Source organism: Chryseobacterium flavum (assembly GCF_003385595.1).
In the GTDB taxonomy this organism is placed as follows: domain Bacteria; phylum Bacteroidota; class Bacteroidia; order Flavobacteriales; family Weeksellaceae; genus Chryseobacterium; species Chryseobacterium flavum.
Map to the genome: position 1 here is coordinate 115,344 of NZ_QNUE01000004.1, position 57,671 is coordinate 173,014.

Consider the following 57,671-nt stretch of genomic DNA (forward strand, 5'->3'; position numbering starts at 1 on the left):
TACCGGAATGATTACCCCTGATTACTCACTACAAATTGACGGTATAAGAGGCTATGTTCCGGAATTTAATAAAGATGCTTCCGTACTGTTTTTAGGGTATCGTAATATTCATGCCATTGATCTTGTCAATTCCACGCCTTCAAATATTCAGCATATGGAAATTTATCATCCGGCTGTTGATCCGTTATTTGAGAGCTTGGGAATTCAAAGGAATAAATATGGTGATATTTATATAAGCCGGCCCGATAATATCTATCTGGGTAAAATTCTTAATCCTGATGTCTATGGTTCTTCCATGGGAGTGGATATGAATGCTGTTCCTCTGGCTTCAGGAGGTGCCCGGTATGGGCTGCCACAACCTGTTGAATCTCAATATGATGTTACTCCTTATTCACCTTGTATGGATCAGCTGACATTAAGTACTCCTGAAACTCATTATACTTTTTTTACCTATAATGTTGCCAAAGAAATTAAAACGATAGGTAATTATGAAATAACTCCAGATCAAGGGATTATCATGAATTCAGGGAACAGTATAACACTTTTACCCAATACCCTGATAAGGGCTTACCGGTATATTGCTAAAATTACTCCATGTGATCCCAATGCTGTTAACAAATTCACAGCTAATATAGCAAAGACACCAGTAAACATGTTTCTGAATCTGGATAAAGGAGAGAAGGTAAAGCTAAGTACAGAGCTCAGGATATTTCCTAATCCTGTCCGGGATATTCTGAATATTTCAACGCCCGGAAAGATTAATGAAATTGAAATGTATGATATTTCAGGTAAAAAAGTAGATGTAGCCGTCAGAAATAATCAGGTAGATGTAAAAAATATTCCATCCGGCTCCTATGTTATCAGAATTACTACTGATACGGGAGTTGCTACAAAACAATTTATTAAACGATAATACTGAATATAAAAATGGTTGTCCGGATCGCGGGCAACCATTTGTTTTTTATAGTAGGGTAATTTAATTAAACCGGTATCCCACACCTGCCTGCAGAAACCCGATCTTAGTAGGAACTGCATCCTTTTTATTGGTTTCAAAGAAATTGAAATTGTATCGTGCATCAATGAAAAACTGTTCATTAATCTTATATTCTGCACCCAGGAAAGGAAAGAGATTGAGGGCTTTTACATTCGTACTGTTGCTGCTGACTTCACCAAAAAGAGTATCCGCCTTTGTTTTGGACGAAATATTAAATCCGAAATTCATTCCTGCAGAAGCAGACAGATCAGGAATAAAATAGTACTTAACAGAAATGGGAACCTGTATTTGGTTAAGCTTATAATCAAATTTCATATCGCCTGTATTTACAATTTCATTACCTACCAGCTGTTCTCCGGGATATGAATTTTTACCTCCCAGTTGTGTATATAAAACTTCTGCCTGTAAGCCAAATTTAGAAGATAAAGGCTGTTCAGCCACGATACCCACATAGAAATAAGATTTTGAGTCTAATTGGGTATTAAAAAATTTCATATTCGATAAAGTGTAGCCTCCCTTTATTCCAAAACTCATTGATGAGTTCTGAGCAGACACAAAAGCAGATGCGGCAAAACAAAAGAGCAATAAAATGTTCTTCTTCATTTTGATTTTTTTTGAGTTTAATGATTATGTTTTTATAAAAAAATAATTCCTTTCAATTGAAGGAATTATTTGTACAAAATTAATTTAATATTTTTAAAATAAACTAGTTTACCTTAGTCCATTGTTGATTTTTTCTCAGGTTTTCAAAGAAATGATATACTTCAGAAAGCTTTTCAGTTCCGTTTTTTCCATAATCTTCTATATTTTTGGAAGTGCCGTCGGGAAAAGTTATTCTCAAATAGGAAGTAGGAAGGTCTGTAATATTTCTTTCACCATACTTATCATTAAGGTTTTTTACATCCAGACCATCCAGCAGAAGTATTAATTTATTATAATCTACTTCTTTGATGGTTCCTGTAAAAGTTCCTTCGCGTTGTTTTGAAAATTCATCCTTTGAAGGTTTGTCATTAAAGTTAAAGTGTTCAGCTTCAAAAACAGCTGTTCTGTCAGGATTAATTGTCATTTTGAAAACAGGACAAAACCCAAAGCATGGTGTTGCTTCATATTCAATTTTAGAATATTTTGAATTGTTTTTTTGAGAAGTGCATGAAAATAAAAATATAAATGCACAAAGCCCCAGTATATATTTCATTGTTTCTATTTTCTGAGGATCTCTCAATAATTGTTCCAAAAGATCGGCGCTTTATAAAGAAGCCCCGGAAATTTATTCCGGGGCAGTATATTTCTTATGAAGTAAAATAATTTTTTATCCGTGCAGTTGTTTCCAGATTGCATCTTTTAATTCTACCAGACCTTCTCCCGTAACACCAGAGAAAAATAAAGGTTGTTTATTTTCCGGGAATTCAGCAGCTATTTCTTTTTTCAGTTCATCATCCAGAAGATCGGATTTTGAAATGGAAATAATAAAATCTTTATCTAAAAGCTCTGGATTATATTCCTTCAGTTCATTTTCAAGAATTTTAAACTCCTGGAAATGATCCTCAGAGTCTGCCGGAATTAAAAACAGCAGGATAGAGTTTCTTTCAATATGTCTCAGGAACCGGTGCCCAAGTCCTTTTCCTTCTGCTGCCCCTTCAATAATTCCGGGAATATCAGCCATTACAAATGATTTGTAATTTCTGTAATCTACGATCCCCAGATTGGGGGTCAGGGTAGTAAATGCATAATCTGCAATTTTCGGTTTTGCTGCAGAAACAGCAGATAACAATGTAGATTTTCCGGCATTAGGGAACCCTACCAATCCTACATCGGCTAAGATCTTAAGCTCAAAGATGATATATCCTTCCTCACCAGGAAGCCCAGGCTGTGCATATCTTGGAGTTTGGTTGGTTGAGGATTTGAAATGCTCATTTCCTAATCCTCCTTTTCCACCATGCATCAGAATGATCTCCTGACCATCTTCCAGGATTTCACCTAAAATTTCGCCATCTTCATTTTTGGCAATTGTTCCTACAGGAACCTCGATATAAACATCGGCACCGAATGCTCCGGTTAATTGATTTTTTCCTCCGTTTTCACCACGCTCAGCTTTTACGTGACGGGTGTATCGAAGGGGGAGTAAAGTCCATTCATTGCCATTTCCTTTCATGATGATGTGGCCGCCACGACCTCCGTCACCGCCGTCAGGGCCTCCTTTCGGGATATATTTTTCACGGCGAAGGTGTGCAGAACCTGCTCCTCCGTGTCCGCTTTTACAATGAATTTTTACGTAATCTACAAAGTTAGACATATAGTTTGTGTTGCGGGTTGCAGGGTACAGGAGAATATATTCTGTACCCGGATCCCGATTATTTAATTTTCTCTACTTCAGCAAAAAGTTTTTGAGAGATTTCGTCAATTTCTCCTACACCGTTTACTTCAACATATTTTCCCTGCTTTTTATAAAGTTCGGCTACTTCAGCTGTTTTAGTATAATATTCTTTAATTCTGTTTTCGATGATCTCTACATTGCTGTCATCTGATCTACCGCTGGTTTCACCTCTTTTCAGAAGTCTTTCCACCAAAATTTTATCTTCTACCACTAATGAAAGACAGATGTCAATCTCATCATTCAGCTCTTCTTTAACGATTTTTTCCAATGCCTCAGTCTGGGCAGTAGTCCTTGGGTATCCGTCAAAAATAAAGCCGTTGGTATCAGTAGGCTTTCTGATTTCATCGATCAGCATATCTGTTGTTACCTGATCCGGAACCAATTCTCCCTTATCGATGTAAGATTTTGCCAGTTTTCCAAGTTCAGTATCATTTTTCATGTTATATCTGAAAAGATCGCCTGTTGAAACTTGCTTTAAATTAAATTTTTCGATCAGGTTTTGAGCTTGTGTTCCTTTTCCACTTCCTGGAGGGCCGAACAGAACAATGTTTATCATAATGTTGATTCGCTTCCGGCAATTGGCATTTTGCTTGCGGCTTCTGGCTTTGGCGGTTTGCTCTTTTGCTTTCAGCTTTTTTAAGTTATTATTAAATTTATTCTTTATATAATTTAAGCTAAAAGCTATCAGCTAATAGCCAACAGCGTTTAATGGTTGATTTGTCCCTCTTCCAGCTGATACAGATTCGGTAGGTTTCTTCCTAATTCATCATAATCCAGACCATATCCAAGTACAAACTTATTTGGAATTTCCTTTCCTATATAATCCAGTTTAAAATCTTTTTTATACACTTCAGGTTTCAGTAAGAAGCTTGCCAGCTTTACAGATTTAGGACGTTGTGTTTCCTTAAAATATTTGAAAAGACTTTCAACCGTATTTCCTGTATCAACAATATCTTCTACAAGAATGATGTGACGGTCCTTCACATCTTTAGTCAGTTCCATCTTCTGGTAAACAATTCCTGTAGACTCAGTCCCAACGTAAGAACTCATTTGGATAAAGGCAATTTCGCATTCTCCGGGATAGTATTTTAAAAGATCAGAGAAGAACATAACAACTCCATTTAACACGCCAATGAAAACAGGAACTTCATCCTTGTAATCTTCATAAATTCTTAACGCTGTCTCTTTTACAATCTCCTGAATTTCGGCATCCTTTAAATAAGGAACGAAAGTTTTGTCGTGAACTTTAATGCTTTCCATAAAATTTTTAGTAGGAGGCAAAGTTACGGATTTTTGATTTTTGAATAAAATCTTTTTGTGTTTAATCCGGTATTTGTACTATCTTTGTTCTTTCAAAACCCAAAAATACAGTCATGTAGGATATAATTTCTTTCCAATCTGATCAAACAGTAACTTAATGTTGCCGGTGTTTAACTATTATTAAGAAAGAAATCATGATTTTACTGCAAAATATATCCTTTGGGTTTCCGGGAGGAAATCTTCTATTCAATCATACCAATTTAACAATACAGTCTCATACCAAATCTGCTCTTGTGGGAAGCAACGGGATGGGAAAATCAACCCTGCTGAAAATGATCGCAGGTGAAATACAACCTTTAAGTGGCAATGTCAATATTCAGGGTGATATTTTTTATGTGCCCCAGATGTTTGGTAATTTTAATCATCTTACCCTTGCCGAGTGTCTGAAAATAGATCAAAAGCTGTATGCTCTGGAAAAAATTACCAGTGGGGAAGTAGATGAAATTTATTTTGAAATACTCAATGACGACTGGGATATTGAGGAACGGAGCCGGCATGCCCTGGAGTATTGGGGGCTTGGCAATTTTGAACTCACTCAAAAGCTGGAAGGCTTAAGTGGCGGACAGAAGACCAAAGCTTTTCTTGCAGGAATCCAGATCAGTCAACCTGATATTATCATATTGGATGAGCCTACCAATCACCTGGACCTTGAAGGGAGGAAGCTGTTGTATGATCTTATTGAAAAAACAGATGTGACTTTCGTCATAGTAAGCCATGACCGTACTTTACTCAATCTTGTGGATACCATATTCGAACTCAGCAGTCAGGGCATAACAGCCTATGGCGGAAACTATAATTTTTATGCAGAGCAAAAGGAAGTGGAGGACGAAGCTTTGTATCATGATATTCACGCTAAAGAACGGGCGTTGAAAAAAGCAAAAGAAAAAGAAAGGGAAACACTGGAGCGAAAACAAAAGCTTGATGCAAGGGGTAAAGGGAAACAGGAAAAATCAGGAGTGGCAAGGATTATGATGAATACCCTGCGGAATAATGCTGAAAAAAATACGTCAAAACTGAAAAGTATACATGCTGAGAAAATCAGTGGGATTTCAGATGAATTAAGGGATCTTCGTTCATCGGTAAGGAATGCGGATCAGATGAAAGTTAATTTTAATGACTCCAACCTGCATTCAGGAAAGAACCTGGTTACGGCTGAGAATATTAATTTCAGTTATGGAAATCAGGAACTCTGGAAAGAAGATCTTGATCTTGAGATCCGGAGTGGGGACAGAATCACAATTAAAGGAGAGAACGGTTCGGGGAAAACCACACTAATAAAGCTTTTGCTGGGAGAAATTGAACCTTCGAAAGGGGAAATAAGCAGGGCGGAATTTAATAGTATTTATATTGATCAGGAATATTCTCTGATTAACAATGCTTCATCCCTCTACGATTTTGTGCAGACCTTTAATGATAGCGCAATGCAGGAATCCGAAGTGAAAACATTACTATCCAGGTTTTTATTCGGGAAAGATACCTGGGATAAAAAATGCGGGGTGTTGAGTGGAGGTGAACGTTTACGGTTACTCCTATGTGGGCTTTCCATCAGTAATAAGGCTCCTGATATGATCATCCTTGATGAACCCACCAATAACCTGGACCTTCAGAATGTGGAAATTCTCACCAATTCTATTAAAGATTATCATGGAACTTTATTGGTGATTTCCCATGATGAGGTTTTCCTGGAAGATATTGGAATAGACCGGGAATTAGCATTAAGTTAAATGGTTGTTTCAGTTGTCAATAGAAAATGGACCTTAGTGGCTGAACAATAAGAAATATTGGAAATCAGCTTTGGTGAAACCTATAATACAGAAGGGGTTGTTTTTGAGACGGCCTCTTTTGTAATATAATCCTTCATAGGATAGTTATTTCTTCGCTTTTTTTACGGCATCCAGAACCATATCCATTTTTTGCTGTAATTCATAATCACCTGAAATTTCAATGAAAGGAATGTTCATTGCAGATAACCATTCCAGCTGTGCTTTTAAAGTTCTGTTGGCAATACCGGTATTGTGATCATAATCATTAGCCCAATCTATGAATTCCTGATATTTTTGAGCTCTTTCCGGGTTGGTAAAAATTTCATCGCCGTATCTTTCATATTCCCTTTTTTTCAGTCTTTCCATTCTTATTTCAGGAGGGAGATAAAGAAATACAATCAGATCAAACGAAGGAAGTACATTTTCACCCCAATGAATAACAGAGCCTCCGAAAATCCAGTTTTCAGTGGTGTGAAGTTTATCCGAAACAATGGTGTTTCTTATTTCAGGGTGTTGCTTTTCTGTAAAAAGAATTTCAGTTTTAAGCCAGAAAAAATCATCACTGTCGAAGTATTCAATATCGAGTTTTTCAGACAGTGCTTTTCCTAAAGTGGTAACGCCGGAACCTGAAGCTCCGAAAATGTGGAGTCTCATGATTTTGTTAAAATCCAGTTATAGATTCCATTCAGTACTTCTTCCCGTATTTTCTCATTCATGATCTCATGACGCATTTCCGGATACATATTGACTTCTACATCCTGAAAGCCATCAGCTTTTAAATAGTTGACCGTATGCATCACTCCTTTTCCAAAATCACCGATAGGATCATTCTGTCCGCTTACCAATAAAAAAGGAAATGATTTGGGAATGGAAGAAGCCCATTTTCTAGTTGTAGCCTTTTTATAGATGGTAAATAAAGTATAAAAGGCATTATGGGTAAACGGAATTCCGCAGAGTTCATCCTGTTCAAACTTCTTTCTGTTTTCAGGATTTACACTGAGCCAGCTGGTATCACTGAAATCTTTATCTTTTTTAAAATGCTTGTTATTGACACTTGTAAAAACAGAATTCAGAAAAGTACGATGACGAGGTGCAATTGCTGTAGCTAAAGATAAGTAACCTCTTAAAAAGTCTATTCCAGGTAAAGGTCCGCCGGTTCCTGTAATGATGGCTCCTGCAAACTTACTGCTTGCCCTTTGAAGAAGACAACGGGTAATAAAAGATCCCATAGAATGCCCCAGAATAAAATGTGGGACATCCGGAAACTGCTCTGCAAGATGATCAGCCATCATTTCTGCATCGGCAATAAGCCTTTCATCCGGTTTTTCAAGCTGGAAGAAACCAATGTCTTTTTTCTCCTTTACTGATTTCCCGTGTCCCAAATGGTCATACGTCAATACAGCAATCCCATGAGCTGCAAAATATTCTGCAATCTCTGTATATCTTCCACTGTGTTCCTGCATTCCGTGAACAATGAGTAGGGTGGCTTTTGCTGTTTCAGGGGAAAATAAAGTGTAGAAAAGCTTGGACTCATTGTTTATTTTTGAGACCATATAGCTTGATTTTTGAGATGAATTCATAACGATTGGAGTCTTATTTTATTTCAATATTTGTGAGGTTATAATTTCCAACTATTTCAATTAATTTTGAAGTATTGGTTTTTAAATTATTAAAGAAAGAATCCATATTTTCCGGATACCCTCTTTCACTCAGTGCAAAAAGAAGAATACCTTTACTCTTTTTATTACTAATAATTTTATAGCGATATATATTTCTTTCTGCAATTAATACTTCTTTGTTGTCCTTTGAATTTTCGCTGATAAGAAAATCTAAAATATACTCTCCCTTATTTTCATGAATCTGATAACTGATAACAGGATTGGCCTTTTTCATTTCCCGGATTCGGCTATTTTTTGATCAACAATATCTCTGAGATTGAAATCACCTTTAATAAAGTCAATCAAAACCATGCTGTTATATTTATTGACATTTTCATTTGAACTTACATATTCCTGTTTGAAATAGTTTTCATTCGGATGCGAGCTCCAGGCTAAATGATATTCTTTTTGATTCAAATGGATGGGTCCCGGTATATTTAGATAATTATTTATTTTATTTTGTGCATCTATATAAAATAAGGGTGTCAATAAAAGTAGGATCAGAATTCTTAATTTCATTTGGTGTGATTTTACAGTAAATATAATCCATTTTATACAGTTCTGGAAGTAAAACTTATATATATCTATTTATATTCAACCTCATGATTTTCACCCTAACTGAAAATAAATATCCTCTAGAATTTGGCCGTCATTTTTTTTAAAAGTAATTTTGCACGAATCTAAAAACAAAAGTAAAATATGTCAACTTATGTAGTTGTAGGTCTTCAGTACGGAGATGAAGGCAAAGGAAAAATCACGGATGTTTTATCAGCAAAATCGGACTACGTAGTACGTTTCCAGGGTGGAGACAATGCTGGCCACACCGTTTATGTGGGTGATGAAAAATTCGTTCTGCACCTTCTTCCTTCGGGAGTTCTTCAATGCAAAGGGAAATGTATCATTGCAAACGGAGTAGTGGTAAACCCTAAATCTTTCATTAAGGAAGTAAACCAGATCGAAAGCAAAGGACTGAAAACTGATCACATTTTTATCAGCAGAAGAGCCCATGTGATCATGCCTTACCATATTCTTCTGGATACGTACCGTGAAGAGGAACATGGAGGAACTCAGATCGGAACTACCAAAAAAGGGATCGGACCTTGCTACGAAGATAAAATCGCAAGAGTAGGAATCAGAATGGTAGATCTTTTAAATCCGGAGATCTTAAGGGACAAAATCGAGAAAAACCTGAAGGTTAAAAACTCGCTTTTTGAAAAATATTACGGAAAACCGGTTTTAGATGTTGAAGAAATCTACAACGAATTTTTAGAGATTGGAAAACAGCTTCAGGATAGAATCGTAGATACGGAATTAGAATTGAACGAAGCAATCCATGCAGGAAAGAATGTATTGTTTGAAGGTGCTCAGGCATTAATGCTTGATATCGATTTCGGTACATATCCATATGTAACTTCATCTTCCCCGTCTACCGGAGGGGTTTGTTCTGGGGCAGGTGTACCACCAACTTCACTTCAAAACCTTATCGGGGTAGCAAAAGCATACTGTACAAGAGTAGGAAACGGACCTTTCCCGTCTGAACTGGATAACGAATTAGGAGAAAAGATCAGACAGATTGGTGGTGAATTTGGGGCTACAACAGGAAGACCAAGAAGAACAGGCTGGTTAGATCTTGTTTCTTTAAAACATGCTTGTATGATTAATGGTATCAACAATCTGGTAATTACTAAACTGGATGTTCTTACCGGAATTGACACTCTTAAAATTGTTACGCATTACAAAACTGAAGATGGAAAAATTATTGATTATCTGACTTCATCTACAGAGAAATTGTATAACTATGAGCCTATTTATCAGGATCTTCCGGGTTGGGAAGAAGATATAACTAAAGCCAGAAGCTATGATGAGCTTCCGGATAATGCTCAGAAGTATATCGAGTTCATCGAGAAATACCTGGGAATCAACGTATATTTAGTTTCTGTAGGTCCTGAAAGAAGCCAGAACATTATCAGAAAAGAATTATTCTAATATTCCAGACTATAAAATATCAGAGAGACTATCATTTATTTGATGGTCTCTTTTTTTGTTGCTTATTTCTCTACTGCCTGTAATCTTGTTGGGATTCAGTTATTTGAGTTTATTGTTGATTTTATGGATAGTGTTGTTTCTGTATAGAATTTCTATTTGAAAATGTTAAATTTTAAACATTATCATAAAATTTTCTAATATTATGTTGTTTTGATAAAATTGTGGCAGATATTTTGATATTGAAACATTGCTTATCGATAAGAATTAATGAATTAACAATGATTATTTTTTAACAGTTTAAATTGAATTGTGATGAAACAACCGAATCAAAATCAGGAATTCCGTTTTAACGAAGTCCTGTTTGAGCACCGGAATAAAGAATACGGGGCTTATGTACTAAGAAACGAATCAGATAGAATATTAACCAAAGCACTTTTTGTAGGAGTAAGTTTACTGGCAGCAATATCCATTACGCCGTTTGCCATTTCTGCATTCAAAACGGAAGTTCCTTACCACGAACCAGAGGGAGTGGTGATTGATTTTACTCCCGTTCTGCCGGATGTGCCTGTAACTCCACCAGTACAGGTGACACAACCTGTTCAGTCCGAAAAAGTAAAAACATATGACGCTACTGTGCCCGAACCTAAGGCTACTGTTACCAATGAAAGAAAAGAGTTGGAAGATACTCATAAAGCAATAGCAGGAACTCAGGCTTCACCGGGTAAAGAAGTGGTATCTACCACGTATATGCCCGTCCTACCTCCTGCAATAGGACAAAGTCCGGTTCCTCATGTAGCACCTGAACCTGTAGCTGAAAAACCTGATCCTAAGAAAATTGAAACGGAGCTGAGTGTGGAAGCTAATTTTACAGGTGGAATAGACTCTTTCAGAAATAAAGTAATGAATAACTTTGACAGTTCCGGGTTTGAGTCAGATGATATTATGAAAACAACAGTTACCTTTATTGTAGAAATGGATGGAACCATTTCAGGAATAAAAGCCAGTGGAGCTAATGCAGATTTCAACAATGAAGCAATCAGGACTATCAAATCAATTTCCGGTAAAGGAAAATGGATCCCTGCCAAAAATAAAAAAGGAGAATCCGTAAGAAGTTACTTCAAATTTCCGATCTCTATGAAGTTTGAATAATATGAACTGAAATAAATTTAAAGAGTTATCCACAAAGATTTTTTTTTGTGGATAATTTTTTTAAATGTTAAAATGCTTATTAACAATATTTTAACTCAATTTTGGATTTCCCCCTTTATCGAGAGCAAAGAAAAAAGTGTATTTTTGAATCTTAAAGTTCTAACAATGGCAAAAATCATAGGTATTGCTAATCAAAAAGGAGGTGTTGGTAAAACTACCACAGCGGTAAACCTGGCAGCAGCATTAGGAGTATTGGAAAAAAAAATATTAATCATTGACGCTGACCCTCAGGCGAATGCAACGTCGGGCCTGGGTGTGGAAGACGTTCAGTATTCTACCTATAATCTACTGGAGCACAGTGCAGATACAAGGACTTGTATCAAAAGAACTGCAACTCCGAACCTGGATATTATTCCTTCACATATTGACCTTGTCGCAGCAGAAATCGAGCTTGTAGATAAAGAAGACCGTGAATATATGCTGAAAAAAGCTCTGGCAAGTGTGAGAGAAGATTATGATTACATCATTATTGACTGTGCACCGAGTTTAGGTCTTATTACAGTAAATGCCCTTACTGCGGCTGATTCTGTAATTATTCCGATTCAATGTGAATATTTTGCATTGGAAGGGCTGGGGAAACTTTTGAATACAGTTAAAAATGTTCAGAAGATCCATAATAAAGATCTTGATATAGAAGGTCTTCTTCTTACCATGTATGACAGCAGGTTAAGACTGTCAAACCAGGTAGTGGAAGAAGTAAATCTGCATTTTCCTGAAATGGTTTTTGAAACCATCATCAGCCGGAATGTACGATTGAGCGAAGCGCCAAGCTTTGGAGAAAGTATCCTGAATTATGATGCCGAAAGTAAAGGTGCGGTACAATATATTCAGTTAGCAGAAGAAGTTCTGTTAAAGAACGAGAATTTAGTAAAAAATTAAAATTAATAATAAATGGCAGGTCAGGGAATGAGGCATTACTGATCAGACATCATTTATCAATTATATCTATGAAGGACAAAAAAAGAGCTATGGGACGCGGCTTAGGAGCCATATTGAGTGCAGAATCCAAAGCAACAATTAATTCCGCTACCGATGAAGGAGCAGATAAATTTGTTGGGAATATTGTAGAAGTAGCACTGGAGGATATATATCCGAATCCGACGCAGCCCAGAACTTATTTTGATGAAAAAGCATTAAATGAACTTGCCCAGTCTATCAAGAACCTGGGAGTGATCCAGCCGATTACACTGAGGAAAGATGGTGAGAAATTCGAGATCATATCAGGGGAAAGACGTTACAGGGCAACTAAAATTGCGGGGCTAACTACGATTCCTGCATACATCCGTCTGGTAAATGATCAGGAGCTTCTTGAGATGGCTCTTGTTGAAAATATCCAGAGAGAGGACCTGGATGCCATTGAAATTGCCCTTACCTATCACAGGCTTTTGGAGGAGATCGGTCTTACCCAGGAAAACCTTAGCCAGAGAATTGGAAAGGACAGAAGTACCATCACCAACTCAATCCGATTGCTGAGACTGAATCCTGATATTCAGAATGCAATCCGGAGCGGAGAGATTTCAGCAGGACACGGAAGAGCGATCATCAGTCTTGAAAATGAAGAAGACCAGCAGGTTTTGTTTGATCTGATCATCAAAGAAAAATTAAATGTTCGTCAGGCCGAGCAGGCTGCTGCTGCCTTGAAGAATCCAAAATCTCCGGCCGCTAAAAAAGCAAAAGCAGAGCTTTCCAATAATTATAAAAGAGCCCAGAAGACGATTGCTGACATCCTGGATGTAAAAGTGGAGATCAAAGCTTCCGGAAATGGTAAAAAAGGTAAGATTGTTCTGGACTTCAAAAATGAAGAAGAGCTGGAATACATTTTATCCCACATAAAATAATGAAGAAAATACTTTTCACTTTTTTCCTGAATCTTACAGTACTGGCTTATTCTCAGGTCAGTCCTGTTGATACCGTTCGGATGCAAACCGTACCGGAACAGGATACACCAGTGGTAAAACCGGGGAAAACAGAAGCAAAAATCATTGCAGATCTGGAAAAAGCCAATGGCCCTACAACAAAAACATTAAAATTAAATCCTACCAGAGCAGGATTGTATTCTGCCGTACTTCCGGGATTAGGTCAGTATTATAATAAAAAATACTGGAAAATACCTATTGTCTGGGGTGCTGTAGGAGCAGGAGTGGGTATTGCAATCTGGAATGACAATCAGTATAAGAAATACCGTGAATATTATATTGCTAAACTCAATGGTACTCCCAATGAGTTTGTAGACAGTCATCCATGGCTGGATAAAAAAGCTTTGGGAAATGTTCAGGACCGGGCTAAAAGACAAAGGGATTATGCTATTGCCATTACAGGTCTGATTTATATCCTGAATATTGTAGATGCAGTAGTAGATGCCCATCTTTATGAAAGCCGCCATGACCCTGATCTGTCTTTTAAACCTGCAGTTATTCAGGACCAGTATGGTTACACTCAGCCGAAGACCGGACTGAGTTTAAGTTATAGATTTTAATACAACAATATTACCATGAACCGATGATGAGTCGGTAGGGAAATTATAAATAAAAAAGATTATGAGAATAGCATTAGTAGGCTACGGTAAAATGGGTAAGATCATAGATGAGATCGCACAGAAAAGAGGTCATGAAGTAGTTGCCCGCCTGAAAGAAACACCAACTGCTGAAAATCTTAACAATCCGGATGTTGTCATTGAGTTTTCCCTTCCGGAAGCTGCTTTTCATAATATTAAAGCCTGCCTTGAACATAAAGTTCCTGTGATCTGTGGAACGACAGGATGGCTGGAGAGAAAAGAGGAGATCGAGAAACTGGCAATTGAAAATGATACAGCATTTCTATATGGCTCAAACTTTAGTTTAGGCGTAAATCTGTTTTTTGCGTTAAACGAAAAACTGGCAGATCTTATGAAAAATGTAGATGAATATTCCTGCCAGCTTGAAGAAATTCATCATATTCATAAAAAAGATGCACCAAGCGGAACAGCTATTTCAATTGCAGAAGGTATTATCAATAACAATCCTAAATTTGAAGCCTGGAAGCTGGAAGAAACCGAGGGGAATCAACTCGGGATTTTTGCAGTCCGTGAGGATGAAGTGCCGGGAACTCACAGCGTTTTTTACCGAAGTGAAGTAGATGAAATTGAAATTAAGCATACGGCATTCAACAGGAATGGCTTTGCGTTAGGCGCTGTAGTTGCAGCTGAATGGATCAGGGATAAGAAGGGGAATTTCGGAATGAAAGACGTTTTAGGGCTTTAATTTGTAACAAATTCTTTAAATTGCGACAAATAACAGAAAATGATGAATAGTGAATTGTAATAGCAAAAAAAGCTCCGATCATTTTATTACTCGTCATTTATCATTATATCATTAGAATAGGCACAAAAAATTTATGAATTATTTTTTAACTTATACAGTATATGTTCTCATTTTATCTGTATTAATGGGAATTTCAACCTGGAAGTTGTTTAAAAAAATGGGATATAGCCCTGTATTTGCATTTATCCCTTTCTATAATTACTTCATTATCCTGAAAGAAACCAAACATCCTAAATGGTGGGCTATTTTATCTTACCTCCCGATCGTGGGTCCTATTATGATGTCTGTTTTCCATCTTTACCTGATGAAGAAGTTCGGGAAGACCCTTTTTAAAGATCAGCTTCTTACCGTAATTCTGCCATTTATCTATATGGCGACTGTGAACTATTCCAAAGATGTTGAGTTAGAGGATGAAAATGCAAACGATCTTTTTCTTACAGATGAAGAAAAAGAAGCGAAAAAGAAAGACACATTTCTTGGTTCGATTACTTTTGCTGTTGTTTTTGCAACCATTATTCACGTTTTCATTACACAACCATTTGGGATTCCCACAGGATCTATGGAAAGAACGCTGTTGGTGGGAGATTTCCTTTTTGTAAATAAATGGAGCTATGGATACAGGCTGCCAATGCGTCCGCTGGCAATACCTTTCCTTCAGGGAACAATCATGGATACCGGACAGAAAGGGAATCCAAAAGATGATCCCAAATCTTATGTGGATGGGGTAAAATTACCATATACAAGAATTTTACAGTTCAACAAGCCACAAAAAAATGATGTGGTTGTTTTCAACTATCCTCAGGATTCTGTACATACAGCGATCGACCGAAAGGATCCTTATGTTAAAAGATGTGTGGCTACTGCCGGTGACACTTTTGAAATGAGAGCAGGAAGACTTTTTGTAAACGGAAAACCGGAAACGGTTTTGGGGGATCAGGAAGTACAGCACAGATACATTGTTAATACCACAAGCCAGCTGGATATTCCGGCTTTATATAATGCTTATGGATTTTTGCCGGTTCAGGAACTACAACAGCAGAATGGATATCTGTATGCTTTCCAGGGACTGACTGACAAGACTGCTAAAGAAATTAAAGAGCTTCCTCAGGTTGTTGATATGAAAGAGGATGTTTCTGCAAAAGGAGAAGCCGCAATAGCTTATAAAGATGAAGCGAGAACAAGAATTGATACAACCCAGTCTATTTTCCCGGTTAATAAACCCTGGAATGCAGATTGGTATGGCCCGGTAAGAATCCCTAAGAAAGGAGATGTTGTTGCGATTAATAAAGAAACACTTCCAATGTACAGATGGATTATTTCTGAATATGAGCACAACAGTTTAGCAGAAAGAGATCATCAGATCTTTATCAATGGTAAGCCGGCAACAAGTTATACGATCCAACAGGATTATTATATGATGGTAGGGGATAACAGAGATGCTTCATTAGATGCAAGGTTCTTTGGTTTTGTTCCTGAAGAAAATATTGTTGGAAAGCCTATGTTTACCTGGATGAGCCTTCAGGGGGCATTTGCTGATAACAGTTCAACTTACCAGGCTCCATTTAAGATCCGTTGGGAAAGGATGTTCAAAGCTACCAACACAGGAGAGGCTAATAAAACTTCTTATTGGTGGATTGCAGCAATGATCTTAATATTATTCTTCGGTTGGGAATATTTCATGAAATTATTCAGAAAGAAAAAAACTGAGGACGAACTATAAATAAAAAAATTAAACTAAAATAGAATGAAGTATTTGAAAAAATACTTCATTTTTGCATTATGAATATGAAGAATGTTTTATTACCGGTATTCTATTTGCCACCGGTTTCATGGTTTTCAGTGTTTTTAGATGTTGAAAACGAAGTTATATTTGAACAATACGAAAATTTTCCAAAACAAACGTATAGGAACAGGGCCAATATTTACGGAGCTAACGGAAAGCTATCACTGATCATTCCTATCAGTCATAACGGGAAAAGGGAAATGAAAGATATTGAAATTTCCTACAGGGAAGATTGGAGAAACCTTCACTGGAAATCCATTAAAACGGCTTATCAGAGCTCTCCTTATTTTGAATATTACGAAGATAAATTCAGTAAAATATTTGACCTTAAAGAAAAATTTTTATTAGATTTTAACCTGAAAGGGTTGGAAGTTATCCAACAGATATTAAAAACAGAAAAGGCACACTCTTTGAATGAAGAATATATCAAAAATCCTGAGAGTATTAATTTCAGAGAAAAGTTTTCGGCTAAGCTTCCTTCAGAATTCCAGATGGAAGAGTATTACCAGAGCTTTTCTGATAAGTTTGGATTTTTGGAAGATTTATCGGTTTTGGATCTTATCTGTAACAAAGGCCCGGAATCTCTTACTTATATAAAAAATATTAAACAATCATATTAATAGGAGGTCACCATTAACGTAATTCCCGACATTAAATGAAGATAGGGTGATTGCATGACCTTAGAAAAAATAAATATCAAGATATGAAAAAGGTATTATTAGCTGCTGTTTTTTTAGCAGGTTTTAGTTTCTCTTATGCGCAGGAATCTAAAGCTGCAGGCATAGATCCGAATGAAGACAAAGATCTGATGACATGGTATCATAAAGATTTTTCAACTTCAAAAGTATATGGTGTAAATACGGCAAATGCATACAAATATTTAGAATCTAAAGGTCTGAAACCCAAAACTGTTATAGTAGGTGTTTTAGATAGTGGTGTGCAGGTAGATCATCCGGGGTTGGTGAAAAACGTCTGGTCAAATCCTAATGAAGTTCCCGGGAACGGAAAGGATGATGACGGAAACGGATATATTGATGATATCCACGGATGGAACTTTATTGGTGGGAAAAATGGTGATGTAGATATTGATAATATGGAAGTGACAAGAGTTGTTGCCAAATATAAGCCTCTTTTTGAAGGGGATGATTCTACAAAGAATAAGGCAAACCAGGCGAAAATGCCGGAAGATTTTGCCATGTATATGAAAGCTAAAGAGCTTTTCAATAAAAAAAGCATTGATGCAAAACAAGGTCTTCAGACCTATACGATGATCAATGACCTGATTCCTAATATGATGAAATTATTAGGAGGAAAACCTGTGACAGCAGAAACCATTTCAGCAATCAAAGCTCCTACAGATCAGAAAGATGCTATTGCATTTCAGGTATTGGGACAGGTTTCCCAAAGTCCTGAATTTAAGGGAAAATCATCTGCAGACTTTGAAAAAGCAATCAAAGAGCAGATGAAAGAAGCCATTGATTATTATGCCCCGCAATCCAAGCAATATGATCTGAGCTATGATACCAGAAAAGAAATCGTAGGAGACAACTATGATGACTATTCTGAAAAAAATTATGGAAATAATCATTATGAAGGTCCCGATGCGGAACACGGAACACATGTCGCAGGAATTATTGCAGGACTTCCGCAGGGAAATGTGGTACAGTATGGGGTTGCTTCCAAAGTGGCAAAGATTATGTCTGTAAGAACAGTTCCTAATGGGGATGAAAGAGATAAGGATGTGGCTAATGCGATCAGATACGCAGTGGATAATGGTGCAAAAGTGCTGAATATGAGTTTTGGAAAGCCGGTTTCGCCGGGTAAAAGCGTGGTTTGGGATGCTTTCAAATATGCCGAAGATAAAGGGGTACTTTTAGTAAAGGCTGCCGGAAATGAAAATGAAGATGTAGCAGAACATCTGGCTTATCCTACCAATTTTAAAAATGTTGCTGATGAGAAACCATTTGTAAGCAATGTTCTGGTAGTAGGAGCAAGTACAAATAAGAACAATGAACTGAGAGCAAGTTTCTCTAACTACAATAAAAAAATGGTGAATGTTTTTGCTCCGGGAGAAGAAATTTACTCAACCGTTCCTAAGAATGAATATAAATACCTTCAGGGTACTTCAATGGCTTCACCGGTTGTAGCAGGAGCTGCTGCTGTTTTGCTAGCTTATATGCCGGATCTTAAACCAGCGCAGATCATCGAATCCCTGGTGAAAACAAGTAATCCGAATACAGAAAACGGATTTGCTGACTATTCTCAGGCAGGAGGAGTTATAGATGTGAAAAAGGCAGCAGAATACGCTTACACCAATTTCTATAACGGTAAAACTACGAAACCTGCCAGGTCTTCGAAATCCGTAAAAAAGACTGTTAAAAAATAGTTTATCTGCCTGTATTTAAGGCTAAACCATAAAAGGTCCGAAATTTTCGGACTTTTTTTATTTTTTATTTTCAATTTTGGCACGGTTTTTTGTAACTTTATTGTAACAAAATAATAAACAACAAAATGAAAAAGTTACTACTTGCAGGGATGTTAGGAACATCACTTTTTGCAGTGTCTTGTTCCTCAGTGAATAAAGCAGCTACATCTCAGAATCAGAGAGCCGATTTTCTTAAATTAAAAGGAGACTGGCAGATTGTTAGCGTGGATTATGATAAAGGATATAAAATTAAACCTTTTGATGAGGGAGCAGATGCTCAGTGTTTTGTAGGAAGCCACTGGAGATTGATTCCTAATAACTGGACCGGCGCCTATACACTGAATGGAGGAGGAGACTGTCCGGCTATTACACAACCGATCAAGTTTGAAGTAAAAGATGGCAGTACGTTCATGTTTAAGAAAATTGCAGCAGGTACGAAAGCAAAACAAAATACAGCAGGTTATACTCTTACATTAGTTAGCCAGACTACAGACCAGTTTTCACTCGAACAGGATGTTCCGTTTGAAGGAGGAAATGTAAAAGTTGTTTACAACTTCCAGAGAACCGGAATGAAATAATTATCAACATAAAAGATCAAAAAAATGAAATTTAATAAAACATACGTAGGAGCCCTTTTCTTATCATCAGCATTATTGTTAACAAGCTGTGAAGCGGTTCAGAATTCAAATCACCAGCAGAGAGGTACAGCTGTAGGTGCAGCATCAGGAGCTGTATTAGGAGGTATCCTTGGAAATAATGTAGGTAAAGGTGGAAACGGAGCGATTGGTGCTGTATTAGGAGGTATTATCGGTGGTGTTGCAGGTAATGTTATCGGTAGTAAAATGGATAAGCAGGCTAAAGAAATTAAAGAAACTTTACCGGGAGCTCAGGTGGAAAGAGTAGGAGATGGTATTAAAGTAACGATGAATGAAAGTATTGTTAATTTTGCTTTCGACTCTTCAAATCTTACTTCTGTAGCACAAACCAATTTAGATAAACTGGCTGATGTATTGACCAATAACCCTGATACGAATATCAACATTTACGGGCATACAGACAGTAAAGGTGCAGATGATTACAACATGAGACTTTCTCAAAGAAGAGCAGATGCGGTAAAAGCTTACTTATCCGGAAAAGGAATTGCTTCAAACAGAATGTTTACAAAAGGTGAAGGTGAAGCTATGCCTGTTGCAAGCAATGATACTGAAGAAGGAAGAGCTAAAAACAGAAGAGTGGAATTTGCCATTACTGCAAATGAAAAGATGATTAATGATGCCAAACAAGGGCAATAATTAATTTAACATATAAATATTTTCGTAAAAGACCGCCCCGGCGGTTTTTTTTGTATTTTTATGCTGTAAAGTTTGAATTTGTTATTTTTGTATTTGAAAACAACATAAATGAAGAAATATCTAAAGCTGCTCCGTGTAGAGCAATGGGTGAAAAACCTTTTTGTCTTTGTCCCTCTATTTTTCTCAGGCAATATTACCAATCTGGATCTTCTGGCTAAAAGTATTTTTGCTTTTATTATTTTCTCACTGGCTGCCAGTGTTGTTTATATTCTGAATGACTATAATGATATTGAAGCAGACCGGAAGCATCCTGAAAAAAGGAGACGGCCCCTGGCAAGTGGTGCCATTTCAAAATCAAAAGCAATAGGTATTCTTACAGGGCTTATCATCATTAATGTCGCTCTAGTCTTTTTCGCTCAGTTTTATTTCCGGCAGCCTTTGTGGAAGTTTGGTACCATTATAGGTTTTTATGTGGTGATGAACCTGGCTTATACGTTCAGGCTGAAACATGTTCCCATTATTGATATTTTTATTATTGCCATTGGATTTGTCTTAAGGGTCCTTGCAGGTGGATATATTACAGGAATCTCTATTTCACAATGGGCCATATTGCTGACTTTTGTGCTGGCACTGGTTCTGGCGATCGGAAAGAGAAGAGGAGAGCTGATCAATGCCCAGGTTTCTGGTAAAACAAGGAGGGCCCTGGATGGATATAATGTACAGTTTGCTGATATAGCCTTATCTATTTCCATTACACTTGCCATCGTGTGTTATCTGATGTTTACCCTTTCTCCTGAGGTACAGGCCAGATTTCATGAAAGAGTTTTTTATACGGTAGTTTTTGTTGTATTTGCCTTGCTGAGATATCTGCAGCAGACCCTGGTTTACAACAGAACCGAATCTCCTACAAAGATTGTATACAGAGACCGTTATATACAGGTAACCTTATTGTTATGGGTAGCCACATTTTTAATTCAAATTTACTTTAAGAAATGAAGCCGAATTTCATACAGAAAGTTACAAACTGGGGAAATTTCCCGGTAGTGGAAAAAGAAATGAGATCTGAGGACAGCTTCAAAAAGATAAAGGAGTTTGTACTCAGCCATAATGAGGTAATTGCAAGAGGTAACGGAAGATGCTATGGAGATGCTTCATTGGGTGAAACGATCTTTTCAACAAAAAAATTAAATAAATTCATTGGCTTTGACCGTTTGAACGGCATTATTGAATGTGAATCCGGCGTATTGCTTTCAGAGGTGCTGGAAATAGCAGTTCCACAAGGATATTTTCTTTACGTTACACCAGGTACAAAATTTGTTTCGGTGGGTGGGGCTATAGCATCAGATGTTCACGGAAAAAATCACCACGCAGAAGGCTGTTTTTCAGAATATGTTATAGAGTTTAAACTCATGACGGAGAACGGTGAGATTATCACCTGTTCCAGAGACGAAAACTCTGAAAAGTTCTGGGCTACCATTGGAGGAATGGGGCTTACGGGGATCATTCTTACAGCAAAATTTAAGCTTAAAAATATTGAATCAGCTTATATCCGTCAGGAAAGTATAAAAGCAGAGAATCTGGATGAGATTTTCAGATTGTTTGATGAAAGTGAAAACTGGACTTATACTGTTGCCTGGATAGACTGTCTTCAGAAAGGAAAGAATATTGGCAGAAGTATTCTGATGAGAGGGGAGCATGCCTTTCAGCATGAACTTCCTCAAAACCTGGCAAAAAATCCCTTAAGACTGAAAAAAAAGCTACAGCCTACTGTTCCTTTTTATTTTCCCGGATTTGTACTGAATGCACTTACTGTAAAAATATTCAATTGGCTGTATTATAAAAAACAGACCAAAAAGGAAGTGAAAAACTTTATTGATTATGAAACGTTTTTCTATCCGCTGGACGCTATTAATGAATGGAATAAGATCTATGGAAAATCCGGTTTCATACAATACCAGATGGTAATTCCAAAAGAGGCGGGAAAAGAAGGAATGAAGAAAATTCTGGAAACGATAGCCAAAAGCGGGAATGGTTCATTCCTGGCCGTATTAAAACTTTTTGGAAAGAATAATCCTGAAGCTTATAATTCATTTCCGGTTGAAGGCTATACACTTGCCCTGGATTTTAAAGTCAATCCGAAACTGAAAAAACTGGTTGATGAGCTGGATGGTATTGTTCAGGAGTTTGGAGGGAGAATTTATCTTACCAAAGATAGCATGAGCAGATCATCGCTGACCAACTACCTGAAAAATATCCGAAACTCTAAATTTGTGTCTTTACAGCACAAAAGAATTCTAAATAATAACTCATAATGATAGTTCTGGGAAGTACATCTGAAGTGGCACAGGCATTTGTGGAAAAAGCACTTCAGGAAGGAGAAAAGTTTGAAAAAATTTATCTTTTCACCTCAAATAAAGAGACTACTGAAAGGTTTGCAAGACATCTGGATGTAAAGTTTCTGCAGCAATCCGAAGTTATTGAGCTGGACCTGATGAAAGAAATTGATTATAATAGATTTGATAATGTCAATTCAAATGTATTATTTTGTGCCGTGGGATATTTAGGTGAAGGAACAGATGAAGGTCTCTATGATAATAGAAATACGGAACGTATTATTGATATCAATTATTCCAAACTTGTTCCGGTTATGAACTATTTTGCCCATAAATTTGAGAACAGAAGATCAGGTATTATAATCGGACTCTCATCGGTGGCCGGGGACAGAGGAAGACAAAGCAATTTCATTTACGGTAGTGCAAAAGCTGCTTTTACAACCTATTTGAGTGGTTTACGAAATTACCTTTTTGATAAAAAAGTACATGTTCTCACCATAAAGCCGGGTTTTATGGCAACTAAAATGACAGAAGGCCTGCCATTGAATCCTAAGCTTACGGCGACTCCCAAACAGGCAGCCGCCAGTATTTATAAAGCATTCAAAAACCGGAAGAATGTGGCATATGTTTTGCCGATATGGAGTATTATTATGATGATTATCAGAAATATACCTGAATTTATATTCAAAAAATTAAAGCTTTAAAAATGAAAAAATTGTATTGTTTTGATTTTGACGGAACCCTGACGTATAAAGATACAATGTTTATGTATCTTAAATTCTATGATTCTACAAAATACCGGATGCAATTTTTAAAACACATTCCTCTTTTTATTTTACTAAAACTGAAACTTGCTGAAACAGAGAAGGTTAAGAAAAGTTTTATCGGATCTATTCTGAAAGGACAGACTCAGGAAAAGATAGAAATGAAATCCAGACAGTTCTTTGAACATCATTATCCCGGTATTGTCAGAGAGAATGCATTGGACTTTATTAAAAATATTGATCGTAATAATACACAGAGTTTATTGGTAACCGCTTCACTGGATATTTGGGTAAAACCTTTTGCTGAAGAATTGAAAATGCAACTTGTTTCTACCAGGGCGGAATTCAAGAATGGTGTATTTACAGGGAATTTTATTGGTAAAAACTGTAACGGTAAGGAAAAACTGATCAGGATAAAGGAAGAAATAAACAATTCCAGATATGATAAAATTATTGCATTTGGGGATACTTCAGGAGATCGGCCAATGTTGAAATGGGCAAATGAGGGACATTACCAATTTTTTCACTAATTTTGGGTGATAAAAGTGTAAAAAATGAAAAGGCTGTTAATCGTATTTGCTGCAACCTTAATGAGCTGTACAAGTACACCATCCCAGAAATTATCAGGTATGCAGAAAAACGCAGAGCTTCTTGCTTCCGAATCACAGGGAGGCACTGATGAGGTCAGCTTCAGAATTATTAAAGACGAAAAAGATTTCCGCAATAGTATCAGAGGGAGTTTTGGTCTTATAGAAATTGGTACTGAATCTCTCGTTAAGTATCCCGCATTTCCCAAAGACAAAAAGGTTGTGTTATACAATCAGGGAAGCTTCAGATCCGGGAGCCACAGAATTACAGAAATTAAAAGTGTTTCTGTAAAAAATCAGGTCCTGTATGTTGAAGTTCCTGCAGAAGAACCTTCCGGTGGAATGGAAATTCAGGTGATTTCGAATCCCTGGTTTATATTTACAGTCCCTTCAGATTACCAGTTTAACTCCGTAGAATTAAAATATTCAAAATAATAATGGATAAAATATATTTAGATAATGCAGCAACCACACCTCTTGCAGAAGAAGTCATAGATGCAATGGTTGGCACGATGAAGATGAATTTCGGGAATCCGTCTTCAACCCATAGTTTTGGCCAGGAAGCAAAAATCCTTATTGAAAATGTAAGAAGACAGGTTGCAGACTATCTTCATGTAACTCCTGCTGAAATTATTTTCACTTCATGTGGAACAGAATCCAATAATATGATCATTAAATCCAGTGTTGAACATCTTGGAGTAGAAAGGATCATCAGTTCGCCGTTGGAACATAAATGTGTTTCTGAAAGTATCCTGGATATGAAGAACAGAAAGGGAGTAGAGGTAAACTACATCCGTCCGAATGAAAAGGGAGATATCGACCTGAATAAATTAGAAGAATTATTAAAAGCTTCAGATAAAAAAACTTTGGTGAGCTTGATGCATGCCAACAACGAGATCGGTAATATCATTGATCTTAAAAAGGTAGCAGAACTGTGCAAAGAGCATAACGCCCTTTTCCATTCAGATACCGTTCAGACTATGGCCCATATGGATCTTGATCTGTCGGAAATTCCGGTAGATTTTGCCTCGTGCAGTGCTCACAAATTTCATGGTCCCAAAGGCTCAGGTTTCGCATTTATCAGAAAAGCTACGGGTTTAAAAGGAATTATTACAGGCGGACCTCAGGAAAGAAGCCTTAGAGCAGGAACAGAAAATGTTTGCGGTATTGTGGGGCTGGGAAAAGCACTGGAGCTTTCACTGAATCATATGGATGAATATACCCGCCATATGCAGGACATAAAAGATTATGCTATTGAAAGGCTATCTTCGGAGATCGAGGGAATTAAATTCAACGGAAGAAGTGCTGAAAAAGAAAACAGTCTTTATACAGTATTAAGCGCTTTATTACCCTATAAAAACCCGCTGATCGGGCTTCAGCTGGACATGAAGGGAATTGCTGTCTCACAGGGTAGTGCATGTTCCTCCGGAGCATCCAAGCCTTCAATGGTTATGATGATGGTGCTTTCTGAAGATGAAATGGATCACTGTACCCCTTTACGGATCTCTTTCAGCCATATGACCACAAAGGCAGATATTGATGCGCTCGTGGATGCCTTAAAAGAAATTTCAAAAGACTATGCTATAGAAAAAACTAATGTTGAGCATAGATAGTCTTATGATGTAAAAGTCGTAATTTTGAATATTCAATAAAGGATTGAAATAAGAATATAATATTAATTAAAATAAAAGAAACAAAAATGGCTTTAGAAATTACGGACAGCTCATTTCAGGATACGGTTTTAAAATCGGATAAACCGGTACTAGTAGACTTCTGGGCAGTATGGTGCGGACCTTGCAGAACTTTAGGTCCTATTATCGAAGAAGTAGCATCAGATTTTGAAGGAAAAGCAGTAGTGGGGAAAGTAGACGTAGACAACAATCAGGAAATTTCAATGCAGTATGGTATCAGAAATATTCCTACAGTTCTTATTTTTAAGAATGGAGAAGTTGTAGACAAATTAGTAGGGGTAGCTCCGAAAGAGGTTATCGCTGAAAAGCTAAGTGCTCACTTATAAAAAAATAAGTTTGATAATGAATACCTTCCATTATTGGGAGGTATTTTTTTTGAAAATAATTTGCAGGTAATAAAAAAAGGTGTAATTTTGCAACCACGAAAAAGAAACGAAGTTCTTTAACAAAACAAAAATGATCCGGTAGTTCAGCTGGTTAGAATGCCGCCCTGTCACGGCGGAGGTCGCGGGTTCGAGTCCCGTCCGGATCGCAAAAGTTTATCAATTTACTTTTAAAACAAAATGATCCGGTAGTTCAGCTGGTTAGAATGCCGCCCTGTCACGGCGGAGGTCGCGGGTTCGAGTCCCGTCCGGATCGCAGAAGTTTTATCAATTTCTTTTTAAAAAATTGATCCGGTAGTTCAGCTGGTTAGAATGCCGCCCTGTCACGGCGGAGGTCGCGGGTTCGAGTCCCGTCCGGATCGCAGAAGTTTTATCAATTTCTTTAAAAAATTGATCCGGTAGTTCAGCTGGTTAGAATGCCGCCCTGTCACGGCGGAGGTCGCGGGTTCGAGTCCCGTCCGGATCGCAACTCAATAAAAAAGAAAACCTGTAAAGCATCTTTACAGGTTTTCTTTTTTGCTAAATAGCCTATTATTTTACCGGTTCAATTTTAAAGCCGGCTTTTTGTACCGTTGCTATAACGTCCTCTTCGGTAATCCCATCCGATTTTACAGTAAGCACTTTATCTTTGTCCGTGATATCTACCTCCCAGTGGCATACACCTTCCGCCTTATCCAGAAAAGGTTTTACAGAAGCAAGGCATCCGCCGCAATTGATGTTTGTTTTGAATTGAAATTCTTTATTTTCCATTGTTTATAAAATTTAATTGATGGTTGTAATTTAATTGGTGATTTTTTAATTATTCTTTTCTTCATAAAAAGTAGGATATCCTGCATTTTCTATGGCATCAATCACTTTGCTTTTTATGGGATCAGAGGCTATAAAAACGGTTATTTTACCAGGTTCCTGAGTTTGAATTTGAGCACCCTCAATTTCTTCTACTGTTTTTTTTTACTCTTGTCTGGCAATGCTGGCTCTGCATTCCAGGTATTTTGATTGTAATAACTTTCATGTCGGTCTTTTTTTAATACAAATTTGATTATTCTTTCAGAGGGAATTATTGTGTTATTCCTTGATTGATTTATAATATTTACTGTTTACTTTTTCCATTTCAGGCGGAGGCTGTTGCTTACTACACTTACACTGCTCAAAGCCATTGCCGCACCTGCAAGCATCGGATTTAACAAGAAGCCGTTGACAGGGTAAAGAATCCCGGCGGCTACAGGAATGCCGATAATATTGTAAATAAAGGCCCAGAACAGATTTTGTTTGATGGTAGTAACAGTCTGTCTGGAAAGACGGATAGCTTGCGGTATTTTGGTAAGATCTGATGAAATGATGGTCATTTTGGCTACATCCATTGCAATATCACTTCCTTTGCCCATTGCAATACTTACATCTGCGGTAGCCAGAGCTGTACTGTCATTGATTCCATCTCCTACCATAGCGACGATTCTGCCCTGTTTCTGAAGTTCCTTTATAAAATCAGCTTTATGCTGAGGTAAAACTTCTGCCTTGTAATGTTTAATACCGGTCTGTTCTGCAATAGCCCTGGCCGTAGCTTCATTATCTCCGGTAAGCATATAAAGGTCAATTCCCATTTCCTGCATTTGCTTTATAGCTTTCACTGATGTTTCTTTGATCTTGTCAGAAATGGCAATAACAGAAATTGCCTGCTTGCTGTCTGCAAACCAAATCACTGTTTTTGATTCCTTACCCCATTGTGTGGCTTGTTCCTGTAACTGATCTGGAATGATAATATGATTTTCATCCAGGAGTTTTTTATTTCCCACATAATAGGTTTCATGGTTATAAACAGCCATTGCTCCCTTGCCTGTAATGCTGTTGAACATGGATAAAGTGACCTTGGATACTGCATTTTCCAGATGTTTTACTACAGCTTCAGCAAGAGGATGTTCCGATTGTTTTTCAATACTCAGCAAAACAGCCTTGTCCTTATCATTATTATTCATCCACTGAATGCCTGTCACTTCAGGTTTACCTTCTGTAATTGTTCCTGTTTTATCCAATACAATTGCATTTACTTTTTTTGCGGTTTCAAGACTTTCTGCATCTTTAATCAGAATTCCGTTTTCTGCACCTTTACCTACCCCTACCATAATGGCTGTAGGAGTAGCCAATCCCAATGCACACGGACATGCGATTACCAAAACTGTAACAGCTGCCAGCAATCCCTGTACGATACCGTTTTCACCTCCAAGGAAAAACCATAACACAAAGGTCAGAACAGCAACTCCGATTACAACAGGAACAAAAATACCAGCAATTTTATCTACCAGTTTCTGAACCGGGGCCTTGCTTCCCTGTGCATCCTGTACCATCTTGATAATTTGGGCAAGCATGGTTTCTTTACCTACTTTTACCGCCCTGAACCGAAAGCTGCCTTTTTGATTGATGGTTCCTGCAAATACTTTTTCGTTTTCTTTTTTCAGTACCGGAACCGGTTCGCCGCTCAGCATACTTTCATCTACATATGAGCTGCCTGAAGTTACCATCCCGTCCACCGCAATTTTTTCGCCCGGTTTTACAAGAATAATATCCCCGGCATTTACATCTTCAATAGCAATTTGTTTTTCTGTGCCGTCTGCTTTTATTATAATAACGGTTTTGGGCTGCAGACCCATCAGCTTTTTGATCGCAGTTGAAGTATTTCCTTTTGCTTTTTCTTCCAGTAATTTTCCCAGAAGAATAAATGCGATGACAACTGAGGCAGCCTCAAAGTACACATGGGCATGCAGGCCTCTCTGGTGCCAGAAATCTGCAAAAAACATATTGAAAACGCTGAATATATAGGCAATTCCTGTGCTTAATGCTACCAGAGTATCCATATTTGCAGATCGGTGTTTCGCCTGTTTCCATGCATTTATAAAGAAATCTTTGCCAAGCCAGATAACAACCGGTGTAGAAAACAGAAACATAATTTCGTTGGCATAAGGAATATTCATAAAGAACATTCCAATCGCTACAACGGGAAGAGACAAAAAAATTGCCCAAATGGTTTTACTCTTTAACTTTTGAAATTTTTGAATATGAATGGCTTCCAGGGTTTCCTGCTGTTTAGCCCCGTCTTCTATAAGCAGATCATAACCTACAGACTGTACTGCTTTTTGTAATTTTACCGCATCCGTCATATTGGGTAAATATTCTACGGTAAGATTGCCTGTTGCAAAATTTACAGCAGCTTCCACAACTCCTTCCTGATATTTTACAATACTTTCGGCACTGCCGGCACAGGAAGCACAGGTCATTCCCAACACCGGAAAAGTACTTTTAACGGTGGATACGCCATATCCGAGATCTTTGATGGCTTTAACTGCATCTGCAACCACTTCGTTGTTGTCTGCACTAATTGCTGCTCTCCGGTTATTGAGCTCTACTTTATGTTCTTTAATTCCTCTGACTTCTGCCAGCCCTTTTTCAACAATTAATGCGCAGTGTTCGCTTTCAACATCTTCCAAAGGAAGATAGATTATATTTGTTGCCATATTTGTATGAATTATTTCATTACAAAATTGGCTATATTATCAAGGTCTGCTATTGTGGAATTTTGGAATTGATTTGTAAGATTTAAACTTTATCCAGCGGCTTTCTTTTGTCAGCCCTTATTTGTTTGAAATGGCTGGGGGTTAACCCGGTGACTTTTTTAAACTGGTTACTGAGGTAAGCAACACTGGAATAGTTCAGGCGAAAAGCAATTTCACTTAATGAAAGCTCATCATATACCAATAGTTCTTTTACCTTTTCTATTTTCTGAGCGATAAAATATTTCTCAATAGTGGTGCTTTCTACCTCTGAAAACAGATTGGACAGGTAATTATAATCATGATGGAGCTCACTGCTCAATACTTCAGAAAGGTTGGTTTTGATATGGTTGTCCTGATGGTGAACAAGATCTATAATGATATTCTTTATTTTTTCGATGATCCTGCTTTTCTTGTTATCAATGACCTGGAAGCCCAGTGGAACCAATGTATCTTCCAGCTGTTTTTTTTCCTTTTGGGTAAGTTCTTTTTCAAAGATAATTTCTCCCAACTTGATACTTTTGGCCTCCAGCCCCAATTTATTCAATTCATTCTGGATGACCATAATACAGCGGTTACAAACCATATTTTTAATGAAAATTGTATTCATATTCATTCTATTGGCGTTCCCAAATTTACAATTAAAATCGAAAGGTTCATCAATAGGCGTTTATATAAAATAAAAAACCGATTCTATTTACAGAATCGGTTATCTATTACTTACATGAATTGTTCAAAGGATTATTTACATAATCTTTTTGCTGTGGGGGTTGTACGAAATAGGGCGTATTATAGGTGTTTCCCGGGCGGAAAAAATCCGTGGAAATAATCTGGGCTCCACTGCTGAATGCAGCTTTGGAACGTGTGAAATCATTAGTTTTTGCTTCGTAAGTTTCAATATCTGACCGTGTTCTTACCATAAACCCTTGTTTTACCAGATCCCGGATTTCTTTTTGTCTTATTATTGCATTATCACGTAATATAAATGCTGCAAAAGAATCATCCGGCTCACTGTTGAGAAACATCACCCTTTCCTTAAGAGAACCTTTAATCAGGTAAGGATTGTTTTTGGAAGATAATGTTCCGGCACTTCCCGGCAGTAGCATAAATATGAATTTTCCTTTACTTTCTTTAAGCTTTGGCCAGTTATTATGCATAACCGCTTCTTTCAGGGTGTTATAGTTCCCCTGAACATCTTTGGGCATAATGATCTTGTCTTTCCCCAGATAGTTTAAAATTTCTTCGTCCAGGGCATCGTAAGCCGCTTTATCAAAAGGTAAAACTTTCGTACTGTTTTCAAAAACAGGGAATCCTGAGTCTTTGGCTTCAATCATCATAAAAATGGGGCTGTGATCAGGATGCAGGTCAGACCATTTTCGGAGATGGGTAAGAGCGTCTTTTAAAGTGGGGTAATGTGATCTGAAGTCAATATCAGCCATATGCAGCACTTTGAAGCCCGGTTGTTCCAGCCCTTCCGTTTTAAAGGGAGCCAGGTCAGTAATTCCTTTTGCTTTTAATATCTGATAGGTAGCAGGATTGCTGAAACGGTTGCCCTCCGGATCGTAATAAACATCTATTTCCAATCCCCTGAGATTACTATTAAGCTGTTCATTAAAATCAGGATGGTTATAATTCAGTCCTTCTTTCAGATCCATACCATAGGGATGATATTCTTTGAATTTGGCTTTTTGTTCTTCAGACATACTGCTGCTGTACTTCTGCATCATCCCGTTAAGAATCGGAGTTACTAAGTCCAGTACCCGGGGGTCTGCCGGCTGGGCATATGAGTTATGAGTTCCCACTACCTGTACCTGATTGATTCTGATATTCTGGCATTTATCTTGTGCCTGTAATAATGCTGCTGCACAAAATGCAGCGCTATATATATTTTTTTTCATACGAATAAAAATTATTGTTGGTTAAAAATTGAAATTGACTCCCAGTTGTCCGCGTATTCCTGAATAAGAAATATTTTCTACCCGGTCTTTTACGCCCATATAGTAACGATTGGGCTCATTGAAAATATTGTTGAGCTCTATAAACAGGCGGACTTTCCTGGTAATGGCGTAGGAAGTGGAAAGATCTACTGTAAAGTTTTTATCAAAATACTGATAATGATCTGCGCCTGCTGCTGCTCTGATCTCACTTACATAGTTCCCTTTATAGTTTCCTGCCAGACGCAGCATGAGTTTACTGGTTTCATAGAATAAAATGGTATTGAAAATATGTTTTGCCTGGTTAGGAATAGTGGTAGACATTGTTCCTGTTTGCTTTCCGTTTTCGTAAACCGGCATGTTCATTTTAGAAGAGATGTAGGTATAATTTCCTTCAAAACCTATGTTTTTCAAGAAACCGGGAAGGTTTTCAAAACGTTTGGATATTCCGAACTCAAAACCAAACAACCGGGCTCCTTCCAGATTTTTAGGTGCTGTAAAGGTGTATGACCGCCCGTCAATATTTACCACAGACTGATCTTTGTAGATAAGATTGGTGATGTCCTTATAGAAAACACCTGCTGTGATAAGGTCAAGTTTTCCAAAATAGTTCTCAAACATCATATCGAAATTGTTGGAGAAAGTAGGGTCCAGTTTTGTATTGCCCTGGGTTATTGTATTAGAAATATCGTTGACAATCGTTCCCGGATTCAGATCATTAAAATCAGGTCTTGCAAAGGAACGGGTATAAGCAAGTCTGAGGATACGGTTGTCGCTGAGGTTCCACTTCATATTCACCATAGGAAGCAATACGTTATAGGTTTTATTGTCTTTAATATCCTCAGCCCTATTAGCCTTATCAGAAATTACTTTTTTTCCCCAGAATGTAACATCATTATATTCATTTCTGAGGCCTCCCAATAACTGAATATGATCTGATACTTTCCAGGTTCCCATAAGATATGATGCCCATACGTTTTCAGTCCCTCTGTAAGAGCTGGTAATATTTGAATTACTGTCTTTGGTGCTTACCTGTGCCAGGCCCAAACTGTTTTGTACAGCAGTATTATACATCTGGTCAATTTGCCCGTTGGTAATCTGATCTATGATCACCGCATTATAAGGGTTACCAAGAGGATTCATAAAACCTCCCCTGTAAGGAAAGTCTTCACGGTTAAACTGATTCAGATAGCTAACCGGAGCTCCGGGAACTCCCAATGAAGATTTAGGCATCCAGACAAGGAGTGAGCTGTTGACTATTTTTTCCTTATTGTTGTACTTGGTCCCGAATTTCAGTTCAAAATTATCTGATACTTTATATTTGAGGTCAGCTTGCCCGCGGAGATCTGTTTCACTGTTATGGTTCTGACTCAGGATGATTTGATTTAGTTTTAGTTTGTCTGCTGAAATATTCTGCTGATTATAGGGGAGAGTATATTCTCCAGTATCACCAATACCGTCCGGGGCATCCATGGCCATATATTTTCTTCCGTTTGCAGACAGACTTCCATAGGTCATAGGTTGTATAAAATTCACTATAGGATACCCTCTTTCACTCTGATCAAGATTACCGGGTGAATTGAACTTAAATTCTGAACGGGCTTTGGATAATGACCAGCTGATTTCCATGCGCCGGCCAACCTGATGGGCTCCTCCTATTTGCATAGAATACAGGCCGGTAATATAATCCGCATGTCTTGCCTGAAGCATAACATTCTTATTGTCAAAGTTGAAATAAGTTTCCCTTACTGACTGACCATCTTTATACTGGCTGTACAATCCTTTAAAGTATAGTTTATTCCTGCTGTCAATCTCATAATCCACCCCTAAGTTAAATCCCAGTGTTCTTCGGTTTGCCTGGTAATCACGAAGCTGAAGCTGATTAATCGAATAGGATTCGGCTTTGTCTTTAAGTCCGTAGTTAAAGATATTTCTCATCTGGTCTATTGCTGTGTAGCGTTCCCAGATTACAGCTGAGGAGATAAATTTAAGTTTGTTGGTAATTTTGTTTCCATATACTACGGAGGTGTTGTAGGTAGGGGACCTGGACATATTGACATAGCCTGAAGCCGTACTTATGGCAAGAGTTTCCTTATTAGGAGAGGTTTTGGTGATAAAGTCCACATTTCCTCCAATTGCATCACCGTCAAGATCCGGAGTAAGAGCCTTGGATAATCTTACATTCTGGATAAGTTCAGAAGGGAAAATATCCATTTGTACACCCCGATTGGCATTGTCGCCACTGGCACTTGGCATTCTGTTCCCGTTTAATGTGGAAGCAGTCCACTGAACAGGGGTACCCCTTACTGCAACAAAACGTCCTTCACCCATGTCCCGTTCAATAGAAACTCCCTGCATACGCTGTACCGCATCTGCCGCATTACGGTCCGGAAGCTTTCCGATGGCATCTGCAGAAAGAACTTCTGTGATGGTGTTGGAATTTTTCTTCATGGTGATTGCCCGGGCCTGCGATGCTTTATATACGCTGGTAACAATTACTTCCTGGATATTGTTTTCTTTAGGTTTTGATCCTAATCTGATCAATCCGAGATCAACCTCCTTTTTATCAGATACCAAAAAGGGAATATGCATGCTGTCATACCCTTTGTATTCAACAATAAGCTGATATTTTCCATCATGTACATTATTCAGGACAAAGGAGCCATCTGTATCAGAGGTGATTTTCTCTCCTGTATCCTTAATATAAACAAGGGCATTCGGAAGGTTTCCCTCATTGTCCACTACAATTCCGTGAACTGTTGTCTGTGCAAAGGCTAAAGGCCCAAGAAGAAAAAATGCAGCTTTTGTTAAGAAAAGTCTTTTTCGTTCCATTTCTGTAAAAAAATTTACTGCAAAGGTGTTGGCTCACGAAAAAAGTTTAGTTCATTTAAATTTCATACAACTATTTCTTTTGAGTTCGTGGTGAACAGTATTGATAATCAATTATTTACTAATGTTAAATTATTGTAACTAATGTACAAGCTGAGAGGGAAGGCAGTCAAATTCTTTTTTGAAGTATTTATAAAATGTAGATTTGGATTTAAAACCACATTGAAAGGCGAGATCTGTTACGCTGGCAGAAGGATCTTCTTCAAGAATCTGTCTGAAATGCTGAATTCTGCACCTGTTGGTATATTCGTGGAAGTTAGAATTGAGGTGCTTGTTAAAAGTGATACTTAATTCTGCTTTATTTATTTTCAATTGACGGGAAAGCTGATCCAGGGTAAATTCTTCATCCAGATACATCTGGCAGTTCTGGTAGAAAGAAACAATTGCATTTTCTACTGAAGTAAAGTCTATTTTTGAAAGGTCTTTATATTGATAGGTCTCTTTAGACATTGAAGGTTCCGGATTTTGCTGTTGATCCTGCAGTCTGTTTTGGTACGTTAAAATATAAACGTACGAAATCCATCCGAACTGAATAAGGAATAAAAGGCTGTAAATCTTCTGAAACCTTATCGTACTCCATCCTAAAAGGTGAACCCCCCAGAAAATCAGTACCCCTAGCAGCACATAAGAAACCAGGTAACGGAAATTTTTTGCGACAGGGTGATTAATTTGTTTTCGATATTTTATCAGGAGATAAAGGCATAAGGAAAGACAGCCTACCCAGTAATATGTATAATAAATGAAATAAGATTTGTAGGATCTGATCGCTATATCAGCCCAGGAAAATTCAAAAATTTTTGCCGAAAGTGAGATAACATGATGAATGACAACCAGTGCCAGAGGAACTATAAGATATTTTAATTTATCCTTCCATCCGGCTTTTATCATGTAAGTGGTAATATATAAGAAAATGAGCCCCTTAAAAATACGAAGACTTCCGGGAATCTCATACAAAACTGATTCATATCCAAATCTTTGAATAATGAAATATTCATATCCCATATCCAGTACGACCACTATAATATACAGTAATAACATATTCAGTACAGATTCCCTGTTTCTGATGAGGTACATCAACAGTGTAAGAGTGATAAGTGCCTGTAGTACAACTACCATAATAATGTATAGCATTTCCCTGATATTTTTTCAAAATTATAGATAATATGTCCATAGGTTCTTTAACAAATTATTAAATATTAAAGATCATGGTTGTGAAAATTTTTACATTAGTTTTATGAATGGTATCTGGACGTTCCAGGTAAAAAAAATTACTGTCTTGTGGGACAGTAATAGAAAGATCGTAATATGGTGTTTTTTGATCAGTTTTTTTAAAAACAGAATAAATCTGCCCTGAAAACTGATCTTGGGAGCTCCTTGAATCCGGCCTTAGGTCTTTAATATTTTAGTCTGAATAGTTTTCATTACTTAAGTTATGACGATAAAAACTTCAATGGCGAAATCTACTTTACTTGGCCGAATTGTTAGGCAGCTTCTTATATCATGGTTATTGATAACTACATAGGTGCGTTTCAAACGCTTCCCTGGGATGGAGCATTAAACAGGTACAATCATGCAAATCCTGTCACAAAAGTAAATCACAGTATTTTGAAAACTACTACACTTTTGTGTAGATTTGTGGTATCAGAATAAAAACTACTCTTTTGGGTAGTATATGTTGATATTTAAAGCTTATGGATAGAATTAACAGATTTTTCAATGACAAAAATGAGGTCAGTAAAGATGCTGGAATTGATTACAGCCAGGCCGGAGATTATCTGGAGGCAGTAAAGGCCCTTTCAAGGACCACTTACCAAAGCCTGTATGTTATTAATTATCAGACTAAAGGATTTGAATATGTTTCAGATAATCCTCTTTTCCTGTGTGGGAAAACTTCAAAAGAGGTAAAAAAACTGGGGTATGCTTTTTATTTCCAGAATGTAAAGGCGGAGGATGTAGAAATGCTGATTAAAATAAATGAAGCAGGATTTAAGTTTTATGACACGATTCCTGTACATGAGCGAAAGCTGTATTCAATTTCTTATGACTTCTATCTTATTAACAGCAGGAAAAATCTGATACTTGTAAATCATAAGCTTACCCCGATGTTCCTTACAGAGCAAGGACAGGTGTGGAAAGCGTTATGTGTGGTTTCGCTCTCCAGCAACAATTCGTCGGGAAATGTTGTTCTAAGTAAGGACGGATCTGATGAGATCTGGAAATATGATCTGGCAGCTGATGCATGGGAAAGGAGTGAAAAAATAAAACTTTCTTCAAGAGAATATGAGATTTTAAGCTTGCATGCAAGCGGAAGAACAATCAATGAAATTGCAGAAAAGCTTTTTATTACCGCCGATACAGTAAAATTTCACCGGAAAAAACTTTTTGAAAAAATTGGAGTAGGTAATATTGCAGAGGCTCTGGCTTATGCAAAAACCAATAAATTACTGTAAAACAAGCCTTTGTTACAGGTTTTTAAGATTTTTTTAAGAAATGTCTTTTATGATTCAATTTTAGGTCTGATATTTGTACTGGGTAGCCAAACTAAATGACCTGTTTTATTTTATGAAAAACATATCTGTGAAAAAATCATTTTTATATGCTTGCTTAAGTGCAATATTCCTTGTTTCTTGTAAAAAAGAAATAGAGAAGATCAGCGATACTTTTAAAGATACGGTATCATCAGTGTCAGAAGCTTCGGAAACAGAAAAGGATTCAATAAAGAAAGATTCTGTACCGGCAGTGAAGAAAGAGTCTGCACCGCCCGCCATGCAGGAAGATGGTTTTTATAATGCTCTGGTACTTCCAAAAGATAAAAAAATGAGGGACTCTGTTTATGCAGAGTTCAGCAAAAAATATAATGAAAAAGAACGTACTGCTATCCTTGCCCTGAACAGACTTGATTCTAAAAGCAAATGGAATGCAGATACATTGGTGGTTCCTGCAAAAATAGATACTACATTAATGGCTTATTCACCCTTCCCTTTACAATTGGATGTATTAAATGAGGTGAAGAAATTTGTTATTTTCTCGTACCCGATACAAGCTTATGCTGTATACTCAAACGGAACCCTTGTAAAATGGGGGCCAACCAGTATGGGGAAGAAATCTGCCCAAACAACCCGGGGACTTACGTTTGCCAACTGGAAGAAAAAACTGGCTATTTCTACTGTCAGCAGTGAATGGAAACTTCCTTATAATTTTAATATCCACAATATAGGAGGGATCGGATGGCATGAATATACACTTCCGGGATATCCGGCATCACATTCATGTTTACGATTGCTCAGAAAAGATGCGCAGTGGCTGTACTCTTATGCAGATACCTGGATATTGAATCCCGGTGGCGCTACTACCAAAGCAAAAGGAACGGCTGTAATGGTATTTGGAGATTATAAATGGGGAGGCAGAAAACCATGGAGAAAGCTTCTGGATGATCCGAATGCAAATAATATTTCAGTGGAAGAGCTTACCAAACTGCTGGAACCGGATGTTCCGAAAATGTTGAAAGAACAGGCTAACAGAGAAAAAGTAGTAGACTCTATCAATGCTGCCAAAGCGATGGCAGCCCCTATTGAAAATGAGAAACCTGCAGAGCCCTCTAATTAATCTTTTTTTCAAACTGTAAAGTAGATTCTTCTGCAAACTTTCTCAGTTTAAGCATTTCTTCCTTTCCTTTATGCTGTCCGAATCTTGCTGCAGCATAGGTAAGAAGAATAAAAAATAACATCACAAAAGAAGCGCTTAGTGCCCAGGGGTATTCGGCGCTTTTTATTTGTTTTTCTACATAATACATGGTAAAAAAAGTCATCCAGAGGATTGAAAAAGAAAAGTAGAGGAACATGAAAAATGTCCATACCGCTGAACTTGGACCAAATACTCCACGAATAACCGTGTGCTCATCTTCAATTTCCACCCGTAAGGAAAGACGAGGTTTCCAGTAATTATCGTCCGGTGTTTCTGCCCATATTGTTGCCACTTCCTTATTGATGTTGCCGGAAAACTCATTTTTATGCTCAGTGAGATATTTTTTTAAGCTTTCGGCATATTCTTCTTTGGTAAGGTGCGTAAACATTTTGAATCTTGGCCGGGTTCTTATTCTGTCTAAAGTAGTTTCTTCCGTTTTCATATTATTCTTGATAAGGTATTGGGTCTGCCAGTGTAAAATTAAATGTCAGTGTTTCATTTTTCCTTTGAACAACCATGGTTATATTTCGTCCCTCATAAGATTTCATAAGTTCATTGATCTTTTCCAGAGTCATTTCAGAGGCTTTATTTCCATTGATGCTAAGAACTTTATCATCTTTTTTTAGTCCGGCTTCATACGCAGGGGAATCCTTCCGTACTCCGGCAAGGGAAAATACCGGCATCAGAGTAAACCTATAACGGAAAGAATCTCCGTTATATACTTCCTGGGCATTGGTAGAATATGTTTTGGTTTCTATTTTTACCCTTTCCTGTCCCCATTCCAGGCCATCCTGCTTAAAGTCCAGACCACTCATATTGAAGTGAAAAGGATCATCAAAATTTCTGTTTTTCTTCAAATATAGTTTATTGCCGGCATAATCAAAAATAACGGTAAACCTTCTCATGATTTCTCCTCCCACAGAACCTTTTCTGTTTTCAACTAAATTAACATGCTGAATGGAAAATTCATCAGGCATGGCAGTAAGGGGCTTTTCAAACTGAAATTTTCCCAGATAAAAGTTATGGATCCGGCTTCTTTTTCCATAAATATCTCCATTAAACCCACGACCCAGAAAGTCATCGATATTCGGCCTGTTGTAAACAAAGTTTTTAATCAGGGTAGGGAACAGCCATATTGCATCACTGTTTCCAAGATCAATCAGTAATTTAGAGCTTTTCTTTTCATTGGTCATTTCTACATCTCCATAGATATAAGGTTTATCCTTTTCAATGGTCATAGGAAATTCTTCAAATTTTCTAAGCTTCTTTTTCAGCAGGTCTATGTTTTCATATACTGTTATTTTTTTTGAAGTATAGTCTATTAAGACAGGATGATTTTTAAAAAAATGATATCCAATGACCCCATTGACAGGTATTCCGACATGAGAGGAAATATTAAACTCCTCATCAAGAATAAGATAAAGAGACATTGAGGAATTGATAATATCTTTTCCGATCCGGGCTGTATTCCGTTCGGATTTTAAACCGTCAATACTTAAACTTCCTCCTAGCCCTGAAAATTTTATTTTTTCAACATTCTCCAGTTTTACCTCTTTATTTTCCAGGCTGAAAAGAAGAGTTTCCGCAACTCCGGTATCCAGCATGAAAGTAAGTTCGGCTCCATTTACGTTGATCGGAATAAAAATAAGATTGTTAATAAACTGAAAAGGAATAACTGTTTTTTTAGAATTGATCAGCTCAAAAGAATTCTGGGCATTTATGGAAATGCATAAAAATAATCCCAGTAAAAGAAATCTTAATTTCATTTACTGAATTTAATGAAAAAAACTCAATCATCAATAAAAAAACATTCCAAATGCAGGAATGTTTATATGAAATGCAATGATGTTGTATGTTTTATTGAATTTATTTAAAATTAATTTATTTTGAAAAAAAATCCATCAGGTCAATATAATTTTTCTGATTTACACCGTGCCCGCTCATATATTCACGGAATGTGAAATAACAGTTCAGATCATAAAGCAGGTCTGCTGCTTTTCTTCCCCATTCAAGTGGAATAACTGCATCATCGGTACCATGTGAGATGAAAAAGCGCAATTTTTCCAGTTTCTTTTTATCCTTTACAATATTATCCAGTAATTTTTCTTCCGGATAGGAGCTTAAACAGGCAATATTATTGAATAATTCAGGGTATTTCAATGCCAGTGCATAGCATAGCATTCCTCCCTGACTGAAACCACACAGATTCACTTTACTTTCAGTGAGCCCATAATGGTTAATGATTTTAAGGATGCTTTCCAATGTAGCTTCCAGAGATTCTTTTGCCTGGGTTATGTCAATAAAATTTTCGGGATTATTGAAATCAATATCAAACCAGGAATACCCTTCAAACTGTGTATTCCTCGGTGCTCTGAAGCTTACAATAAGCCAGTTTTCCGGTAGTGTTTCCCTGAAACTGAACAGATCCTGCTCATTACTGCCGTATCCGTGCAGCATAAAAAGAATAGGAGTATTGGAAGTGATATTTTCCGGTTCTCTTACTAGGTAATCTAAATTCATACAGCAAATATAATTAATAATTCACATTGTAAATCTTAAGTTTTGTTTTCATTAAATGAATCGTTAGAACGCTATATTTTGTATAAAAAAATGAATGATATTAGTTTGTATTAATTGATTTTTTTTCGATGATGTGTTTTTGCTGATTTGATATTATTTGTAAATCTTTATTGGAAATTTTTCATAAAAGTTATTTTTATATTAATAAAAAACTTATATTTGAAACATTAAAAAATCTATTTGGAGAAATGAAGCAATTTTACAAATCAAAAAGTTTACTTAGACTTTCTTTTTTATTCGTTTTATTATTTTCTGTGATTACAGTAGTTACTTCCTGTAAAAAGGATGATGACGATGAGTTTCAGGACCATGTGGTTCAGTTCGAAGTGAAAACCACTACCGGAGGGGTTATTAAAACAATTGTAACACAGGTAGGTACTAATAAAAACGATATTTTTGATCCCGTAGGTACTACATGGAAAAGTGATGAGTTTTTTGTGAATTCCAGTCAGGCTCAATTAAATCTGGATGCTAATGCAGTACTTCCTGAAACTGATTCAGAATTGACAATCAATCTTTGGATAGACGGGGAAATCGTAAGGACTGATAAGAAAACAGGGAAAGGTGAATTGGTTGCTTCAATTGATTATAGCTTTCTGGAATTGTAAAATACAATATTGAAATAAAATAAAAAGACCGCTGTTTAAAGCGGTCTTTTTATTTTATTTCAATGAGGTTTTGCTGTACGGCCCGGTTTATAAGCTCGGTAGAATTCTTTGCATGGAACTTTTGCAGTAAATTTTTACGGTGTGTATCTACTGTAAGAGGGCTTAAAAATAACTCATCAGCAATCATCATGCTTGTTTTACCTTCTGCGACCATTTGCAGGATCTGTTTTTCCCGTTTGGTCAGTCTCGGAATCGGAAGGTCATTCTGAGAAGGCTTACTGATGATCTGCCTGGTCTCATTACAGAAAACAATATTTCCCGAATAGGCTCCCTGAATACATACTACCAGTTCATCTATGGAGGTATTCTTAAGGATATATCCGCTGGCCCCATTCTGAATAGATTGCATGATGATGCTTCGTTCTGAACGGTTACTGAACATAATCACAGCCGTTTCGGGAGAAATTTTTTTAATTTCCCTGCATAACTCTGTCCCGTTAGCGTCCGGAAGGGTAATATCCAGTAAAATAATATCTACTTTATGGGACCGGATAAAATCAATGATTTCAGAGCCGGAGGTGAAACTTTCAGAAACATTAAAGCGAGGTTGATTGTTCAACATCATTTTAAGCCCTTCAATGACGATGGGATGATCGTCTACGATAATGATATTTATTTTTCTATTCTCCATCAATATTAAGTTCTATATTAACTGTTGTACCCTGGTTATCAGAACTGACCTCCATTTTTCCTTTCAGATAATTTACCCTGTTTTTCAAATTCCGAAGTCCCATGCTTTTGCTTGTTTTTTCAATATCTTTTTCAAATCCTTTTCCGTTATCTTCAATGGTGATCATAAAGTTATCATCGGATTGGGAGCATTGTAATAAAATATTACTGGCTTCGGCATGTTTCACTGCATTAGCTAATAATTCCTGGACAATCCTGTAAATATTCAACTGGATCTTTAAAGGAAGGTCTTTTTCAATGTTGATAGGCTGAAAGTAAATATCCAGATCTTTCCGGGTATAAAATTCACAAAGATCATGTAATGCTGTTTCGAGACCGAAATTGAGAAGTGATTCAGGCATCAGGTTCCGGGCTACATGTCTTAGTTCCGCTACCGAATTGTCCAGCTGGTTCAGGATCTTATAGAAATCCCGGTGCAGTTCAGGATTCAAATTATGGGAAGACCAGGTGGAAAGGTTAATCTTCACCCCGGCCAGCATCCCTCCCAAACCATCATGAAGGTCTTTTGCCACACGTTCTCTCTCTCTTTCTTCACCTTCCAGAATGGCTTTTGTAAGAGCCAGTTCCTCTTTCTGTTTTATATCTTCTATCTTTTGCTGAAGGTTAATCTCTTTTTGTTCTGACAGCTTTTTATTCTTTCTGTAAATAACGAATAAAAAAATTAAAAGGCTCAGGAATAACAACAAAACAAGGCTCAGAACCCATAGGTAAGAGTTTTTCTTATTAACTTCCATCTGCTTCTGGTTCTTTTCAGCATTTAAGAACGCTATCTTTTTTTCTTTTTCAGAAGCACTGAATTTAGCTTCCAGCTTATTGATTTCCAGTTTTATATTTTCAGCATTTATACTGTCGTTCAGATTAGAATATTTCTTTTCCCACAATAAAGCCTGGCTGAGATTTCCGATAATTTCATTGATGCTGGCCAGATGGCTATAGATGGTTTTTCTGTTATTAAGATCCTGTGCAAGGGTTTTCTCTGCTAAAATTTCCTCTAAGAGACTTTTGGCTTCTGTATATCTTTTTAATTTTTTAAACGTATCATATTTATGGAAATAGAACATCTGCATCTGAAGCTTCTGATTGAATTTTTTAGCATAATATAATCCCTTTTCTATGTTTTGAAGAGCTTGTTCATGATCCTGCTGTCCGATAAAATATAATGCCCTGTTATAATAATAAAGAGTATTGGAAGAAGATTCAGGATAAGAATGAATCATCTCTCCTGCCTTGTTTAAATACTGTTTTCCGGAAAGACATTTAGCCTGATAGCAATAATTGCTGCTGATATTAAGATAGGCGTAAAATAATTCAGCAGATGCAGGAGCTTTTTTCTCAAGGATCTGGAGGGCTTTTTCATTGTAATGATGAGCTTTGTTAAACTCAGCATTGTAGGTAAGCATTAATGCCAGTTGAGTATAGAGAAAACCTAAGATTTTGCTGTCTCCATGTTTTTCGGCGGTGGGAATGCTTTTTTCCAGCATGGTTTTAATCAGAAACGGATATCCTTCTTTATTTTTTTGCAGGATACCATAGTTATACCAGCTTAAGGCTAAATAATAATCAGCTGTTTTACTTTTTAGCCGGGGTAAAGTTTCGATAGCTTTACGATAGGATATTGCTGCTTTTTCTTTGTTGAAATCCTGATAATACTGGCCTTTGTAATAATAATAGACAGAGGTGATAAAGGGATCTCCCGCACCGGCACGCTTCCCGTTTTCCAGATACTTTTTACTGAGCAGGGTATCTGTGCTCTTATAATAACGGGATAGTAAAAAATAAGCATTAGCCCTGGAAGAGTTGCTTATACTACTCTGGATGGCAAGCTGTAAGCTATCTGTAAATTTCTTTTCATTCAGCGGAAGTAATCCCTGTGCCTGTAATGAGAAATGAACTAAAATATATAGAAAACACAGGAGTTTCTTCATTTGATTAATTCCGGTTTGATAGTTTTTTTATAAAGGTTGAAGATAGCTAAAAATTCATGTATTGGAAAATACCTGAAAATAGGTAGAAAAAAATACACTTTTTTCAGGGTTGCTATTTATTCTGTTCTCTGATAGTTTTGCAGGCATCATAACCGGGTAAGATAATAACTTAAAAACTTATATATAAAATGACAAAGAGAATTTTTTTACTGGGGGGTATTCTTCTGGTTGGCAGTCTGAATGCACAGAGGATACAAAAAGGGGAAGCCCAGGTCAATGTTGATATCGGAGTAGCCAATGGATGGGGAACTCCTGTATCTGTAGGGGTGGATTATGCTATCCATAATGATATTACGGTAGGCATTGAAGGAAGTTATGCCAGTAAAAAGTATGCAGGAGATATTAAAGGGAGTTGGTTAGGCATTGGTGTAAACGGGAACTATCACTTTAATACTCTGCTGAAGATTCCGAATAAATGGGATATTTATGCAGGTGCTACACTGGCATACAATTCTTTTTCCTATAAATATAATGGATCTGATTATGATTATTTTGGAGGGGAATCATCAGGAGTAGGGTTTGTAGGGCAGGCAGGTGCCCGATATTTTTTCACGAATAATCTTGCTGTGCATGTAGAATTAGGAGGAGGAACTGTGGCTTCCGGAGGAAAAGCCGGCCTTACCTATAAATTCTAGACGGTAATACAAACACCAAATATCCTTTTCACCATACTTTTTTCAGAGCTGATGCAGATCATATGATGGACTTTCAGCTTTTAAAATTGATAATCTTCTCAATAGGACAGGGAGTTTTTTCCCGGTTTTTAATTGATATTTTTATAAAAGAATGGTGATTTTTTATAAAATATCAATTAAACTTCTTTGAATTTAAACTAAATCTTTAAAAATATGAAAACAATAAATTTATATCAATCGTTTAGGAATCTTTTCACTGTATTTTTCACATTAATGTTACTGGGATTTATCGTATCCTGTGGTGGTAATGACGATGAAGGTGGCGATGGAAATGGCGCAGGAATAAACAGCTCTCATTATAAAATAACAGTTACTTTAAACGGTGTGAATGCCACCGATGATTATGTATCTGTAGTGGCTTCAGGAGGTAACCATCAAAATGACAGTTCATTATGGAAAATTAATGGTGCCGTACAAAATGGACAAACAGTAGTAGGGCTGAATAAAAATAGTTTTTCGGGAGCAACCAAATCCTATACAATTGAAACCAATACCCCTATTGCGGCATTATCTGCCTCCATTCAGGTGATTAACTTTAATTCAACTATTACCGGAACGTATAAAATAGAGAAAGATAATCAGCTGGTGGTTAACGAAACCATCAATCTGACTGCCGATGGAGCGGATTTTACAAAGAATTATACATTTTAAAAATGAGGGGAACGTAAATTGTTAATACTGGTTTTTCAATACGGAGTAATTCAACATAAGAAATGTTCTCAATATTGATTTTAGCCTTTATATAATTAATAATCAAAGAGGGGGACTGATATAGCCCCCCTCTTTGATTATATTACTTTTACAATAAAATAGCTTTTTTTACCTTTTTGAAGCAATAAAAACTGACCGTCAATAAGGTCACTTTCATTAGCGGTAAAAGTATCATTTACTTTTTGTTTGTTGATGGAAATAGAGTTTCCTTTAATTTCTCTTTGGGCTTCGCTTTTCGATTTTAGGAATCCTGATTTTTCAGAAAGAAGATCAATAATACTGATCCCCAGTACATCAGCTTTTGCAATTTCTTTTTGAGGAACCCCGTCAAAAACTTCAAGGAAAGTTTCTTCATCAAGGCTTACAAGATCTTCAGCAGTAGAACGGCCGAAAAGGATTTCTGAAGCTTTAAGTGCCTTTTCATATTCTTCCTGACCATGTACCCATACCGTTACTTCTTCCGCCAGCTTTTTCTGAAGCTTTCTTTCGTGTGGGGCTGTCTTATGCTCTTCAATAAGAGCTTCGATCTCATTTTTTCCTAAGAAAGTATAAAACTTGATAAATCTTTCAGCGTCCTCATCTGTTGCATTCAGCCAGAACTGGTAGAATTTATATGGAGAGGTTTTCTTTTTATCCAGCCAGTAATTTTCTCCGCTTTCAGACTTTCCGAATTTAGAACCATCAGCCTTTGTAATCAAAGGAACGGTTAATGCAAATGCTTCCCCCTGGGCTTTTCTGCGGATCAATTCTGTTCCTGTAGTGATATTTCCCCATTGATCCGAACCTCCCATCTGAAGTTTTACATTGTTGTTTTGGTACAGATGAAGGAAGTCATATCCCTGGATCAGCTGGTAGGTGAATTCTGTAAAGCTCATTCCGTCTGCACCGCCTTCTCCTGAAAATCTCTTCTTTACAGAGTCTTTTGCCATCATGTAGTTGACCGTAATATTCTTTCCTATATTTTTTGCAAAATCAAGAAAAGAAATGTTTTTCATCCAGTCATAGTTGTTTACCAGTTCAGCTTTATTAGGTTCATTACCATCAAAATTCAAAAATCTTGAAAGCTGGTTCTTTAAACAGTCCACATAATGTAAAAGAGTCTCTTCATCCAGAAGGTTTCTTTCAGCTGATTTTCCGGACGGGTCTCCAATCATTCCTGTAGCACCTCCTACAAGCGCGATGGGTTTGTGCCCGTGCTGTTGAAAGTGTGCAAGAATCTTTATCTGGATAAGACTTCCGATATGTAAAGAATCGGCAGTGGGATCAAAACCAATATATGCAGTTGTTACCTCTTTATTCAGTTGTTCATCGGTTCCGGGCATCATATCGGCAAAAAGACCTCGCCATTTAAGTTCTTCTATAAAGGAATTCATTGATTTTTACTTTAAAATTTTACGGTACAAAGATAGTAATTTCAGAAGTATGAAGACGAAAAAGGTGGAAGTATGGCCGTAGAATGAACTGAGAAGTTTGAAAGGCGAAGTAATAAAAGAAATGCCTGTGAATATTAAAAATATCCTGCAAATTCACTTTTCTTCCTTTGTCATTTTGGGTCAAATGCGTTATATTTGTTAATAATGAATGACGAACAGCTATTTCTGCTCATCCAGAGAGCCAAAGACAAGGACCAGAAGGCCCAGACCAAACTCATTAATGTTTTCTGGGTGGATGTTTTTTCCTTTGTGATGAAAAAAGTAAGAGATGAAAATGATGCCGATGAGATTACTGTAAATGTTTTTTCCAAAGTATTGTCTAAACTGGATATGTTTGATCCTCATTTCCAGTTTAAAACCTGGGTTCTTACCATTGCTCAGAATACTGTTATTGATTTCTGGAGAAAGAAAAGCCGTGAAAATGAAGATTCTATTGAGAACCTTGGTGAGGTGAAAAACCAATATGCAAAATCTCCGGAAGAACTTATGATTTCTGCTGAAGAACAAAAGAAAATCATTAAAACCATAGAATCTCTGGATGCCAATTATCAGGATATTATCAAGCTGAGATTCTTTGAGGAAAAAAGTATTAAAGAAATTGCAGAAGAGCTGGGGATTTCAGTTGCCAATACTAAAGTAAGGGTAATGAGGGCCAAGAAAGTGCTGGCTGAACTGCTTAAAAATAATGAATTTGATGATCATTAAATTCCTGAATTCCTTTCAATTATAAAATATAAACCGATAAATTGTATGAACCACCTATTCTGAAGCCGGAACGGGGGATTTATGTTGCATCCAGTTCTTGTATCATAGGGCAGAGAAATTGAGCAAAATAGAAGAAATTTTGGCCTTTAGGCTTCAAATTTTTCGTAACTTTCCGGTGTTTAAAAATGAAAAAGAATGACTTCAAAGGAAAAAGTTGCTGCACTTCGTGAAGAAATGCAGAAAAATAATGTTGATGCATTTATCGTATATTCTGCAGATCCGCATATGAGTGAGTACCTTCCTGAAGAATGGCAGGAGAGAGCATGGCTGTCAGGATTTTTAGGTTCTGCCGGTTTTGTGGTAGTTACTAAAGATAAAGCCGGGCTTTGGACAGACGGAAGGTATTTTACACAGGCTGCGATTGAACTGGAAGGTTCAGGAATTGACCTTTTCAAAGATGGAATGGAAGGAACTCCTAATTATATTGACTGGATCATTTCTGAAATTCCTGCCGGCGGTAAAGTTGCTGTAAATGCATTAGCTGCTTCCAATACCAACTGGGAGCTGCTTTCTCAAAAATTTGATGCAAAGAATATTACACTGGCCGATCTTCCTCTTTTAAAAGAAGTCTGGAAAGAGAGAGGAACTCCTTCAAAAAATCCGATTTATGTACATCCTGTAGAAAGAGCCGGTAAATCCGTAACAGATAAACTTTCCGCGATCCGTCAGAAGATGGAAGAACAGGGGGCTACAGTTCATATCATTTCAAGTCTGGATGATGTAGCCTGGACTTTAAACCTTAGAGGAAGTGATGTGCAAAGTAATCCCGTATTCCTGGGATATATTGTGATTACAAAAAATGATGCTGTACTGTTCACCGATCTGGAAAAGCTGAATGTAGAAGCAAGAAAACAAATGGATGATGCTTTCGTGAAAATGATGCCTTACGAAGAATTCTATAATTATCTGAAAGCGTTCAAAAATGAAAAAGTATTGGTTTCACCTAATAGTAATCAACAGATTTTTGAAACATTAAAAACAGAAAATGGGTTTATCAAGGCTCCTGTTCCGGGAAATCTGATGAAAGCCCAGAAAAATGAAGCTGAACTGGAAGGCTTCAGAAAAGTAATGGTAAGGGATGGTGTTGCCATGGTAAAATTCTTATACTGGCTGACCTACAATGCAGGAAAAGAAGCTATGAATGAGTATTCCATTGGTGAAAAGCTGCGAGGCTTCCGTGCAGAAGGTGAGAATTTTGTAGGAGAAAGCTTTGGTTCCATAGTAGGATATAAAGATAACGGGGCGATAATGCATTATTCTGCGAAAAAGGAAGGAAGCAAAGAAGTCACTAATGATGCAAGTATCCTGGTTGATTCAGGAGGACAGTATCTGGAGGGAACTACAGATATTACAAGGACTTTTGCACTGGGAAATGTTTCTGAAGAATTCAAAAGAAATTCAACTCTGGTATTGCAGGGTATGATCCGTTTATCAATGGTAAAATTCCCTAAAGGAACCAAAGGGGTACATCTTGATGCTATAGCAAGACTTCCGCTTTGGATGGAAGGTAAAGATTTCAATCACGGAACCGGGCATGGTGTAGGAAGCTTTATGAATGTTCATGAAGGACCTCAAAGTATCAGAAAAGATATGAATCCTCAGGATCTTCTTCCCGGAATGGTTTGTTCAAATGAACCTGGATACTATCTTGAAGGAGAATACGGAATCCGTCATGAAAACCTTATTGCAGTAAAAGAAGCAGAAAAAACAATTCATGGAACATTCTATGAATTTGAAACACTAACGTTCTGTCCGTTCTTTAAAGATACAATCGTCAAAGAAATTCTTTCGGAAAATGAAATTGAATGGTTAAACCGTTATCATAAAACCTGTGAAGAAAAACTTGCTCCCCACCTGGAAGGTGAGGTTAAAGAATGGTTCTTACAATTGGTAAGCCCGCTTTAATTATAAAGTAATTAAGTATTAAACCGAATAATTGTTAGATAAACTAAAGTCCTGTAAGCATCTCTTACAGGGCTTTTCTTTTATGCAACCGTATTTTTACGGATAAAAGTTCAGGGTTTCCCCTGAAGCACAGGCTAAAAGGCTTCACTATATTTGTACCCGTAAACATCATATCTTCATATACATAACTCAATCAATTTTCAAAACGGTAAATCATCCTGTCCTGGGATGATTTTTTGTTTAATATGCAATATGCTTTATCGGAATTCTGTGGAATAAAGCCGGTTAAAGTGACTTATATTGGTATAATCAGGAATTCAGGCAGTGAACAAAGGTTCAGTGGCTGAAGAAAGTGAAAGAAATGGGCAAGAAACAGAGATGGATACCCTAACTTTATCCGGCTATTGAAATTCCAATGCCAGATAAAGTGAGTATAAACACAATTAAAAAAATAGTTACAGTCCTTTCTTTCCTTCAATCCAATAGGCTTGCGACCTGATGCATTTCGGAGAGACACCTTTGGCTTTAAGAAACTTTCTGATCACAGACATGGTGTTGCCATTTCCGGTCAGATAGAAAACCACTTCATTATTGTATATGCTTTGTTTCTCTTCATTCAGAAAATCAGTCAGGGATTCCATAATACGTATTATATTTTTTTTCGGACTGTGATAGCCATATAAATTCAGGATCTCAAGAGCAGAGGGCTCTTCCAGTTCGTGAAGACATATGAAGGTACGGTTTGCTTCTTCTGCTGCGTCTTTAATGGAAATAGAGCTCCCAAGTGAGGTCTCGTCACCAATGGAAAAATGGATTCTCGCTTCAGGTTCAAAAAACCGCTTTCCTCTTGGCATTAACATTTTTACCGGGCTTCCCGTGGCTAAACAGCTTACAAAATGACTTCCTGCTGCACTCTTATCATGGGTATGGAAAATCACATCAAAGGTACCGGCTTCCCGGTTAAAACAAAAGGGGGAGTAGTTTCTGAAGTCTCTGTCGCTGACCCGGATTCCTATTGCATAAGCAGGCTCATAAGGCACATCCTGCAGATTGGCGGCAAAGCGTATACAGCGCAATTCATCGGTTATTTTTTTTATATCGACTACCATGCAGTCTTTGAATTTTGAGGACCAGACATTTTCTACCGTATCATTGATCCATTTTGGTAAACTAGGCATGACTTTTTTTATTGCAAAGGACGCTTCAAAAAAGATATGGAACGATAGCCTTTTCAGGGAATTTGTTGGACTATTCGTGGTTTATAAAGGGTTTCTGTTTTTGTTCCGGAATTCTGAAGGGGACTGGTCTTCTGATTTTGAAAATAAGCGGCTGAAATATGTATGATCACTGTATCCCAGTTTGTAAGCAATTTCTTTTACGGTAAGGTGAGTAAATACCAGCAGGCGTTTTGCTTCGGTTAAGACTTCCTGATGAATCCAGTATTGTGCAGGTTTTCCGGTTATTTCCCTTACTGCTTCCGTGAGGTACCCCCTTGAAATATTTAAACGTTCTGCATATTCAGATGGACTTTTCATGGTTTTGAACTCCTTTCTGACCATGCTTCTGAAGGCCCTTGTGAGTTGCAGGGCACGGTTTTCAACAGGTTCACCGGAATGGATCTCCTTTGAGTAAATATAGGCAAACATCCCGGTAAAAGCATTCAGTAACGACTGAACAACCAGGTAGCCTTCTTTAGACAAGAGTACTTCATCAGAATAAGAAGAATGAAGGATTTTGGCTGAAGTACTGATCCTGTGTATCCAATTCTCGTCAAGGGGTATTGGGCGGATTTTTTCCAGGGATTCTTCAAAAACAGTACGAACGGCATCCGGAAGCAGATCTGCCTTTACTGCTATAAACCATCCGTTAACTCTTTCCATGACGAGCCCCTGATGTACCTGGCCCGGTAATACACAGAAAATTGAGGGCTGTCGGGATTCGATAATTTTAAAATCAACCATCATTTTTACATACCCACTTTCCATAGAGGTGAAAATGTAATGACTGTCCCGGTGTATTCCTTTATCCATAAGTGCTTCATCGGAACTTCTAAGGCGGTGCTCAATCTTCTCAACAAGAATACCATGCCGGGAAATACCATTGAGATCATAAGTGGGAATTGTATGTTTCATGCCTGGAAACTGTATGTACAAAACTACAATATATCCTTACGATTTTTGATAAAATAAATAACAATATTTATCTGGCTTTGGAGAAGGCTATTTTTATGGCTAAAAAGGTCAGGATACCGGCCATAAACCATTTCTGTACTTTTATCCAGACAGGATTTTGTGAGAAGAAAACAGCAGCCTTTGCAGCGGTCAGTACAATTAAAAAGTTTACACTGAAGCTTATCAGCACCTGTATAATCCCAAGTTCAAAACTCTGGAACAGCACCGAACCGTATCCGGGTTTAATAAACTGTGGAAAAAAGGAGAGGTAGAATACTGCTACTTTCGGATTAAGTACATTGGTTAAAAAGCCAATCATAAAGAGCCTTTTGGGACTGTCGTATGTTTGATTTTCAGTTACCTCAAAAATATTTTTACGGCCAGGTCTTACGGCCTGATATGCGAGATACAGTAAATAGAGTGTTCCTGCTGTCTTAAGAACCGTATAGGCAAAGGGAACGGCTAACAATACAGCGGTAAGGCCAAATGAAACCATAATGATATGAAACAGAAATCCGCAGGCTACTCCGGTTAAAGAAATTAAGCCTGCTTTTTTTCCCTGAGTGATCGATTTTGAAATCAGATAAATCATGTTGGGTCCCGGGCTGATTACGAGTACGAATGCAGCAAGAACAAAGAAGAAGAGTTCATGGAATGGAATCATGGGGGCGTTATTAACTTTGTAAATGCAAGTTTACAAAAACTGACTGATAAATTTCTTACGACTTTTAAAAACGGATTAAAAAAATACGGACAGCTTCTTATATGATGAAAAGAGCTGTCCGTGTATGGTTATCATCAAATGCATTATTACCTTAGCAGGCAATTTTCATACTGATCCATACATAAATTTAAATTAATCTGATAGATCACCCGGGCATTTGCCATACGGTTATTGGTCGTAGTACTGGAAGCTGAACCCGAAAAATAATCCTCCAGTGCCCCCTGCATCGCTCCGGTGTATTCATCTACTGAATCTGAGTTGCATGCATTTAATTCATCTTTACATGTTGTATTGTTCGTGATAATATCCTTTACACTTTCATAGAGTACAAGTTCTGCAAATCTTAACCTGTTAGCAGGTATTTTTTCAAAAAATGCCATATGGGTGTTCATATTGATCCGGCAAAGATTTTCGACCTGTGCCCATTGCTGGGTAGCTTCGTTCATGCTTGAAAAATCAGTAGCTGATAAATGGGCAGAAATCCATGAAAGCATGGCATCTTTTGTTTTGATGGTTTCAATATTTCCATTGAATTTCATTTTAGAAACAAACGCTTTTGTTTTTGTATTGAATTCTATGAAAGTCGGTGAATTTTCATGATTGTAAAATGAATTGTCAAAATCACTGTCGATTCCTCTTCCCGTTTCATTTTTGTTTACTGTAATCTGATCAGCTGAATTTAACTGTTCATGATATTCATTCTCGTTTGAACATGAAAAGAAAAATGCAATACTGCATAATAAGATAAGTTTTCTCATTTTCTGATTGTTTTTGGTTATTATTAAATGATAAGATAATAGCTTCGGAGGTGGCCAATATCCGGTTCTGTATATCTTACAGTTTATATGTTTTTTGATTGATGAGTATTGAATTATTTCAATAATTCCAATGTTGTTTTATTTATTTAATTCGTTTGTTTTGTATTTATAGTTAATATTTTTCCCTAATATATGAAATATTTTAAAAATAACACACCCTGAGTAATGCTGATGTTGAAATATGAGAATGTACAGCAAATGAAATGGCTGGCAGAAGAGTTGATTTCAGCCGGTCATAAGTTGGTTATTGCTGTTAAATAAATATTATGAATACAGATTGTAGCCTGTCACCCTTTTAGGAAAATGCTTTATTTTCATCATTCGGATCAGGTAATTCTCCCCGTTTCCGCCAGAAAAACCAGGCCACAATTACAGCAGCAATGGGCAGGGCAATACCAAATTCATCGATAAAATAATTTGTATGACCTGTATCTACGGTAAGAGGGGTAAAAATAGACTGGATAAATAAATTATGGCTGGCATGCAAAATAGCAGCAGTCCACAGACTTCCTGATTTCATTCGCAGCCAGGTAAAAATAAAACAGCAGGCAAATATCATCACCGTAAAACAGGTGAGGGCCAGCCATTTTGGTCCTCCCGTATTGTAATTTGAAAACAGCAGGAGGGGATAATGGTACAATGACCAGATAACTCCCATCCACAGAGAGGTTGCTGTATAGGAACTGATGTTAGCCAGCTGCGGTGTAAGGAATCCCCGCCATCCTATTTCTTCTCCCAGCGCAGAGCCTATGGAACGTACCATTCCAAAGCTGCTCATCAGGATAATGTATAACACTATAGTCAGCCCATCAGATAGGTTCCAGCCCATTCCTTTAGCTATTTCTGCTACAAATTCATGATTGTAAAAACCACCTGCGCCACTGGTCCAAATAACCAGATAAGGGATCAGGACATAGGATAGCGGGAGGAGATAAGCAAGTAACTGGTATTTGGTGAGTCCCCACTTCCAGCCCAACGACGAAACAGGGATCTTTCTGATGCGGCAGGTTAACAGGGCTGCAATAGCCGGACACCACATGATGATGGTTGCATATGATATAATCCCGCCACCGAGTTTTCCAGTACGGATGCACATGTAATAAACAGGCAGGCAGAAAAGAAAGGTGAGTACCAGATAAGTGGCGATATTCTTCCTGATTTCTGATTTAGATGTATTTTTCATAAACTGATTGGTGTTGGTGTTTATAAATGGTTGAAAAATAGAAGATTATTTTTAATAAAAATACACTTATTTCTTATATGAAATGCTAAATTCAGTATCGCTCTTCAAAAAATCATCTGTTTTTAAAAACTGAAAACTGTAAATTAGCCCAGCAAAATTTTTCCACAAATCTTAAACAATGTCCAGCCTGAAAACCATAAGAGAACAAAAAAACCTGACCCAGGAGGAATTATCAGAAAAATCAAAAATTTCTGTAAGAACCATTCAGCGGATAGAATCCGGAACAGAACCTAAAGGACACACTCTGAGGGCCCTGGCGCAGACTCTGGAAGTAGAAGAATCTGAATTAAAGGATCAGCCACAGATAACTAATGAAACGGATGAAATTGAAACGGGTATAGAAGAAAAGGAAACGCCGGTCAATTATTCTTATATTAAGATGATTAATCTTTCATCGCTCATTTTTACACTTTTGCCACCGCTGAATATTTTTGTTCCGTTGATGCTGATGTTTGTTATGAAACAGAAAAACAGTCTGGCAAGACAGATTATCTCAGTTCAGATGATCTGGACGGTATTGGCGCCGGTTACCTTTATGCTCGGGATTTTTTTAAAGTTCGGAAAACAATTTACCCTGATTCTTATGATTCTGATTGTACTTTCAAATGTGTTTATTATCCTTCGCAATGCTGCTGAGATAGACCGTAATAAGAAACTGTACTTTAGACTGAACTTCAGTATGATATAGAGACTGTCAGGGCTTTGTCGGGTTTTTGTCGGGTTTATTTTTACCTGAACAACGGAATGAAATTGAATCTTTGTCAAAAAAATAATAATGACAAAATCTTCACCGTTTCTCCTTTTTTGTATTTTGTTTATAAGTATTATTCATGCCCAGACAAAAAAAACAGATCCTCTTTATAAAACAATTATGTCGAAAGACAGTCTGTTTTTTTCAACAGGTTATAATACCTGCAACATTACCCAGATGGAAAACCTGCTCAGTGATACTTTTGAATTTTATCACGATAAAGGCGGGTTTGAGAACAAAGAAAAATTTATAATTGATTTTAAAAACGGGTTATGTAAATCTCCGGAAACTTATCAATTAAAAAGGGTTCTGGTGGAGAAAAGTACTGAGATTTATCCCATGTATAAAGATGGGAAAATATATGCCGCCATTCAGAATGGGGATCATCTGTTTTATGAAAAGGTTGGGAATCAGGTTGATAAATTGGTCGGGGAAGCGAAATTTACCCATTTGTGGGTCCTGGAAAATACTGAGTGGAAACTTAAGAATTCACTGAGTTTCAACCACCATCCGAAACAAACCACTGATAATGATACCATGTTTGATAACGACCTGTCGATGCAAAGCTGGCTGAAAGAAAATACTATTCCTGTCCTAGGATTAGGAATTATCGAAGGAGGAAAACTACAGCAGGTCAAAGTTTTCGGAGATAGTAAGAAAGGAATTTCAGTTCCGCAGAATGCAAGTTTTAATGTTGCCTCCCTCACCAAGCCTGTTACAGCAATGGTCACTTTACGTCTGGTAAGCCTCGGAAAGTGGGATTTGGATGAACCCTTAGATAATTACTGGACAGATCCTGATGTTATCAGTGATCCCAGACATACGAAACTTACTACCAGAATGATCCTGAGCCATCAGACCGGCTTCCCTAACTGGAGATGGATGAATACAGATAGAAAACTGAACTTTCAGTTTGATCCCGGTACAAAATATCAATATTCGGGAGAAGGTTTTGAATACCTTCGGAAGGCGCTTGAAAAGAAGTTGGGAAAATCGCTGGAACAGCTTGCAAAGGAATTGATTTTTAAGCCTCTCAAAATGAATGATACAAGTTATATATGGGATCAGAATACTGACGATTCAAGATTTGTAACAGGCTATAATGAAAAAGGGAATGCCTATCCGATAGAAAAAATTATAACGGTTAATGCTGCTGATGATCTTCATACCACGATAGAAGATTACGGAAATTTTATGGCCAGTGTTATGAAAGGAAAAAAGCTGAAGCCGGAAATTTTCAGGGAAATGATAAGAAAACAGGTAAAGGTTAAAGAAAATAAATATTTCGGGATAGGCTTTGAAATTTATGACCTGGGGAATGGTGAATATGCATTATCCCACAGCGGAGCAGATCAGGGGACAAGATGTATTGCTATAGTATTGCCGGATTCCGGTAAGGGAATTATCATTTTCACCAATATTGATGACGGGTACAAAGTGTATGAAAAACTGGTTGTTCACTATCTCGGAGAGCAGGGGAAAAAGATTGTGGAGATAGAAACCAGATAGCTGTTATACAAGTAAAATCTTTGTATATTTAAGGTATCAATCTGAAAATAAATAAAATAGAAGAATTTATTTTTCAGATGCAATATTATGAACAGAAAAAAGAAAGCTATGTGGCAGTATTATATTATCCTTGGAGCAGGAGTGATTCTGTTTGTTGCAGCATTGCTGAGCTTCAGAAACACTCTTTCCTTTTTAAAGAAAGCAGAAAAGGCAACGGCGACCGTTACCTCATTGCGGGTAGATAATTCTGACGGGGAAGTATACCTGCCTGTTTTTACCTTCCGGACTCAAAATAATATTGAATATACTTATGAATTGCCGGAAGGCACCAATCCTTCAGCCTGGTCTGTAGGGGAGACGGAGACTGTTATCTATGACCCGGATGATCCGTCTTCTGTAAGCTTATATACTTATTTCAGGATCTTTGCCTGGCCTTTGGTGCTGATGTCTATTGCCCTGCCGTTACTGGTTATTGGCAGCGGATATTTTATTGCAGCTCAGTTTTTAAAATAAAATAAGCTTTGACCTCATTATTTAAGCCTTTATGGAGGCAAAAGCCCTTACCGGGAAAGTGCCTACTCCTTTAAATTTTGGAGGAGCTGCAGTAAAAGTAAAGTGATCATCAGGAAGCTTGTCCAGATTGCAGAGATGTTCCACAATGAGTATTTCAGCTCCTAAAAGGATTGTATGTACAGGTCTGTTTTTACCTCCTGTATAGTCGATATTATGGGAATCAATACCCACCAGCTTTACCTGGCAGTCTTTGAGAAATTCGGCTGCACTTTTTGTTAAATAAGGATGATTTTCATAATAGGTTTCCGTATTCCAGTGATGGTCCCATCCTGTATGAATGAGTACTGCTTTATTCCTGATCTCCTTGTTTTTAAGGTGTTTCTCTGTGATTTCCAGGGTTTCAGGAAAAGGGATCCGGACCACCACAGCTTCCAGTTCAGCAAATTTCTCCAATCCGGTATCTGCAAGGTCTTTTCCGTTTTCAAACCTGTGAAAGGGGCAGTCAATATACGTTCCGGTATTGGAAACCATCTCAATTTTACCAATCTGAAATTCTGTGCCTTCTTCATAGAACTGTCTGGAGTCTTCCCTGCTCAGGAA

The 57,671-nt window shown here is 37.3% G+C and carries 57 protein-coding genes and 4 tRNA genes (2 of these 61 cut by a window edge); 34 read left to right on the forward strand and 27 right to left on the reverse strand.

Translation table 11 applies throughout. The features are described from left to right. Positions 1-913, forward strand: the 3' portion of a protein-coding gene (locus DRF59_RS06085) for a T9SS type A sorting domain-containing protein (protein ID WP_115957819.1). The gene continues 800 nt to the left of window position 1, outside the view; only the last 913 of its 1,713 coding nucleotides appear in the window; the start codon falls outside the window, past its left edge; it ends in the stop codon at positions 911-913. Between the two features lie 63 nt (positions 914-976). Here DRF59_RS06085 and DRF59_RS06090 read toward each other — a convergent pair whose 3' ends face one another. The 5 genes from DRF59_RS06090 to DRF59_RS06110 form a co-directional block, all read right to left on the reverse strand. After that, positions 977-1,597: a porin family protein gene (locus DRF59_RS06090; protein ID WP_115957821.1), complete on the reverse strand. Its 621-nt coding sequence runs from the start codon at positions 1,595-1,597 to the stop codon at positions 977-979. A gap of 103 nt (positions 1,598-1,700) precedes the next feature. After that, the gene (locus DRF59_RS06095; RefSeq protein ID WP_115958175.1) at positions 1,701-2,189 is read right to left on the reverse strand and encodes a DUF6438 domain-containing protein; all 489 of its coding nucleotides are present in this window, start codon (positions 2,187-2,189) and stop codon (positions 1,701-1,703) included. 114 nt (positions 2,190-2,303) lie between these two features. Next, positions 2,304-3,287: a GTPase ObgE gene (gene obgE, locus DRF59_RS06100; protein ID WP_115957823.1), complete on the reverse strand. Its 984-nt coding sequence runs from the start codon at positions 3,285-3,287 to the stop codon at positions 2,304-2,306. 58 nt (positions 3,288-3,345) lie between these two features. Further along, a complete protein-coding gene (locus tag DRF59_RS06105; protein WP_115957824.1) occupies positions 3,346-3,924 on the reverse strand; it encodes an adenylate kinase in 579 nt (192 codons plus the stop codon). Between the two features lie 149 nt (positions 3,925-4,073). Next, positions 4,074-4,628: a phosphoribosyltransferase gene (locus DRF59_RS06110; protein ID WP_041461548.1), complete on the reverse strand. Its 555-nt coding sequence runs from the start codon at positions 4,626-4,628 to the stop codon at positions 4,074-4,076. A 194-nt stretch (positions 4,629-4,822) separates the two neighbouring features. On the opposite strand from DRF59_RS06110, the gene abc-f reads away from it, so the two are divergent. Beyond that, entirely contained in the window at positions 4,823-6,412 is a 1,590-nt protein-coding gene (gene abc-f, locus DRF59_RS06115) for a ribosomal protection-like ABC-F family protein (protein WP_115957826.1), read from the forward strand. A gap of 144 nt (positions 6,413-6,556) precedes the next feature. Here abc-f and DRF59_RS06120 read toward each other — a convergent pair whose 3' ends face one another. The 4 genes from DRF59_RS06120 to DRF59_RS06135 are packed head-to-tail and all read right to left on the reverse strand — an operon-like array spanning position 6,557 to position 8,628. Continuing rightward, a complete protein-coding gene (locus DRF59_RS06120; RefSeq protein WP_115957828.1) occupies positions 6,557-7,105 on the reverse strand; it encodes an AAA family ATPase in 549 nt (182 codons plus the stop codon). Next, complete coding sequence (locus DRF59_RS06125; protein ID WP_241505482.1) at positions 7,102-8,004, reverse strand: alpha/beta fold hydrolase; 903 nt, start codon at positions 8,002-8,004, stop codon at positions 7,102-7,104. Before DRF59_RS06125 ends, DRF59_RS06120 begins: the two co-directional genes overlap by 4 nt. A 40-nt stretch (positions 8,005-8,044) precedes the next feature. Next, positions 8,045-8,344, reverse strand: a complete 300-nt coding sequence (locus tag DRF59_RS06130; RefSeq protein ID WP_115957832.1) for a hypothetical protein — start codon at positions 8,342-8,344, stop codon at positions 8,045-8,047. Beyond that, the gene (locus DRF59_RS06135; protein WP_115957834.1) at positions 8,341-8,628 is read right to left on the reverse strand and encodes a hypothetical protein; all 288 of its coding nucleotides are present in this window, start codon (positions 8,626-8,628) and stop codon (positions 8,341-8,343) included. Before DRF59_RS06135 ends, DRF59_RS06130 begins: the two co-directional genes overlap by 4 nt. A 180-nt stretch (positions 8,629-8,808) precedes the next feature. Here DRF59_RS06135 and DRF59_RS06140 point away from each other — a divergent pair, with 180 nt between their 5' ends. The 22 genes from DRF59_RS06140 (at position 8,809) to DRF59_RS06245 (ending at position 26,327) form a co-directional block, all read left to right on the forward strand. After that, positions 8,809-10,095, forward strand: a complete 1,287-nt coding sequence (locus DRF59_RS06140) for an adenylosuccinate synthase (protein ID WP_115957836.1) — start codon at positions 8,809-8,811, stop codon at positions 10,093-10,095. Between the two features lie 312 nt (positions 10,096-10,407). Next, positions 10,408-11,244 carry an energy transducer TonB gene (locus tag DRF59_RS06145; RefSeq protein ID WP_115957838.1) on the forward strand — a complete coding sequence of 279 codons (837 nt, stop codon included), beginning with the start codon at positions 10,408-10,410 and terminating at the stop codon, positions 11,242-11,244. A 165-nt stretch (positions 11,245-11,409) separates the two neighbouring features. Then, entirely contained in the window at positions 11,410-12,183 is a 774-nt protein-coding gene (locus DRF59_RS06150; protein WP_115958177.1) for a ParA family protein, read from the forward strand. A gap of 68 nt (positions 12,184-12,251) precedes the next feature. Next, positions 12,252-13,142 carry a ParB/RepB/Spo0J family partition protein gene (locus tag DRF59_RS06155; RefSeq protein WP_115957840.1) on the forward strand — a complete coding sequence of 297 codons (891 nt, stop codon included), beginning with the start codon at positions 12,252-12,254 and terminating at the stop codon, positions 13,140-13,142. Beyond that, on the forward strand, positions 13,142-13,780 hold the full coding sequence (locus tag DRF59_RS06160; RefSeq protein WP_115957842.1) for a DUF5683 domain-containing protein: 639 nt from the start codon (positions 13,142-13,144) through the stop codon (positions 13,778-13,780). Before DRF59_RS06155 ends, DRF59_RS06160 begins: the two co-directional genes overlap by 1 nt. Positions 13,781-13,841: 61 nt before the next feature. Next, entirely contained in the window at positions 13,842-14,543 is a 702-nt protein-coding gene (dapB, locus tag DRF59_RS06165) for a 4-hydroxy-tetrahydrodipicolinate reductase (RefSeq protein ID WP_115957844.1), read from the forward strand. Positions 14,544-14,676: 133 nt separating this feature from the next. Further along, positions 14,677-16,323 carry a signal peptidase I gene (lepB, locus tag DRF59_RS06170; RefSeq protein ID WP_115957846.1) on the forward strand — a complete coding sequence of 549 codons (1,647 nt, stop codon included), beginning with the start codon at positions 14,677-14,679 and terminating at the stop codon, positions 16,321-16,323. A gap of 59 nt (positions 16,324-16,382) precedes the next feature. Next, a complete protein-coding gene (locus DRF59_RS06175; protein ID WP_407643383.1) occupies positions 16,383-17,006 on the forward strand; it encodes a WbqC family protein in 624 nt (207 codons plus the stop codon). Positions 17,007-17,089: 83 nt separating this feature from the next. Next, a complete protein-coding gene (locus tag DRF59_RS06180; protein WP_115957848.1) occupies positions 17,090-18,772 on the forward strand; it encodes a S8 family serine peptidase in 1,683 nt (560 codons plus the stop codon). Positions 18,773-18,897: 125 nt separating this feature from the next. Further along, positions 18,898-19,389 (forward strand): lipocalin family protein, encoded by a 492-nt coding sequence (locus DRF59_RS06185; protein ID WP_115957850.1) that lies wholly within the window; start codon positions 18,898-18,900, stop codon positions 19,387-19,389. 24 nt (positions 19,390-19,413) lie between these two features. Continuing rightward, on the forward strand, positions 19,414-20,103 hold the full coding sequence (locus DRF59_RS06190; protein WP_115957852.1) for an OmpA family protein: 690 nt from the start codon (positions 19,414-19,416) through the stop codon (positions 20,101-20,103). A 108-nt stretch (positions 20,104-20,211) separates the two neighbouring features. Beyond that, positions 20,212-21,099 carry a decaprenyl-phosphate phosphoribosyltransferase gene (locus DRF59_RS06195; protein WP_115957854.1) on the forward strand — a complete coding sequence of 296 codons (888 nt, stop codon included), beginning with the start codon at positions 20,212-20,214 and terminating at the stop codon, positions 21,097-21,099. Continuing rightward, a complete protein-coding gene (locus DRF59_RS06200) occupies positions 21,096-22,415 on the forward strand; it encodes an FAD-binding oxidoreductase (protein ID WP_115957856.1) in 1,320 nt (439 codons plus the stop codon). The genes DRF59_RS06195 and DRF59_RS06200 overlap by 4 nt, the downstream gene beginning before the upstream one ends. Further along, positions 22,415-23,140 (forward strand): SDR family NAD(P)-dependent oxidoreductase, encoded by a 726-nt coding sequence (locus DRF59_RS06205; protein ID WP_115957858.1) that lies wholly within the window; start codon positions 22,415-22,417, stop codon positions 23,138-23,140. Before DRF59_RS06200 ends, DRF59_RS06205 begins: the two co-directional genes overlap by 1 nt. Before the next feature lie 2 nt (positions 23,141-23,142). Beyond that, positions 23,143-23,730 (forward strand): HAD family hydrolase, encoded by a 588-nt coding sequence (locus DRF59_RS06210; protein ID WP_115957860.1) that lies wholly within the window; start codon positions 23,143-23,145, stop codon positions 23,728-23,730. A gap of 24 nt (positions 23,731-23,754) precedes the next feature. Continuing rightward, positions 23,755-24,222: a hypothetical protein gene (locus DRF59_RS06215; RefSeq protein ID WP_115957862.1), complete on the forward strand. Its 468-nt coding sequence runs from the start codon at positions 23,755-23,757 to the stop codon at positions 24,220-24,222. A 2-nt stretch (positions 24,223-24,224) separates the two neighbouring features. After that, positions 24,225-25,400, forward strand: coding sequence for a cysteine desulfurase family protein (locus tag DRF59_RS06220; protein ID WP_115957864.1), 1,176 nt, complete (start codon positions 24,225-24,227; stop codon positions 25,398-25,400). Between the two features lie 86 nt (positions 25,401-25,486). Next, the gene (gene trxA / locus DRF59_RS06225) at positions 25,487-25,804 is read left to right on the forward strand and encodes a thioredoxin (RefSeq protein WP_027374941.1); all 318 of its coding nucleotides are present in this window, start codon (positions 25,487-25,489) and stop codon (positions 25,802-25,804) included. A gap of 132 nt (positions 25,805-25,936) precedes the next feature. After that, positions 25,937-26,010: transfer RNA gene (locus DRF59_RS06230), tRNA-Asp, on the forward strand. 33 nt (positions 26,011-26,043) lie between these two features. After that, positions 26,044-26,117: transfer RNA gene (locus tag DRF59_RS06235), tRNA-Asp, on the forward strand. A 32-nt stretch (positions 26,118-26,149) separates the two neighbouring features. Next, positions 26,150-26,223: transfer RNA gene (locus DRF59_RS06240), tRNA-Asp, on the forward strand. A 30-nt stretch (positions 26,224-26,253) separates the two neighbouring features. Next, positions 26,254-26,327, forward strand: a tRNA-Asp gene (locus tag DRF59_RS06245). Positions 26,328-26,392: 65 nt separating this feature from the next. Here the strand turns inward: DRF59_RS06245 and DRF59_RS06250 are convergent. The 6 genes from DRF59_RS06250 to DRF59_RS06275 form a co-directional block, all read right to left on the reverse strand. Beyond that, positions 26,393-26,611: a heavy-metal-associated domain-containing protein gene (locus DRF59_RS06250; protein ID WP_115957866.1), complete on the reverse strand. Its 219-nt coding sequence runs from the start codon at positions 26,609-26,611 to the stop codon at positions 26,393-26,395. Positions 26,612-26,958: 347 nt separating this feature from the next. Continuing rightward, positions 26,959-29,367 carry a heavy metal translocating P-type ATPase gene (locus DRF59_RS06255; protein WP_115957868.1) on the reverse strand — a complete coding sequence of 803 codons (2,409 nt, stop codon included), beginning with the start codon at positions 29,365-29,367 and terminating at the stop codon, positions 26,959-26,961. A gap of 82 nt (positions 29,368-29,449) precedes the next feature. Further along, positions 29,450-30,013, reverse strand: a complete 564-nt coding sequence (locus DRF59_RS06260) for a helix-turn-helix domain-containing protein (protein WP_115958181.1) — start codon at positions 30,011-30,013, stop codon at positions 29,450-29,452. 106 nt (positions 30,014-30,119) lie between these two features. Further along, the gene (locus DRF59_RS06265; RefSeq protein ID WP_115957870.1) at positions 30,120-31,301 is read right to left on the reverse strand and encodes a phosphatidylinositol-specific phospholipase C domain-containing protein; all 1,182 of its coding nucleotides are present in this window, start codon (positions 31,299-31,301) and stop codon (positions 30,120-30,122) included. A 21-nt stretch (positions 31,302-31,322) separates the two neighbouring features. Next, on the reverse strand, positions 31,323-34,169 hold the full coding sequence (locus DRF59_RS06270) for a TonB-dependent receptor (protein WP_115957872.1): 2,847 nt from the start codon (positions 34,167-34,169) through the stop codon (positions 31,323-31,325). 138 nt (positions 34,170-34,307) lie between these two features. Then, a complete protein-coding gene (locus DRF59_RS06275) occupies positions 34,308-35,357 on the reverse strand; it encodes an AraC family transcriptional regulator (protein WP_115957874.1) in 1,050 nt (349 codons plus the stop codon). A 560-nt stretch (positions 35,358-35,917) separates the two neighbouring features. On the opposite strand from DRF59_RS06275, the gene DRF59_RS06280 reads away from it, so the two are divergent. Both DRF59_RS06280 and DRF59_RS06285 read left to right on the forward strand, forming a co-directional pair. Beyond that, positions 35,918-36,676, forward strand: a complete 759-nt coding sequence (locus tag DRF59_RS06280; protein ID WP_115957876.1) for a response regulator transcription factor — start codon at positions 35,918-35,920, stop codon at positions 36,674-36,676. 127 nt (positions 36,677-36,803) lie between these two features. Then, positions 36,804-37,832: a L,D-transpeptidase gene (locus tag DRF59_RS06285; protein ID WP_241505483.1), complete on the forward strand. Its 1,029-nt coding sequence runs from the start codon at positions 36,804-36,806 to the stop codon at positions 37,830-37,832. On the opposite strand, the gene DRF59_RS06290 is transcribed toward DRF59_RS06285, so the two are convergent. The 3 genes from DRF59_RS06290 to DRF59_RS06300 form a co-directional block, all read right to left on the reverse strand. Continuing rightward, a complete protein-coding gene (locus tag DRF59_RS06290; protein ID WP_115957880.1) occupies positions 37,825-38,352 on the reverse strand; it encodes a hypothetical protein in 528 nt (175 codons plus the stop codon). The two genes, DRF59_RS06285 and DRF59_RS06290, sit on opposite strands and share 8 nt — an antisense overlap. 1 nt (position 38,353) lies before the next feature. Continuing rightward, entirely contained in the window at positions 38,354-39,676 is a 1,323-nt protein-coding gene (locus tag DRF59_RS06295) for a PDZ domain-containing protein (protein ID WP_115957882.1), read from the reverse strand. 115 nt (positions 39,677-39,791) lie between these two features. Then, positions 39,792-40,430 carry an alpha/beta hydrolase gene (locus DRF59_RS06300; RefSeq protein ID WP_115957884.1) on the reverse strand — a complete coding sequence of 213 codons (639 nt, stop codon included), beginning with the start codon at positions 40,428-40,430 and terminating at the stop codon, positions 39,792-39,794. Positions 40,431-40,678: 248 nt separating this feature from the next. Here DRF59_RS06300 and DRF59_RS06305 point away from each other — a divergent pair, with 248 nt between their 5' ends. Beyond that, on the forward strand, positions 40,679-41,098 hold the full coding sequence (locus DRF59_RS06305) for a hypothetical protein (RefSeq protein ID WP_241505484.1): 420 nt from the start codon (positions 40,679-40,681) through the stop codon (positions 41,096-41,098). A 49-nt stretch (positions 41,099-41,147) separates the two neighbouring features. Here the strand turns inward: DRF59_RS06305 and DRF59_RS06310 are convergent, their stop codons facing one another. Together DRF59_RS06310 and DRF59_RS06315 are read right to left on the reverse strand one after the other, a co-directional pair. Continuing rightward, complete coding sequence (locus tag DRF59_RS06310; protein WP_115957888.1) at positions 41,148-41,789, reverse strand: response regulator; 642 nt, start codon at positions 41,787-41,789, stop codon at positions 41,148-41,150. Further along, positions 41,779-43,773 (reverse strand): tetratricopeptide repeat-containing sensor histidine kinase, encoded by a 1,995-nt coding sequence (locus DRF59_RS06315; RefSeq protein WP_115957890.1) that lies wholly within the window; start codon positions 43,771-43,773, stop codon positions 41,779-41,781. Before DRF59_RS06315 ends, DRF59_RS06310 begins: the two co-directional genes overlap by 11 nt. Before the next feature lie 188 nt (positions 43,774-43,961). Here DRF59_RS06315 and DRF59_RS06320 point away from each other — a divergent pair, with 188 nt between their 5' ends. Beyond that, a complete protein-coding gene (locus DRF59_RS06320; RefSeq protein WP_115957892.1) occupies positions 43,962-44,468 on the forward strand; it encodes an outer membrane protein in 507 nt (168 codons plus the stop codon). Between the two features lie 213 nt (positions 44,469-44,681). Then, a complete protein-coding gene (locus tag DRF59_RS06325; RefSeq protein WP_123873653.1) occupies positions 44,682-45,179 on the forward strand; it encodes a hypothetical protein in 498 nt (165 codons plus the stop codon). Positions 45,180-45,316: 137 nt separating this feature from the next. On the opposite strand, the gene tyrS is transcribed toward DRF59_RS06325, so the two are convergent. Beyond that, complete coding sequence (gene tyrS, locus DRF59_RS06330; protein ID WP_115957896.1) at positions 45,317-46,612, reverse strand: tyrosine--tRNA ligase; 1,296 nt, start codon at positions 46,610-46,612, stop codon at positions 45,317-45,319. 204 nt (positions 46,613-46,816) lie between these two features. Here tyrS and DRF59_RS06335 point away from each other — a divergent pair, with 204 nt between their 5' ends. Next, a complete protein-coding gene (locus tag DRF59_RS06335) occupies positions 46,817-47,377 on the forward strand; it encodes an RNA polymerase sigma factor (RefSeq protein WP_115957898.1) in 561 nt (186 codons plus the stop codon). A gap of 195 nt (positions 47,378-47,572) precedes the next feature. Continuing rightward, positions 47,573-49,342 carry an aminopeptidase P family protein gene (locus tag DRF59_RS06340; protein WP_115957900.1) on the forward strand — a complete coding sequence of 590 codons (1,770 nt, stop codon included), beginning with the start codon at positions 47,573-47,575 and terminating at the stop codon, positions 49,340-49,342. A 455-nt stretch (positions 49,343-49,797) separates the two neighbouring features. Here DRF59_RS06340 and DRF59_RS06350 read toward each other — a convergent pair whose 3' ends face one another. From DRF59_RS06350 to DRF59_RS06370, 5 genes are all read right to left on the reverse strand, one after another. Then, a complete protein-coding gene (locus tag DRF59_RS06350; protein WP_115957902.1) occupies positions 49,798-50,520 on the reverse strand; it encodes an SIP domain-containing protein in 723 nt (240 codons plus the stop codon). A gap of 81 nt (positions 50,521-50,601) precedes the next feature. Next, positions 50,602-51,474 carry a helix-turn-helix domain-containing protein gene (locus DRF59_RS06355; RefSeq protein ID WP_115957904.1) on the reverse strand — a complete coding sequence of 291 codons (873 nt, stop codon included), beginning with the start codon at positions 51,472-51,474 and terminating at the stop codon, positions 50,602-50,604. Between the two features lie 67 nt (positions 51,475-51,541). Beyond that, positions 51,542-52,177, reverse strand: coding sequence for a LysE family translocator (locus DRF59_RS06360; RefSeq protein WP_115957906.1), 636 nt, complete (start codon positions 52,175-52,177; stop codon positions 51,542-51,544). A gap of 146 nt (positions 52,178-52,323) precedes the next feature. Further along, positions 52,324-52,995 carry a hypothetical protein gene (locus DRF59_RS06365; protein WP_115957908.1) on the reverse strand — a complete coding sequence of 224 codons (672 nt, stop codon included), beginning with the start codon at positions 52,993-52,995 and terminating at the stop codon, positions 52,324-52,326. A 355-nt stretch (positions 52,996-53,350) separates the two neighbouring features. Beyond that, positions 53,351-54,238: a CPBP family intramembrane glutamic endopeptidase gene (locus tag DRF59_RS06370; RefSeq protein ID WP_115957910.1), complete on the reverse strand. Its 888-nt coding sequence runs from the start codon at positions 54,236-54,238 to the stop codon at positions 53,351-53,353. 178 nt (positions 54,239-54,416) lie between these two features. Between DRF59_RS06370 and DRF59_RS06375 the strand changes: the two genes are divergently transcribed. From DRF59_RS06375 to DRF59_RS06385, 3 genes are all read left to right on the forward strand, one after another. Then, positions 54,417-54,986, forward strand: a complete 570-nt coding sequence (locus DRF59_RS06375) for a helix-turn-helix domain-containing protein (protein WP_115957912.1) — start codon at positions 54,417-54,419, stop codon at positions 54,984-54,986. Between the two features lie 87 nt (positions 54,987-55,073). Then, positions 55,074-56,558: a serine hydrolase gene (locus tag DRF59_RS06380; RefSeq protein WP_115957914.1), complete on the forward strand. Its 1,485-nt coding sequence runs from the start codon at positions 55,074-55,076 to the stop codon at positions 56,556-56,558. An 87-nt stretch (positions 56,559-56,645) separates the two neighbouring features. Continuing rightward, on the forward strand, positions 56,646-57,071 hold the full coding sequence (locus DRF59_RS06385) for a DUF3592 domain-containing protein (protein WP_241505486.1): 426 nt from the start codon (positions 56,646-56,648) through the stop codon (positions 57,069-57,071). Between the two features lie 21 nt (positions 57,072-57,092). On the opposite strand, the gene DRF59_RS06390 is transcribed toward DRF59_RS06385, so the two are convergent. Next, positions 57,093-57,671 carry the 3' portion of a cyclase family protein gene (locus DRF59_RS06390; RefSeq protein WP_115957918.1) on the reverse strand. It continues 312 nt past the right edge of the window, so only the last 579 of its 891 coding nucleotides appear in the window; its start codon lies off the right edge, out of view — the gene reads right to left on this strand; its stop codon occupies positions 57,093-57,095.

Bases quoted from the DNA above. Each gene is read 5' to 3' on its own strand.
- DRF59_RS06310 (WP_115957888.1), bottom strand. From the start codon at position 41,789: ATGGAGAATAGAAAAATAAATATCATTATCGTAGACGATCATCCCATC.
- DRF59_RS06090 (WP_115957821.1), bottom strand. From the start codon at position 1,597: ATGAAGAAGAACATTTTATTGCTCTTTTGTTTTGCCGCATCTGCTTTT.
- obgE (WP_115957823.1), bottom strand. From the start codon at position 3,287: ATGTCTAACTTTGTAGATTACGTAAAAATTCATTGTAAAAGCGGACAC.
- tyrS (WP_115957896.1), bottom strand. From the start codon at position 46,612: ATGAATTCCTTTATAGAAGAACTTAAATGGCGAGGTCTTTTTGCCGAT.
- DRF59_RS06105 (WP_115957824.1), bottom strand. From the start codon at position 3,924: ATGATAAACATTGTTCTGTTCGGCCCTCCAGGAAGTGGAAAAGGAACA.
- DRF59_RS06320 (WP_115957892.1), top strand. From the start codon at position 43,962: ATGACAAAGAGAATTTTTTTACTGGGGGGTATTCTTCTGGTTGGCAGT.
- DRF59_RS06340 (WP_115957900.1), top strand. From the start codon at position 47,573: ATGACTTCAAAGGAAAAAGTTGCTGCACTTCGTGAAGAAATGCAGAAA.
- dapB (WP_115957844.1), top strand. From the start codon at position 13,842: ATGAGAATAGCATTAGTAGGCTACGGTAAAATGGGTAAGATCATAGAT.
- DRF59_RS06370 (WP_115957910.1), bottom strand. From the start codon at position 54,238: ATGAAAAATACATCTAAATCAGAAATCAGGAAGAATATCGCCACTTAT.
- DRF59_RS06150 (WP_115958177.1), top strand. From the start codon at position 11,410: ATGGCAAAAATCATAGGTATTGCTAATCAAAAAGGAGGTGTTGGTAAA.
- DRF59_RS06195 (WP_115957854.1), top strand. From the start codon at position 20,212: ATGAAGAAATATCTAAAGCTGCTCCGTGTAGAGCAATGGGTGAAAAAC.
- abc-f (WP_115957826.1), top strand. From the start codon at position 4,823: ATGATTTTACTGCAAAATATATCCTTTGGGTTTCCGGGAGGAAATCTT.
- DRF59_RS06110 (WP_041461548.1), bottom strand. From the start codon at position 4,628: ATGGAAAGCATTAAAGTTCACGACAAAACTTTCGTTCCTTATTTAAAG.
- DRF59_RS06290 (WP_115957880.1), bottom strand. From the start codon at position 38,352: ATGAAAACGGAAGAAACTACTTTAGACAGAATAAGAACCCGGCCAAGA.
- DRF59_RS06260 (WP_115958181.1), bottom strand. From the start codon at position 30,013: ATGAATACAATTTTCATTAAAAATATGGTTTGTAACCGCTGTATTATG.
- DRF59_RS06355 (WP_115957904.1), bottom strand. From the start codon at position 51,474: ATGAAACATACAATTCCCACTTATGATCTCAATGGTATTTCCCGGCAT.
- DRF59_RS06360 (WP_115957906.1), bottom strand. From the start codon at position 52,177: ATGATTCCATTCCATGAACTCTTCTTCTTTGTTCTTGCTGCATTCGTA.
- DRF59_RS06325 (WP_123873653.1), top strand. From the start codon at position 44,682: ATGAAAACAATAAATTTATATCAATCGTTTAGGAATCTTTTCACTGTA.
- DRF59_RS06275 (WP_115957874.1), bottom strand. From the start codon at position 35,357: ATGCTATACATTATTATGGTAGTTGTACTACAGGCACTTATCACTCTT.
- DRF59_RS06210 (WP_115957860.1), top strand. From the start codon at position 23,143: ATGAAAAAATTGTATTGTTTTGATTTTGACGGAACCCTGACGTATAAA.
- lepB (WP_115957846.1), top strand. From the start codon at position 14,677: ATGAATTATTTTTTAACTTATACAGTATATGTTCTCATTTTATCTGTA.
- DRF59_RS06190 (WP_115957852.1), top strand. From the start codon at position 19,414: ATGAAATTTAATAAAACATACGTAGGAGCCCTTTTCTTATCATCAGCA.
- DRF59_RS06365 (WP_115957908.1), bottom strand. From the start codon at position 52,995: ATGAGAAAACTTATCTTATTATGCAGTATTGCATTTTTCTTTTCATGT.
- DRF59_RS06375 (WP_115957912.1), top strand. From the start codon at position 54,417: ATGTCCAGCCTGAAAACCATAAGAGAACAAAAAAACCTGACCCAGGAG.
- DRF59_RS06185 (WP_115957850.1), top strand. From the start codon at position 18,898: ATGAAAAAGTTACTACTTGCAGGGATGTTAGGAACATCACTTTTTGCA.
- DRF59_RS06220 (WP_115957864.1), top strand. From the start codon at position 24,225: ATGGATAAAATATATTTAGATAATGCAGCAACCACACCTCTTGCAGAA.
- DRF59_RS06215 (WP_115957862.1), top strand. From the start codon at position 23,755: ATGAAAAGGCTGTTAATCGTATTTGCTGCAACCTTAATGAGCTGTACA.
- DRF59_RS06135 (WP_115957834.1), bottom strand. From the start codon at position 8,628: ATGAAATTAAGAATTCTGATCCTACTTTTATTGACACCCTTATTTTAT.
- DRF59_RS06295 (WP_115957882.1), bottom strand. From the start codon at position 39,676: ATGAAATTAAGATTTCTTTTACTGGGATTATTTTTATGCATTTCCATA.
- DRF59_RS06155 (WP_115957840.1), top strand. From the start codon at position 12,252: ATGAAGGACAAAAAAAGAGCTATGGGACGCGGCTTAGGAGCCATATTG.
- DRF59_RS06255 (WP_115957868.1), bottom strand. From the start codon at position 29,367: ATGGCAACAAATATAATCTATCTTCCTTTGGAAGATGTTGAAAGCGAA.
- DRF59_RS06200 (WP_115957856.1), top strand. From the start codon at position 21,096: ATGAAGCCGAATTTCATACAGAAAGTTACAAACTGGGGAAATTTCCCG.
- DRF59_RS06130 (WP_115957832.1), bottom strand. From the start codon at position 8,344: ATGAAAAAGGCCAATCCTGTTATCAGTTATCAGATTCATGAAAATAAG.
- DRF59_RS06380 (WP_115957914.1), top strand. From the start codon at position 55,074: ATGACAAAATCTTCACCGTTTCTCCTTTTTTGTATTTTGTTTATAAGT.
- DRF59_RS06350 (WP_115957902.1), bottom strand. From the start codon at position 50,520: ATGCCTAGTTTACCAAAATGGATCAATGATACGGTAGAAAATGTCTGG.
- DRF59_RS06305 (WP_241505484.1), top strand. From the start codon at position 40,679: ATGAAGCAATTTTACAAATCAAAAAGTTTACTTAGACTTTCTTTTTTA.
- DRF59_RS06180 (WP_115957848.1), top strand. From the start codon at position 17,090: ATGAAAAAGGTATTATTAGCTGCTGTTTTTTTAGCAGGTTTTAGTTTC.
- DRF59_RS06280 (WP_115957876.1), top strand. From the start codon at position 35,918: ATGGATAGAATTAACAGATTTTTCAATGACAAAAATGAGGTCAGTAAA.
- DRF59_RS06385 (WP_241505486.1), top strand. From the start codon at position 56,646: ATGAACAGAAAAAAGAAAGCTATGTGGCAGTATTATATTATCCTTGGA.
- DRF59_RS06175 (WP_407643383.1), top strand. From the start codon at position 16,383: ATGAATATGAAGAATGTTTTATTACCGGTATTCTATTTGCCACCGGTT.
- DRF59_RS06125 (WP_241505482.1), bottom strand. From the start codon at position 8,004: ATGGTCTCAAAAATAAACAATGAGTCCAAGCTTTTCTACACTTTATTT.
- DRF59_RS06120 (WP_115957828.1), bottom strand. From the start codon at position 7,105: ATGAGACTCCACATTTTCGGAGCTTCAGGTTCCGGCGTTACCACTTTA.
- DRF59_RS06250 (WP_115957866.1), bottom strand. From the start codon at position 26,611: ATGGAAAATAAAGAATTTCAATTCAAAACAAACATCAATTGCGGCGGA.
- DRF59_RS06265 (WP_115957870.1), bottom strand. From the start codon at position 31,301: ATGAAAAAAAATATATATAGCGCTGCATTTTGTGCAGCAGCATTATTA.
- DRF59_RS06315 (WP_115957890.1), bottom strand. From the start codon at position 43,773: ATGAAGAAACTCCTGTGTTTTCTATATATTTTAGTTCATTTCTCATTA.
- DRF59_RS06160 (WP_115957842.1), top strand. From the start codon at position 13,142: ATGAAGAAAATACTTTTCACTTTTTTCCTGAATCTTACAGTACTGGCT.
- trxA (WP_027374941.1), top strand. From the start codon at position 25,487: ATGGCTTTAGAAATTACGGACAGCTCATTTCAGGATACGGTTTTAAAA.
- DRF59_RS06095 (WP_115958175.1), bottom strand. From the start codon at position 2,189: ATGAAATATATACTGGGGCTTTGTGCATTTATATTTTTATTTTCATGC.
- DRF59_RS06270 (WP_115957872.1), bottom strand. From the start codon at position 34,169: ATGGAACGAAAAAGACTTTTCTTAACAAAAGCTGCATTTTTTCTTCTT.
- DRF59_RS06140 (WP_115957836.1), top strand. From the start codon at position 8,809: ATGTCAACTTATGTAGTTGTAGGTCTTCAGTACGGAGATGAAGGCAAA.
- DRF59_RS06145 (WP_115957838.1), top strand. From the start codon at position 10,408: ATGAAACAACCGAATCAAAATCAGGAATTCCGTTTTAACGAAGTCCTG.
- DRF59_RS06300 (WP_115957884.1), bottom strand. From the start codon at position 40,430: ATGAATTTAGATTACCTAGTAAGAGAACCGGAAAATATCACTTCCAAT.
- DRF59_RS06335 (WP_115957898.1), top strand. From the start codon at position 46,817: ATGAATGACGAACAGCTATTTCTGCTCATCCAGAGAGCCAAAGACAAG.
- DRF59_RS06205 (WP_115957858.1), top strand. From the start codon at position 22,415: ATGATAGTTCTGGGAAGTACATCTGAAGTGGCACAGGCATTTGTGGAA.